Annotated in this window: 49 protein-coding genes, 1 tRNA gene, 2 pseudogenes and 1 riboswitch (1 of these 53 running past the window's edge); of the genes and pseudogenes, 13 read left to right on the forward strand and 39 right to left on the reverse strand. The window is 41.8% G+C overall.

Features of this window, described 5'->3' with window-relative positions; translation table 11 throughout:
* Positions 1-188: 188 nt before the first annotated feature.
* The 9 genes and pseudogenes from JIG41_RS15645 to JIG41_RS15685 form a co-directional block, all read right to left on the reverse strand.
* Positions 189-2978 carry a hypothetical protein gene (locus tag JIG41_RS15645; protein WP_199525062.1) on the reverse strand — a complete coding sequence of 930 codons (2790 nt, stop codon included), beginning with the start codon at positions 2976-2978 and terminating at the stop codon, positions 189-191.
* 101 nt (positions 2979-3079) lie between these two features.
* The gene (locus JIG41_RS15650; RefSeq protein ID WP_075594338.1) at positions 3080-3826 is read right to left on the reverse strand and encodes a HesA/MoeB/ThiF family protein; all 747 of its coding nucleotides are present in this window, start codon (positions 3824-3826) and stop codon (positions 3080-3082) included.
* Complete coding sequence (gene thiE / locus JIG41_RS15655) at positions 3823-5352, reverse strand: thiamine phosphate synthase (protein ID WP_075594337.1); 1530 nt, start codon at positions 5350-5352, stop codon at positions 3823-3825. The genes JIG41_RS15650 and thiE overlap by 4 nt, the downstream gene beginning before the upstream one ends.
* Positions 5353-5365: 13 nt before the next feature.
* Positions 5366-6148, reverse strand: a complete 783-nt coding sequence (locus JIG41_RS15660; RefSeq protein ID WP_075594336.1) for a thiazole synthase — start codon at positions 6146-6148, stop codon at positions 5366-5368.
* Between the two features lies 1 nt (position 6149).
* Positions 6150-6347, reverse strand: a complete 198-nt coding sequence (gene thiS, locus JIG41_RS15665; protein WP_036971421.1) for a sulfur carrier protein ThiS — start codon at positions 6345-6347, stop codon at positions 6150-6152.
* 9 nt (positions 6348-6356) lie between these two features.
* Positions 6357-7361: an FAD-dependent oxidoreductase gene (locus tag JIG41_RS15670; protein ID WP_199525063.1), complete on the reverse strand. Its 1005-nt coding sequence runs from the start codon at positions 7359-7361 to the stop codon at positions 6357-6359.
* 75 nt (positions 7362-7436) lie between these two features.
* Positions 7437-9389 (reverse strand): phosphomethylpyrimidine synthase ThiC, encoded by a 1953-nt coding sequence (thiC, locus tag JIG41_RS15675; protein WP_036971427.1) that lies wholly within the window; start codon positions 9387-9389, stop codon positions 7437-7439.
* 150 nt (positions 9390-9539) lie between these two features.
* Positions 9540-9641, reverse strand: a riboswitch (TPP riboswitch).
* 85 nt (positions 9642-9726) lie between these two features.
* Positions 9727-10131 carry an META domain-containing protein gene (locus tag JIG41_RS15680; RefSeq protein WP_075594334.1) on the reverse strand — a complete coding sequence of 135 codons (405 nt, stop codon included), beginning with the start codon at positions 10129-10131 and terminating at the stop codon, positions 9727-9729.
* A gap of 124 nt (positions 10132-10255) precedes the next feature.
* A pseudogene (locus tag JIG41_RS15685) lies at positions 10256-10645 on the reverse strand (acyl-CoA thioesterase).
* Positions 10646-10796: 151 nt separating this feature from the next.
* Between JIG41_RS15685 and JIG41_RS15690 the strand changes: the two are divergent.
* Positions 10797-12917: a TonB-dependent receptor gene (locus tag JIG41_RS15690; RefSeq protein ID WP_075594333.1), complete on the forward strand. Its 2121-nt coding sequence runs from the start codon at positions 10797-10799 to the stop codon at positions 12915-12917.
* Between the two features lie 146 nt (positions 12918-13063).
* Here the strand turns inward: JIG41_RS15690 and epmA are convergent, their stop codons facing one another.
* Positions 13064-14038: an elongation factor P--(R)-beta-lysine ligase gene (gene epmA, locus JIG41_RS15695; protein WP_036971439.1), complete on the reverse strand. Its 975-nt coding sequence runs from the start codon at positions 14036-14038 to the stop codon at positions 13064-13066.
* Between the two features lie 63 nt (positions 14039-14101).
* On the reverse strand, positions 14102-14668 hold the full coding sequence (efp, locus tag JIG41_RS15700; RefSeq protein ID WP_036971443.1) for an elongation factor P: 567 nt from the start codon (positions 14666-14668) through the stop codon (positions 14102-14104).
* Positions 14669-14709: 41 nt separating this feature from the next.
* On the opposite strand from efp, the gene epmB reads away from it, so the two are divergent.
* Positions 14710-15723, forward strand: a complete 1014-nt coding sequence (gene epmB, locus JIG41_RS15705) for an EF-P beta-lysylation protein EpmB (protein WP_036971447.1) — start codon at positions 14710-14712, stop codon at positions 15721-15723.
* 3 nt (positions 15724-15726) lie between these two features.
* On the opposite strand, the gene JIG41_RS15710 is transcribed toward epmB, so the two are convergent.
* Entirely contained in the window at positions 15727-15939 is a 213-nt protein-coding gene (locus tag JIG41_RS15710; protein WP_036971451.1) for a hypothetical protein, read from the reverse strand.
* Positions 15940-16011: 72 nt separating this feature from the next.
* Between JIG41_RS15710 and JIG41_RS15715 the strand changes: the two genes are divergently transcribed.
* Positions 16012-16302 (forward strand): prephenate dehydrogenase, encoded by a 291-nt coding sequence (locus tag JIG41_RS15715; RefSeq protein WP_065978238.1) that lies wholly within the window; start codon positions 16012-16014, stop codon positions 16300-16302.
* 143 nt (positions 16303-16445) lie between these two features.
* Here the strand turns inward: JIG41_RS15715 and JIG41_RS15720 are convergent, their stop codons facing one another.
* Entirely contained in the window at positions 16446-16952 is a 507-nt protein-coding gene (locus tag JIG41_RS15720) for a DUF3016 domain-containing protein (RefSeq protein WP_075594332.1), read from the reverse strand.
* Positions 16953-17182: 230 nt separating this feature from the next.
* Between JIG41_RS15720 and galE the strand changes: the two genes are divergently transcribed.
* A complete protein-coding gene (galE, locus tag JIG41_RS15725) occupies positions 17183-18196 on the forward strand; it encodes a UDP-glucose 4-epimerase GalE (protein WP_075594331.1) in 1014 nt (337 codons plus the stop codon).
* A 178-nt stretch (positions 18197-18374) separates the two neighbouring features.
* Here the strand turns inward: galE and JIG41_RS15730 are convergent, their stop codons facing one another.
* Positions 18375-18542 (reverse strand): hypothetical protein, encoded by a 168-nt coding sequence (locus tag JIG41_RS15730; RefSeq protein ID WP_199525064.1) that lies wholly within the window; start codon positions 18540-18542, stop codon positions 18375-18377.
* Positions 18543-18550: 8 nt separating this feature from the next.
* Positions 18551-19276 (reverse strand): zeta toxin family protein, encoded by a 726-nt coding sequence (locus JIG41_RS15735; RefSeq protein WP_075594330.1) that lies wholly within the window; start codon positions 19274-19276, stop codon positions 18551-18553.
* 79 nt (positions 19277-19355) lie between these two features.
* On the opposite strand from JIG41_RS15735, the pseudogene JIG41_RS22890 reads away from it, so the two are divergent.
* Positions 19356-19793: pseudogene (locus JIG41_RS22890) on the forward strand (site-specific integrase); the annotation flags it as partial.
* A gap of 127 nt (positions 19794-19920) precedes the next feature.
* Here JIG41_RS22890 and JIG41_RS15740 read toward each other — a convergent pair.
* The 3 genes from JIG41_RS15740 to JIG41_RS15750 form a co-directional block, all read right to left on the reverse strand.
* On the reverse strand, positions 19921-21036 hold the full coding sequence (locus JIG41_RS15740; protein WP_075594329.1) for a hypothetical protein: 1116 nt from the start codon (positions 21034-21036) through the stop codon (positions 19921-19923).
* 282 nt (positions 21037-21318) lie between these two features.
* On the reverse strand, positions 21319-22287 hold the full coding sequence (locus tag JIG41_RS15745) for a hypothetical protein (RefSeq protein ID WP_143474504.1): 969 nt from the start codon (positions 22285-22287) through the stop codon (positions 21319-21321).
* Between the two features lie 262 nt (positions 22288-22549).
* Positions 22550-22626, reverse strand: a tRNA-Ile gene (locus tag JIG41_RS15750).
* A 273-nt stretch (positions 22627-22899) separates the two neighbouring features.
* Between JIG41_RS15750 and hemN the strand changes: the two genes are divergently transcribed.
* Positions 22900-24273 carry an oxygen-independent coproporphyrinogen III oxidase gene (gene hemN / locus JIG41_RS15755; RefSeq protein WP_199525065.1) on the forward strand — a complete coding sequence of 458 codons (1374 nt, stop codon included), beginning with the start codon at positions 22900-22902 and terminating at the stop codon, positions 24271-24273.
* 63 nt (positions 24274-24336) lie between these two features.
* On the opposite strand, the gene JIG41_RS15760 is transcribed toward hemN, so the two are convergent.
* From JIG41_RS15760 to JIG41_RS15770, 3 genes are all read right to left on the reverse strand, one after another.
* Positions 24337-24852, reverse strand: coding sequence for a DUF2489 domain-containing protein (locus JIG41_RS15760; RefSeq protein WP_036971469.1), 516 nt, complete (start codon positions 24850-24852; stop codon positions 24337-24339).
* A complete protein-coding gene (yihI, locus tag JIG41_RS15765) occupies positions 24849-25451 on the reverse strand; it encodes a Der GTPase-activating protein YihI (protein WP_036971473.1) in 603 nt (200 codons plus the stop codon). The genes JIG41_RS15760 and yihI overlap by 4 nt, the downstream gene beginning before the upstream one ends.
* A 750-nt stretch (positions 25452-26201) precedes the next feature.
* Positions 26202-26834 (reverse strand): cytochrome c, encoded by a 633-nt coding sequence (locus JIG41_RS15770; protein WP_199525066.1) that lies wholly within the window; start codon positions 26832-26834, stop codon positions 26202-26204.
* 283 nt (positions 26835-27117) lie between these two features.
* On the opposite strand from JIG41_RS15770, the gene yihA reads away from it, so the two are divergent.
* Positions 27118-27777: a ribosome biogenesis GTP-binding protein YihA/YsxC gene (yihA, locus tag JIG41_RS15775; protein WP_065978240.1), complete on the forward strand. Its 660-nt coding sequence runs from the start codon at positions 27118-27120 to the stop codon at positions 27775-27777.
* Between the two features lie 4 nt (positions 27778-27781).
* Here the strand turns inward: yihA and JIG41_RS15780 are convergent, their stop codons facing one another.
* The 3 genes from JIG41_RS15780 to polA form a co-directional block, all read right to left on the reverse strand.
* Positions 27782-28300, reverse strand: a complete 519-nt coding sequence (locus tag JIG41_RS15780; protein WP_065978241.1) for a DUF1285 domain-containing protein — start codon at positions 28298-28300, stop codon at positions 27782-27784.
* Entirely contained in the window at positions 28300-28887 is a 588-nt protein-coding gene (locus JIG41_RS15785; protein ID WP_075594321.1) for a YceI family protein, read from the reverse strand. Before JIG41_RS15785 ends, JIG41_RS15780 begins: the two co-directional genes overlap by 1 nt.
* A gap of 527 nt (positions 28888-29414) precedes the next feature.
* A complete protein-coding gene (gene polA / locus JIG41_RS15790; protein WP_075594320.1) occupies positions 29415-32150 on the reverse strand; it encodes a DNA polymerase I in 2736 nt (911 codons plus the stop codon).
* 511 nt (positions 32151-32661) lie between these two features.
* Between polA and elbB the strand changes: the two genes are divergently transcribed.
* From elbB to JIG41_RS15805, 3 genes are all read left to right on the forward strand, one after another.
* A complete protein-coding gene (gene elbB / locus JIG41_RS15795) occupies positions 32662-33312 on the forward strand; it encodes an isoprenoid biosynthesis glyoxalase ElbB (RefSeq protein ID WP_199525067.1) in 651 nt (216 codons plus the stop codon).
* A 181-nt stretch (positions 33313-33493) separates the two neighbouring features.
* On the forward strand, positions 33494-33886 hold the full coding sequence (locus JIG41_RS15800; protein WP_065978244.1) for a cytochrome c5 family protein: 393 nt from the start codon (positions 33494-33496) through the stop codon (positions 33884-33886).
* A gap of 202 nt (positions 33887-34088) precedes the next feature.
* On the forward strand, positions 34089-36668 hold the full coding sequence (locus JIG41_RS15805) for a diguanylate cyclase domain-containing protein (RefSeq protein WP_036971496.1): 2580 nt from the start codon (positions 34089-34091) through the stop codon (positions 36666-36668).
* A gap of 24 nt (positions 36669-36692) precedes the next feature.
* Here the strand turns inward: JIG41_RS15805 and rep are convergent, their stop codons facing one another.
* Complete coding sequence (gene rep / locus JIG41_RS15810) at positions 36693-38705, reverse strand: DNA helicase Rep (RefSeq protein ID WP_065978246.1); 2013 nt, start codon at positions 38703-38705, stop codon at positions 36693-36695.
* Between the two features lie 110 nt (positions 38706-38815).
* On the opposite strand from rep, the gene ubiK reads away from it, so the two are divergent.
* A complete protein-coding gene (gene ubiK, locus JIG41_RS15815) occupies positions 38816-39079 on the forward strand; it encodes a ubiquinone biosynthesis accessory factor UbiK (protein ID WP_036971505.1) in 264 nt (87 codons plus the stop codon).
* A gap of 45 nt (positions 39080-39124) precedes the next feature.
* Here the strand turns inward: ubiK and can are convergent, their stop codons facing one another.
* From can to ilvG, 7 genes are all read right to left on the reverse strand, one after another.
* Complete coding sequence (gene can, locus JIG41_RS15820) at positions 39125-39787, reverse strand: carbonate dehydratase (RefSeq protein WP_036971509.1); 663 nt, start codon at positions 39785-39787, stop codon at positions 39125-39127.
* Between the two features lie 18 nt (positions 39788-39805).
* Positions 39806-40984: a methyltransferase gene (locus JIG41_RS15825; protein ID WP_036971512.1), complete on the reverse strand. Its 1179-nt coding sequence runs from the start codon at positions 40982-40984 to the stop codon at positions 39806-39808.
* Between the two features lie 51 nt (positions 40985-41035).
* Positions 41036-42070, reverse strand: coding sequence for an ABC transporter substrate-binding protein (locus tag JIG41_RS15830; protein WP_230236836.1), 1035 nt, complete (start codon positions 42068-42070; stop codon positions 41036-41038).
* Between the two features lie 88 nt (positions 42071-42158).
* On the reverse strand, positions 42159-43712 hold the full coding sequence (ilvA, locus tag JIG41_RS15835; RefSeq protein ID WP_065978247.1) for a threonine ammonia-lyase, biosynthetic: 1554 nt from the start codon (positions 43710-43712) through the stop codon (positions 42159-42161).
* A 2-nt stretch (positions 43713-43714) separates the two neighbouring features.
* Complete coding sequence (ilvD, locus tag JIG41_RS15840; RefSeq protein ID WP_075594318.1) at positions 43715-45571, reverse strand: dihydroxy-acid dehydratase; 1857 nt, start codon at positions 45569-45571, stop codon at positions 43715-43717.
* A 109-nt stretch (positions 45572-45680) separates the two neighbouring features.
* Positions 45681-45926, reverse strand: coding sequence for an acetolactate synthase 2 small subunit (ilvM, locus tag JIG41_RS15845; protein WP_036971521.1), 246 nt, complete (start codon positions 45924-45926; stop codon positions 45681-45683).
* Positions 45923-47572, reverse strand: a complete 1650-nt coding sequence (ilvG, locus tag JIG41_RS15850) for an acetolactate synthase 2 catalytic subunit (protein ID WP_036971524.1) — start codon at positions 47570-47572, stop codon at positions 45923-45925. Before ilvG ends, ilvM begins: the two co-directional genes overlap by 4 nt.
* Positions 47573-48098: 526 nt before the next feature.
* Here ilvG and JIG41_RS15855 point away from each other — a divergent pair.
* Positions 48099-48977 carry a TraB/GumN family protein gene (locus tag JIG41_RS15855; RefSeq protein WP_036971526.1) on the forward strand — a complete coding sequence of 293 codons (879 nt, stop codon included), beginning with the start codon at positions 48099-48101 and terminating at the stop codon, positions 48975-48977.
* 24 nt (positions 48978-49001) lie between these two features.
* Here JIG41_RS15855 and modF read toward each other — a convergent pair whose 3' ends face one another.
* Complete coding sequence (gene modF / locus JIG41_RS15860; RefSeq protein ID WP_312000535.1) at positions 49002-50459, reverse strand: molybdate ABC transporter ATP-binding protein ModF; 1458 nt, start codon at positions 50457-50459, stop codon at positions 49002-49004.
* 128 nt (positions 50460-50587) lie between these two features.
* Here modF and JIG41_RS15865 point away from each other — a divergent pair, with 128 nt between their 5' ends.
* Positions 50588-51211: a DUF4097 family beta strand repeat-containing protein gene (locus tag JIG41_RS15865; protein ID WP_065978250.1), complete on the forward strand. Its 624-nt coding sequence runs from the start codon at positions 50588-50590 to the stop codon at positions 51209-51211.
* An 18-nt stretch (positions 51212-51229) separates the two neighbouring features.
* On the opposite strand, the gene JIG41_RS15870 is transcribed toward JIG41_RS15865, so the two are convergent.
* From JIG41_RS15870 to JIG41_RS15895, 6 genes are all read right to left on the reverse strand, one after another.
* On the reverse strand, positions 51230-52978 hold the full coding sequence (locus JIG41_RS15870; RefSeq protein WP_118843946.1) for a response regulator: 1749 nt from the start codon (positions 52976-52978) through the stop codon (positions 51230-51232).
* 99 nt (positions 52979-53077) lie between these two features.
* Positions 53078-55414: a fatty acid cis/trans isomerase gene (locus tag JIG41_RS15875; RefSeq protein WP_036971537.1), complete on the reverse strand. Its 2337-nt coding sequence runs from the start codon at positions 55412-55414 to the stop codon at positions 53078-53080.
* Positions 55411-55791, reverse strand: coding sequence for a hypothetical protein (locus JIG41_RS15880; RefSeq protein ID WP_036971539.1), 381 nt, complete (start codon positions 55789-55791; stop codon positions 55411-55413). Before JIG41_RS15880 ends, JIG41_RS15875 begins: the two co-directional genes overlap by 4 nt.
* 139 nt (positions 55792-55930) lie before the next feature.
* Entirely contained in the window at positions 55931-56596 is a 666-nt protein-coding gene (locus tag JIG41_RS15885; protein ID WP_036971542.1) for an SDR family oxidoreductase, read from the reverse strand.
* A gap of 169 nt (positions 56597-56765) precedes the next feature.
* Positions 56766-57482 carry a hypothetical protein gene (locus tag JIG41_RS15890; RefSeq protein ID WP_199525068.1) on the reverse strand — a complete coding sequence of 239 codons (717 nt, stop codon included), beginning with the start codon at positions 57480-57482 and terminating at the stop codon, positions 56766-56768.
* Between the two features lie 70 nt (positions 57483-57552).
* A protein-coding gene (locus JIG41_RS15895) for an alkaline phosphatase (RefSeq protein ID WP_199525069.1) crosses the window boundary here: on the reverse strand, positions 57553-57671 show its end. It continues 1681 nt past the right edge of the window; only the last 119 of its 1800 coding nucleotides appear in the window; its start codon lies off the right edge, out of view — the gene reads right to left on this strand; it ends in the stop codon at positions 57553-57555.

The raw sequence follows: 57671 nt of genomic DNA on the forward strand, positions 1-57671 counted from the left end.
GGCACTAAAAAAGTAATGCGCGGCGGAAGGTTTTTAGAATCTCCCCGAGGTAGTAACGTGTATACACGCCAAGAATCTGATGAACTGGGCGAGGCCTACCGTGCCATAGGCTTTCGCTGCGTGCTTAACCAAGCGACGCCATTAGCACAGCAACCAGAGTAAGGTTTACTCTGGTTGCACATTACCAATTAAGCCAATGCCATAAATGGCTCTGCATCTATCATTGCCATAGCGACAGATCCAGAACGTGCACGGCTTGGTAATTTACGTTGCCATGCATCAAATTCACGTTGCTGTGACCCTTCTAAAATACGGTTAAGTTGAGAAAGGCCATTTTCGCGGGAGCATTTAGCACCGCCCTCACCCATGTGTTGTAATACCTCATCTAATTCTTCTGTGCAGAGAATATGTTTAAGTATGGTGATTATGGCACTCTCGCGTTGCTCATTTAATCCTGACCATGTGTACGTGTCAAAATCAATTAAACTTGCTAAATTCGGGTTGGCAAGCAAATGTAAAAACGCGCCTTTTGCTTCAGGCACTGTAAACTTTAATATTTCGGGCTGATGCTGAATTCGGCTAATAATGCGCTTAGCTTGTTGATGAGCAAGCACCTCAGCTCGCCACAACATGTCAACTTGACGCACACTTTTTCCAACAAACTCTACAATTTCTTGCCCTGTTGCAATATGCATTGCCACCGCTTTATATAGCACTTTAAATGCATCTTCTTGTATAAACTCTAAATAATCATAATCATTATTTTTAAGCTGGTGATACACAAATTGCGCCAATGTGACAATTTCGTCAACACCCACTTCACAAACTAACTCTCCCCCAACGCCAACTCCCCATACCAGCCCTGCTTTTGCACGAAGCACAAATTTCCCCGTATCGTAACCGAGATAAAAGCCAGCTTGAGCCCCAGCTCCTATACTGCCTGATAACTTTGAGCCTAGTTTGGCCAAGTCACAAAATGACGTGTTTCCGACTTTTTCTGGGTTGTCCCATTGAATTGCACCTGTTGCCTCACAGCCTGCAGACACACCTACAAACGCATTCACTTCTGCTTTTACTGGCTGAAAACGTTTATCTTTTTGCTGCATAGTTTGTTGTTCGGCTTCATTGAGGCCATCAAGCATTAACTGACCTTGCTTTACTGTACACCCCATATTTGCCGAGCCTTGTAACTTAGCCCCTGCATAGCCAAATGCACTCACTGTTGCAGCAAGGCGTATTGCGCCAAGGTTAAAGGTTTTTTCTTGTGTGCTATTTTTAAGGGGCATGGAGAATATTAATTCGTACCCTACTTTATTAGGGAAGTAGCCACTCATAACGGCTTTTGCTTCAGCAACAGCAAAGTCAATTTTAAAATCACCTTGCAATGCAAAAACTCCATCTTTTGGGCTAAATGTAGCAGCGAGACTAGCTCCGTGAGTGTAACGCATTAGCTGAGCCTCAGCACTTGCATCAAAGTAATCGCTTTTTTCAAAACCTTTAATATTAAGATCTTTATTAAACTCTTTAGCCCACTCTCCCCAAACCGTTGTATAAGTATCTATGATCTTTTCGTCGAACTTAAAGCTTGTTTTTAATTTGCTAAGATCATTTTTAAGGGCTTGTTTTAGTTTACTATTATTTAAACGGCCATTGTTGTCACTAAAACGTCTGCCATCACGAATATCCGTATCTAAGCGGTAACTTCGACGGTGATCTGCTATTTTATCGCTGCGTACATAAGTGTACTTTCGTCCTTTATAACCAATAACTTCGGTGATGTTATTTGCACTAGGGCCTTTTACTAAAGGTTTTAGTGTTTTATTTAGTGCCTGTTTGGCTTCGGTGATCTGCTTACTTTCTTCGGGATTATTTTTCCCTCGAGTTAAGCTTTGTTTCAGTTGTTCTATTGGTGAGTTAAGGGCTGCCATTTCACTATCGAGTATGTCTGCTAGTGACTGAGTTACAGCAATAAAGCAATGCTCTTCTGGAAGATATACAAAATCGATAATTTGCTGTTGAGTGTCAGACTCACTAACAGAAAAATTAACCATATGACGTGCACCTTCAGATTCAGCGGTTAATCTATAATCACCTGCAACTAAAGGTAAAATAAGCTCCCAGTCATAACCTTTATCAGCTTTATAATCGCCCGCAACTGATTCTAAAGTAGCTTGTTGCGAACCAGAAACTGGCCCATACCAAGTTATGAGTACACTGCGGCTATTATAAAATTGCCCTTTTAGAAATACATCAAAGCCGGTACAAACTTTTACATTATCACCAACTTGTGGAGGTTTTTTCGGTGTGAATGTTGGATAATTAAAGTCATAAAGTAAGCTTAAGTCTTGAGTACCAGTGTAGAAAAGGACAATACTATCAAGCGTTTCTCCCGGACCTAATGTATGAGTTGCAAAACGCCTTTTAGTTAACCCCCCTTGTTCTAATGTAATAACACTACTATCAGTAGGTTGACCAATAATAACAGCAGGTGAGATCGTATTAGAAATTTGTTCTTTTAGTGTGGAATGCGTCGTTCTGTTTTTAACAGTTTTATTTTGATTATCTTCTAATGATGAAGATGAACCTATATTAGAGGCACTACAGCCAGGGCTTATTTCTTGACCCTGAATTTGCGTTAAGAATACTGACTTTTTAACAAACGCATAAATCTGCTTCGTATCATTTTGTGATAATTTACTAATGCGTTCAACTTGATTATTGGCATAGGAAAATAATTGCTGATTCTCATATTGGCTTTTCCCAACATGCCAGTAGCGGGCATCATCCAAGTTAACTCTTACATAATCAGACCGATGAGGTTTAAGCTGAGTTAAAATTTTGTTTGGCACTTTACTCATAGGTAAAGTAACTTGAGAAATTCGGCTTTCATCAGGTTCGCACAGGTTTGATAGTTCTTCATCCTGCTGGAAATTAATTGAGTTTTGCCTAAATCGATTCCACTGTATTAAAGATCCCACTTTTACGCTTCCTTGCTGCTGAGATGATTCACTTCGATTTTAATACGGAACCTGATTAAATAATACACTCTATGCTCTTTTTCACTATATTTACGTATAAATTATCCACATTCTAAACAAAACGTATCTTTTTTTACCGTGAATTTTTGCTGATTAAGTGTCAGCCCATCAAATTGAATAAACTCGCTGCCCGTTTTATGGCCTAACAGTATATTAACCGCCAGTAAGCTTTGCATACTGCCCATAACTCCCAGTAATGGGCTTATTACACCCGCGTTATCACAATTTAATACTGGTTGATCATCAGTTTGCGGGAATACGCAGCCATAACAGGGGCTGTCGGAATTGCGAAAGTCAAAGCACATTAGTTGCCCTTGTGTGGCAATCGCAGCAGCTGAAATGAGCGGGATTGTGTGCGCTAAACAATAGCGATTAATTAAGTAACGAGTGGCAAAGTTATCACTGCAATCGAGTACGATGTCGGCCCCTTGTAAAACGTCTGCAAGGTTTTTTTCATCAAGTCTTTGGCAAATGGGCTCAATACTAATTTGGTTATTTAAGCTTGCTAACACTTTCGAGGCTGCCTGTGTTTTTGCTTGCCCTAAGTGATTAACTTTATACAAAATTTGTCGCTGTAAATTTGAAAGCTCGACATTGTCGTTATCAACCAACGTGAGCTTACCCACCCCAGCCGCAGCTAAATAAAGTAGCGCAGGTGAGCCAAGCCCACCAGCACCTACTACCGCAATATGTGCGGCCTTTAATATTTGCTGCCCCTCCAATCCCACTTCTTTAAGCATTAAGTGGCGGCTGTAACGTATGCGCTCTTTATCGCTTAACGCACTCATGCTTCTGAGTCGCCTTCAACACATTGCTTGAGTTTAGCAATCGCTGCGGGGTAATCTTCAGCTTCGGTAATTGCTCGCACCACAGCCACACTGCCTACCCCGGTATTTGCCACTTGCTCTGCACGTGACACATCAATGCCACCAATCGCAACTGTTGGGTAGTCGGCCATTAATGGGACAAATTTTTCAAGCTTTTCTAGGCCTTGAATTTGCCCTGTCATGTCTTTTGTGGTGGTTGGGTAAATTGCACCAAATGCCATGTAGCTCGGGCGATAATTATGGGCGCGCAGCATTTCATAAAAACCATGGGTCGAGACGCCTAAACGCAAGCCAGCCTCTTTTATAGCAATTAAATTAGCCGTTTGTAGGTCTTCTTGGCCTAAATGAACTCCATAAGCACCGTGCTTAATCGCCAGTTGCCAATAGTCATTAATATACACCTGCGCATCGTATTTTTGACCAAGCATAACAGCACTGGCAATGGCCTCATCTAGCGTTGCATCATCTGTATTTTTGATTCGTAGCTGTACGGTTTTAACGCCTTCAGCTAAACACTTTTCTAACCAATCAACACTGTCGACCACTGCATATAAGCCGAGCTTTTTAGACTGACACTCAGCAAAACCAGCCGCCATAGTAAAATTGCTAGGGTGATCAAAGTCGAGTTCATCACCAAGCCAACTCCCCGCTTCAATCACTTGTGGGTAATCTGCTAAATTAACCGGAAAATGAGTGTGTGCAACAGGGCCAATTCCTTCACCGTAACGCACTGCCGCTTTTAAACCTTGGTTTATATACGCTTTTGCGAGAATAAATGCGTCTTTCAGTGGATAACGCTTTGCTAGGCAAGCAGCAATCACTGAGGCCATACTACACCCGGTGCCATGGCTATGCGGTGTTTGAATTTTTTCATTTCCAAGCCAGTATTCGTGTGTATCTTGCAGGCAGTAATCGATGCAATAACCACTTGGGTAGTCCCAATGACCACCTTTGATGATGACCGATTTTGCGCCATAACTTTGCAGCTTTTGCGCAGCTTCTTTTACTGCACTTGGGCCAATTAAATACACTCCGGTCAGTAACTGCGTTTCGTGAGTATTGGGTGTAACAACATCTACCCACGGTAATAAACACTCTTTAATTGCACTCACGGTATCTTCTTCTGTGAGTAAATCGCCACTGGAAGCTATCGCCACAGGGTCATAGACAACCAAAGGCGGCACTTCCCAGGTGTTTTTATAATGTTTTAAATGTTCACTTATTAACTGAATTTGCTGCACATTCGCCAACATGCCGATTTTTATCACCGTGGCGGGCATATCGGTTACTAAAGCTTGTAATTGAGATTCAATCACCTCCGTTGAAATGGGATTTAAGGCCTCAACACCTAAACTATTTTGTGCTGTTAAAGCTGTGATCACGGTGCAGCAATGCACTGAAAAGCTTTGCATCGCTTTAATATCAGCTTGAATTCCAGCCCCGCCGCCGGAATCAGATCCCGCTATGCTCCATACAACCTGATTCATGTTTTCCTCTTCTTTAATTTTGATGCCAAAATGGCATGCCCATAGTAGGTGTTGATGGGCTGGCTACGTCTTTTTCGGGCATCGCTTTGGCTAAATAGCTGTATCTGCCTGCCTCAACGGCACTGCGAAATGCATGGCTCATTGTAACTGGGCACCCAGCTCCAGCGATTGCCGAATTTAATAATACCGCATCATACCCTAATTCAAGGGCTTGGCAGGCATGCGAAGGTAACCCTAATCCAGCATCAACGATTAAGGTATGACTAGGTAAACGCTCTCGGATCATTCTTAGGTTATAGGGGTTCAGTAACCCTTTACCTGTTCCAATAGGCGCACCCCAAGGCATCAGCACTTCACAGCCTAAATCAGCAAGACGCTGGCATAACACTAAGTCATCGGTGCAGTAAGGCAGTACTTTAAAGCCCTCATCTAATAGTATTTTTGTTGCTTCGAGTAACGCAAAAGGATCGGGCTGCAAATTATATTCATCACCAATCAGCTCAAGCTTGATCCAATCAGTGGCAAAAACCTCACGGCACATTTGAGCCAGAGTAACTGCCTCTTTCACACTGTGACACCCTGCTGTATTTGGGAGCACTTTAAGCCCGGTGTTTTTTATTAACTGCCAAAAATCATCGCCGGCTTGCGCACTTTGTTGACGCCTTAATGACACGGTAACAATGTCAGCCCCAGAGGCCACAATTGATTCTGTCATTATACTGGGCGAAGGATACAATGCAGAACCAATGAGTAAGCGGCTGCGTATTTGTTCACCATAAATAGTAAAACTATCCATGCTAACCTCCTTGAATGGGTGACAAAAGCTCAATGCTGTCACCCTCGTTAAGAGTTTTTATTTCGCATTGGCTGCGTGGTACAAAGTCGCCGTTTACAGCCACAGCAAATGGCGGCCTAGCCCCATAGTTTGCCAACGCCTCGCTAAGCGATATTTGCTCAGCCACAACAGCTGATTGGCCATTTATTACTATTTTCATTATGACCCCCTAAGTCATTAAGCTAATTGCTTCATCGACAACATAAGGCGCTAACAAATAACCATGACGATACAAGCCATTAAGGCTTATAACTCTCCCTTCTCGGGTCACCTGTGGACGGTTATCTGCAAATGCAGGACGAAGCCCTGATTGCAAACTTTCAATACGCGCTTCAGCAAAACCACTGTGAACCGTATAAGCCGCCGACAATAACTCAAGTGCTGAGCGCACGGTGACTTTACCTGTGTCGTGCGATTCAATTTCAGTCGCGCCAATCACAAACTGATGATTCAGTTTAGGTGCAATATAAATGGGGTAGCGCGGATGCATAAGGCGTACTGGCCGAGACAGGTTTACTTCTGGTGCATATAAGCGTGCCACTTCCCCCCTCACACCACGAAGGCTAGGTAAAGCTATTTTTGCCCCTAATCCCCGACAATCAAAAACAAAGTCATAACTTTGTCCATTCACCTTATGACCTGTTAAAGTAATGTGTGAGTGCCAATTAAAGCTGACTTGACGAGCAACTAATTGGTTATAGCTCGCAGCATAGAAGGCCTGGTTATCGAGCTGGCCTTCGCAAGGTAAATACACCCCTTGGTGAAAGCGTCCAGCAAGCTCAGGCTCAAGATCTGCTATTTGCGCGCTGCTCACTGTGTCAGCCGTATGCTCGGCTAATGGTTTTAAGCGGCTAATAAAACTGTGTAAATCGCCTTTATCTTGCTGATGAGCAACCACCAAACTGCCCGCTTGCTGAAAATACACAGGCTCATCCAGTTCACTAATAATCTGCTGCCAGCGTTGAATGCTCGCCAGCCCCTGCAGCGCTATATCTTGCTCACATAATACCGACTCAGCCAGCGGTGCGAGCATAGCCGCCGCAACATTTCCGGCACTGTTTGCTGCGTGTTGATCATCTTGCTCATACACGCTGACTTGATGCACTTTAGAGAGTGCTAAAGCAGTAAGTCGTCCTGTTAAACCAAATCCCAAAATTGCTATTTTTAAAGACATAAACGTTCTAGGTGCTAGATAATTCGCGCGAGATAATCATTCTAGCGCCTCGTTTTCTAGCACCTAGCTCCTTGGTTAAATTGCTTTATGATAGATTTCAGAACCCGTTTTTTTGAACTCGTCGGATTTCGCTTTCATCTCTGCTTCAACATCGACCATCTTAATTTCGATAGCATCGCCTACATTGTTAGGGTCGATACCTCGCGCTTCTAGATCTTTCGCGTAATCACGTACTTCTTGGGTTATTTTCATCGAGCAGAATTTAGGACCGCACATAGAGCAAAAATGGGCTATTTTGCCAGACTCTTGTGGCAGAGTTTCATCATGATACTCACGGGCACGTTCAGGGTCTAAACCTAGGTTAAATTGGTCGTGCCAACGGAACTCGAAGCGCGCCTTCGATAACGCGTTATCACGCTCTTGTGCCCCTGGATGACCTTTGGCTAAATCGGCTGCGTGTGCGGCAATTTTGTAGGTGATAAGACCTTCTTTTACATCTTCTTTATTTGGTAAGCCTAAGTGCTCTTTAGGGGTGACATAACACAACATGGCACAGCCATACCACGCAATTTGTGCAGCCCCAATACCCGAGGTGAAATGGTCGTAACCCGGTGCAATATCAGTCGTTAATGGGCCAAGCGTATAAAAAGGTGCTTCTTCACAATGCTTTAGTTGCTCTTCCATGTTTTCTTTAATCATATGCATTGGCACATGACCTGGGCCTTCAATAAACACTTGTACATCATGCTTCCATGCAAGCTTAGTCAGCTCACCTAGTGTACGTAATTCGCTAAACTGTGCTTCGTCGTTGGCATCGGCAATTGAACCTGGACGCAAACCATCGCCCAATGAAAAACACACATCATATTGTTTTAAAATTTCACAAATTTCTTCAAAGTGCGTGTATAAGAAGTTTTCTTTGTGATGTGCTAAACACCACTTTGCCATGATTGAGCCGCCGCGCGATACAATACCCGTGACACGCTTTGCAGTCATTGGCACATAACGAAGTAACACACCAGCATGGATAGTAAAATAGTCGACACCTTGCTCCGCTTGTTCAATCAAAGTATCGCGGAAAATCTCCCAAGTGAGGTCTTCGGCAACCCCATTTACTTTTTCAAGTGCTTGATAGATTGGTACGGTACCAATTGGCACGGGTGAATTACGTACGACCCATTCACGGGTTTCATGAATATAACGACCCGTTGATAAGTCCATCACCGTATCTGCGCCCCAACGAGTCGACCAAACCATTTTTTCGACCTCTTCTTCAATAGACGAAGTGACCGATGAATTACCAATATTCGCGTTCACTTTTACAAGGAAATTACGGCCAATGATCATTGGTTCGGTTTCAGGGTGGTTTATATTGTTAGGTAACACGGCTCTGCCACGGGCAATTTCATCGCGCACAAATTCAGGGGTTATAAAATCGGGGATACTGGCTCCGAATGACTCTCCCTTATGCTGTGCAGCAAGGAGCTCTTCACGAATTTTTGCACGGCCCATATTTTCACGAATAGCCACGTATTCCATTTCAGGCGTTACAATGCCTTGGCGTGCATAATGCATTTGCGTCACATTTTTACCTGCTTTCGCACGGCGTATTTTTGGGAGGTGCTCAAAGCGAATATGGTCTAAACCTTCGTCAGCCATTCGTTGCTGCGAAAACTGCGAGGTAACTGAATCAAGAATTTCCGTATCACCACGTTTTTCTATCCACTGTTCGCGGTACTTTTCTAGCCCTTTGCGCACGTCGAGTTTAAAATCAGGATCGGTATATGGACCCGATGTATCATACACACGAATTGGCGCATTCGGCTCGAACACGGGGTTTTCTTCGGTTCCACCTATGAAAGTATCACTGAGGGTTATTTCGCGCATTCCGACACGCACGTTTTCTTGCGTGCCTTCAACATATACTTTGTGCGAATTAGGGAAAGGTTGCCCTGTTAAGTTATAAATATAATCAGATGCAGCCGCACGAATTTCGCGGCGAGACGGTTTAGTTGTAGTGTTTGACATGACTTACCTCATTGCTTTAAGGATTGTCTTGTCAGATATTGCAGGTGCAATAGAGAGTGGCAAACGCCATTGGATCGTTAGTAAGTTATTTCACTTACAATTGCAGCCTAAGCTTAGCAACTTATGCCCCATTTTTTGGCGCACAAGCGCCCTATGAGGCAGCTTGTTCCCTACGCAGGTGTTAGCCTGATCAGGTTCACGGATCCCGCTTTCGCGATCTCAGCCTTATTAAAGGCACTCCGACAAGTATAAATTCGTTGTTTTATAAAAACGTAATCAGTGTACGTTAGTTAAAAATTCGCTGCAAGCGCTTTAGTTTTAATACTAATTCGCCTTATTAGGGAGCCGTATTAATGAAAGTAAAATGGTGCGCCCCTTGCAAAGTAAGCTGCTCGCCATTTAGCGAAATGACCGCGCCTTGTTTTAGCGTCGACAGCAGTTTCTTTTCAAGTTCATCAAGTTGATCACCGCACGATTTACGTGTCATACCTAGCTTTTTCACTGTTAAGGTATCTTCAACAAGCTGACCTTCACCAAAAAACTTGTTACAACCAGCAAACCCATTAACTTGCATCGCTTCAATAAAACGCATTGACGCTTTTTGCGATACGCTAATGGCTAACCCGTTAACTTTTGATAATTGCCACTGTGTATATTTTAATTGCTCACTGGTGACCTTCCCTGTCGATGAGCAGCCCATGCAAAATAGTACAAAAAGAATAGGCAAGGCTACTAACTTCATATTTTTTTACGACCAAAATTTCAATGCGATAATAATAACAACATTTAACGACTTTGATCGTTAAAAAAACATGTTTTATCTGTAAAAAAATGTTCTAAGCTAGCTCTTAATAGAACAACGGGCGTTATTTAAATAAGTTATCGACTTCTTCTGGTAAAAAAGGACGCCCTTTTTCATTAACAGAGGTGCCGATTACTTAGGCGCTTAGCATCACTTTATCATCATGTTTACGGTAAACGGTCTGCTTAAAAGCAAACTTTAAACGACTCACTCTCTGCGGCTCAACGGCCACATAAAATTCATCGCCCGGCACTAAAGATGCTTTGTAATCCATTTCACTGCGAAGCACCACTAGGTTAATTTTTTCTCGCGCAAGCTTTGCAAAGTCGACCCCTTTAGCATGTAGGAACTCATGGCGGGCATGCTCTAAGTAATTAAAGTAAACACTGTTATTAACAATTCCTTGCAGATCGCATTCATAGTCTCGCACTTTAAAGTCAACTTTAAAGGTCATAGTCGTATTCCTAATCAATTTACGTATAATTGCCTGCGTTTATATCATAAATACCTAAACAAGCTAAAGATTCACTTTTTTTAGGTATAAATACTCATTTGGCCAGTAGGCTTGCTAGAATAGCAGTCCCTAAAATGGAGTTAAGAACCGCATGAAACGACGTTTATCATTATTATCAGCAGCTATTTTGCCATTATTTGCAGCTTCATCGATTGCTTACGCTGAAGACACAGAGCTTGAAACTATTTTAGTTACGGGCGATTTCAAAAAAGAAAGTATTCAAACGTTAAGTGCCAGCGCAAGCCTTTTTTCAGACCATGAAATTAATCAGCGTGGAGCGAAATTTTTAGATGAAATGCTAGCCAGTGCAGCCAATGTAAACTTTACTTCGGGTGCATCACGCGGTCGTTTTGTGCAAATTCGTGGTGTGGGTTTACGCTCACAATTTGTTGATCCCATTAATCCATCTGTTGGCTTAGTGATTGACGGCATAAACTACTCTGGCCTAGGGGGTAGCTCACTGTTATTTGATATAGACCAAGTCGAAATATACCGTGGCCCACAGGGGACACGTTTTGGTGCAGATGCTTTAGCAGGCATGATTCAAATGGAATCAGCTGCGCCAACGCTCAATCCGAGTGTAAAAGTGCAACTCGGTGCAGGTAATTATAATAGCTACGAAGCAGGCATTGCAGCAGGTACAGGTATTACTGACGATACAAGCGTACGCGCAAGTCTTTATCAACGCGAGTCTGATGGCTATGTTGAAAATATATATTTAAATAAAGATACGCAACAGCAAGATGAACTTGTTTCTCGCTTTAAACTGCACAGCCAACTTACAAATAACTTACGCACAGAGCTAAGTGTGCATTATATCGATATTAATAATGGCTATGATGCTTTCACCCTTGATAACAGCCGCTACAGTGTAGCCGATGAGCCTGGTGAAGATAATCAAGAAAGCATTGCGGTGGGTCTTGCAAATATTTATACCGGTTTTGATTGGTTTGATGTCAGTCTGAACGTATCTGGCATCGACAGCGAACTGTTATACAGCTATGACGAAGACTGGGTTTGTAACGATGAAACACAGCCACAATTGTGTGCAGCTGGGTTACACCCTGATGGATATAGCTATTTTGATGCCTACTATCGTGATCGAAAAGATAAATCTGGAGAGCTACAGTTTAATGGTAAAGCAGGAGATTGGGTCGCTGGAATTTATTATCAAGACCGCAACGTAGAGCTAAACAGACACCGAAGAAAGTTTTCTGAATACGAACTATTTAACTCAACTTATGATGTAAACAATATTGCTGCATATGGGCAATTATCTACTCCTATAAATAATAAAACGACGTTAGTTACAGGCTTACGTATTGAACAATATCAAGGAGATTACACCGATAGTAATGGTTTCATAGAAAGCACCGACGATGTAATGATCGGTGGTAAGCTTGCTCTTGAATATCAAGTCATTGACCGCACCATGATTTACACCAGTATTACTCGTGGCTACAAAGCTGGCGGCATTAACTCTGAGGCGTTAGCAAAAGCGAAAGATGAAGGCTTAAATCTTGACGCTGACTTTTTTGCTAACCACACCTCATTCGCCCCTGAATACCTTTGGAGTGGTGAGTTTGGTGTAAAAGGCAGCTCACTTGACGATAAATTCGTCCTGCGCTTGGCAGCATTTTACATGTACCGTGAAGATATGCAGTTGAAATCATGGCAAGTCGAGGGGCAAAACTTTACAGGTTTCTTTGATAATGCAGGCTCAGGTGAAAACTATGGTCTGGAAATTGAAGGTAGTTATCAGCTAACAGATAATTTATTTATCTCTGGTAGCGCCGGTTACCTGCACTCTGAAATAAATGATTACGTTGCTCGTCCGAGTTTATGGCAAGAGCCAATTGATCAAGATGGCCGCGACCAAGCACAAGCACCGAAGTATCAATATGCATTTACGGCACGCTATAACTTTACCCCTGCACTTTATGCATCGATTGGTGTTGAAGGCAAAGATGATTATTACTTCTCAGATAGCCATAACTCAAAAGCACCGAGCTCTAACTTAGTGAACGCATCGTTAGGTTATGAAAGTGAAAACTGGAGCATCAATGCCTGGGCACGAAACTTATTTGATGAAGATGTACCAACCCGTGGTTTTGAGTTTGGTAACGACCCACTGGATGGTTACACCACTCACACATACACACAATTGGGTGAACCGATGGTGGCCGGTGTGACATTTATTTACGAACTGTAAGTCGTGAAGGCGCTGGTTTTAACCAGCGCTTATTATCACCTGATTTTCGCGGATGAATCTGCTTCTACATAATCATGTAACAAGGGGTTCAACCGCGAATATCACGACTCAATGAATTATTCGGTGTGAGTTAAAGGTTCCTGCATTTAAGCTCGTTCCACATCAAAGGTGATCACGTCTTTAATCTTTTGCTTGTTCGTTGCAAGCATAATTAAACGGTCAACCCCCAGCGCCACACCTGCACATTGTGGTAAGCCATGCTCAAGCGCTGCAATCAAGCGCGTATCCATCGGTACCTGTTTTAAACCATTTGCTTGGCGATATTGATTATCTTCATTAAAACGCGCGGCTTGCTCTTTTCCATCGGTAAGTTCATTGAAACCGTTAGCCAACTCCATATTTTTGAAATACAGCTCAAAACGCCCAGCAACGCGATTGTCATGCTGACAAATTTGCGCAAGTGCCGCTTGCGAAGCTGGAAAATGGTAAACAAAACATGGCTTTTCTTGGCCGATAGTTGGCTCAACCTTCATGCAAAATAACAGCTGCAACAACGTATCGCGATGCGTTTCATGCGCGGCAATATCAGCAAACCCTTGTTCGCTTGCTACGTGCTGTAACGTACTCATGTCAGCAGTTAATGGATCTATACCTAATGCATTTATAAACGCATGTTGGTAAGTTAAACGCTCAGCCGCGTCAACACCCAGTACAAGCTGCATAAGCTCGTCCATTTCATCCATAAGCGCAAATTCGTCGAAACCTGGGCGATACCATTCAAGCATGGTAAATTCAGGGTTATGATGACTACCCGCTTCTTCGTTGCGATACGCTTTACACAATTGAAAGATAGCACCCGATCCTGCCGCCAATAATCGTTTCATCGCAAACTCAGGCGAGGTTTGTAAATATAACGGCAAACCACCTGCATGACCTGGGCCCACAAACTCGGTACTAAAACTGGCTAGGTGTACATCGGTAACACTGGCCGCACTAAGAGTCGGTGTTTCAACTTCCATCACCTCACGCTCATAGAAAAATTCGCGAATACGGCGAATGATCGCAGCTCGCTCGCGTAAAGTAGCAATATCAGCGCTTGGTTGCCAAACAGCAGTGGACATACAGTCTCCAAAAAAAATCCCAGCAGAAGCTGGGATTTTATCAATTAAACTTTTTAAAGCCTATTACTTAACGCGGCTTACGTACTCACCGCTGCGAGTATCAACTTTGATCACTTCGCCAATTTGTACAAATAGAGGAACGCGTACAACCGCACCCGTGCTTAATGTTGCTGGTTTACCGCCCGTACCGGCTGTGTCACCTTTAAGACCTGGATCCGTTTCTGTGATTTCTAGTTCAACAAAGTTCGGTGGAGTAACAGCAATTGGGTTACCGTTCCAAAGCGTGATAGTACATACATCGTTTTCAACTAACCATTTAGCATTGTCGCCTAGTGCTTTTTCGTCAGCAGCGATTTGCTCAAATGTTTCGTTGTTCATGAAATGCCAGAATTCACCGTCAGTGTATAGATACGCTAGATCGGTATCCATTACGTCAGCACCTTCTACCGTTTCACCCGACTTAAATGTTTTTTCTAGTACTTTACCTGTGATAAGTTTACGAATACGAACACGGTTAAACGCCTGACCTTTACCTGGCTTTACCATTTCATTTTCTAGGATGCTACAAGGCTCGCCGTCTAACATAATTTTTAGGCCGCCCTTGAACTCATTGGTGCTATAATTCGCCATCGTTTCCTCTGTCTAAATAATTTCGAGTAATCTACGTGTCAATGATACAAAGAAATGAAGTAAATTTGCATAAAAACTGGCAAAAAGAATTAGCAAATGTTGTCACCTGCCCTGAACGTTTGCTAGAAATGCTAGGTTTATCAAGTGTAGTAGACGAAAAAGACCTCCAAGCTCGTAGTCTTTTTCCTGTACGTGTGCCTCTGCCTTTTATCAAAAAAATGCGTTTTGGTGATATAAACGATCCACTTTTGCTACAAGTGATGCCACGTCACCAAGAATTTTTAGCGCAAACAGGCTACGATAAAGACCCGTTAAAAGAGCAAGATAATAACCAACCGGGGTTATTACATAAGTACCGCTCTCGTGTTTTGGTCATGTTTAAAACCGGCTGTGCCGTGAATTGCCGCTATTGTTTTAGACGCCATTTTCCGTATCAAGAAAACCAATTAAATAAACGCAGCTTAATTGACGCTTTAGCCTACATAAAAGCCGATAAAAATATCAATGAGGTCATTTTAAGTGGTGGCGACCCATTAATGGCCAAAGATGATGCTGTTAACTGGTTTATGGATGAACTTGAACAATTACCACAAATAAAACGTTTGCGTATTCATAGTCGTTTGCCAGTGGTGATCCCAGCAAGAATTACCGATGAGCTGTGCGCACGATTTGCAAGTTCGCCTTTAAAAGTGGTGTTAGTGAATCACATTAATCACGCGAACGAAATTGATGCTGACTTTAAAGCTGCGATGCAAAAATTAAAAGCCGCTAACGTCACGTTATTAAACCAAGCTGTATTATTAAAGGATGTTAACGACTCGAGCCATGCTCAAATAGCCTTGAGTGAAGCATTGTTCGAGGCTGATATCTTACCCTACTACCTACATTTACTTGATAAAGTAGAAGGTGCGAGCCATTTTGATATTACTGAGCAGCGCGCACGCGAAATAGTGGCACACATGCTCGAAGCATTGCCAGGGTTTTTAGTACCCAAACTAGTTCGTGAGATCGGCGGCGAGAAAAGTAAAACGCCTATCGATCTCAACCTAGTTTAACGCTTAAACGTAAACGTTTACGTTATTACCGAGTGTCGCAGTCACCGATTTAGCGGGTGTCTGTGCAGCGCTTGTATTCATCGCTGCGCCTTCGATAAGTGCAAGTGCCGCAGCACCATCAGCTTTTTGCTGTTTTTTAGCAAGTGATGCGCTGTAAACTTCAGCGCCTTCGCCGCCGCCACTCATCGCCGGTAAACTTGATCCTGATATATTCATAGTTCACTACCTGACTTTTTATTACAATCCACGTACTATATCGGCATTGCAGTCTAAAGCTTTAGGAAAAAAATGGATTCAATCATTGAACAGCTCAATGCTAACTTAAAAATCGTTTACCGTCAGGCACTTGATGCTGATAAAAAATTAGATGACTTACAGCAGCAAGGGCATGGCAAGTTCAAAGCCTTATTTGCAAAAGATGCCGGCTTTGATTTTGAAGCAAAACGCTTTAAGCCATATGTACTCGACGTTGCAGCCGATGTTGAGAGCCTAAGTAATGATGGCTTAGATGAAGAAAAGCTGAAAAAAACCGTAATTAAACTTCAACAGTTATTACAGCTGTTAGCGACGTTTAAGTAGATTAACACGCGTTATAAATACATACTTGAACCACCGAGGACACCAAGTCACTTCACGTGACAAAACAGATTACACTATTTCTCTGTGCCTCAGTGGTTCAAAAAAGCGTACAACGTGCTAACCAAGTTCCACAACTACAAACATCACGACTGTGCACTATTTAATGAAGGTAATAATTCATCTTCAAACCAATCAGTAATTAAACGTTTATCGTAATAATACGCTTCGTCACGGCCCATTTTAATGCGATCCATAAAGCCCATATCTTTGAGTTTTACATCACTCGCTTCGCTAACCACCTTGCCGTCTTTATCTGTAACTGAGTAATTAAAATCAATACGCGGAAAATAAATAGGTTTAATGATTCGAAGTTCATTCATACCACCAAACTGGACATCTCCCGCTAAATCAAGGTCAGTTACCTCAACATTAAAAGTGTATCCTTCAGGAAGCTGCTCAGCTAATTTTTTAAAATGTTTCTCAAAGTTTTTCGCTACATTTTTATGAAACGCCCCTTTCGGTGAGTTATTTCCTGGGCGCACATCTCTGTAGTCATTAAAATCATGCCACTTTACTTTTGCTTCACCTGCGTGAGCAAAAGCAGGTAGAACAACAACCATAGCCAAGGCAATTTTTTTTACTGTATTCATCTTTCTCTCCACGTTACAGGTTGAGCCAATAGTTAAAAACTAGCAGTTGAGGATTAACTATAGCTTAATACTCCCTCACTTTCGTGTTACCAATATGGTGCAAAATGTAACCAAAAACAAGCTACCCCGCTTTTGCTTAATTTTCAAAAATAACAATTTATTTATGAAATTTTGCACGGAATATGATGAAATAAGACTAATTCAAACAGGTATTAGTTCATGGAAATTTTATGACCATTTTAGTCACCGGCGGAGCCGGATACATCGGTTCTCACACCGTTTTAGAGTTATTAAAGCAAGGCACAGAGGTTGTTGTGCTTGATAACTTAAGCAATTCATCAAATGAGTCGTTGACTCGCGTTAAGCAAATCACAGGTAAAGACGTTACTTTTTATGAAGGCGATATTCTTGATAGAGACTGCCTAGATAACATTTTCCGTGAACATACGATCGATAGCGTCATTCACTTTGCAGGCTTAAAAGCGGTTGGTGAATCGGTTATTAAACCTATTGAGTACTACCAAAACAACGTACAAGGCACGTTAACACTCGTTGATGCAATGCGCGATGCAGGTGTTTTCAAGTTAGTATTTAGCTCCTCTGCTACAGTGTATGGTGACCCAGCAAGCTTGCCTATTCGCGAAGACTTCCCCGTTGGTGGCACAACGAATCCTTATGGCACCTCTAAATTAATGGTAGAGATGATGCTGCAAGATATCGCCAAATCAGACGAGCGCTTTGCATTTGTTATTTTACGTTACTTTAACCCTGTAGGGGCTCACGAATCAGGCTTAATTGGCGAAGACCCGAATGGTATTCCAAATAACTTACTGCCTTATATTTCACAAGTAGCCGTTGGTAAGTTAGAAAAGCTGGGGGTTTTTGGTGATGACTACGACACTGTTGATGGCACAGGTGTGCGCGATTACATCCACGTTGTCGATTTAGCACTTGGCCATTTAAAAGCACTCAACCGCATTAAAAACGATACTGGTGCTCATGTATTTAACCTTGGCACAGGGAATGGTTATTCAGTGCTGCAAATGGTCACAGCCTTTGAAAAAGCCAGTGGTCAGGCTGTGCCCTATCAAATCTCACCTCGTCGAGCAGGTGACATTGCAGCGTGTTACGCAGCGCCAGAGAAAGCGCTTAACGAATTAGGTTGGCGAGCCGAACGTGGCATTGATGAAATGATGCAAGATACGTGGCGCTGGCAAAGCAACAACCCTAATGGTTATAAATAAGCAAAGTAACTTAATTATACATGTTCAAAAAGCCTGACGATAAAATGAGTGAAATTAAACGTTTGTTAGCAAGTTAAGCTAAAGAATAGAAAGTTGAGTTGAAGATTACTTTGTTAAGTCGATATTTATAAAATATTTTTCTAAATCAAAAAAGTCCCTATGCGGGACTTTTTATTAATTACCTTTGGCCTACAGTTGCTTTGTTTACTACCTGTACTTGAGAGGAAATTGCTCGCTCAATAACTTGGTTATAAACTCGCTTTTTCTCACTAGAGCTAGAATTTAGCACAAAGTCTGAAAGTTTCGAGTTTTGAGCTTGCTTTGGCTTTATTAAATTTGAAAACATAGGCACTCCTAAAGCTCGTTTTTTGAGCTGGACGATGATTCTATCAGGCTCGCTAGATCTTCTCTAGTGAATATTTCATCTAAATGATGCTCAATTGCCTGAACGTTATCATGATAAAAACGTGTTCGACCCTTATTATTCTTAACTAATAAATCTACTTTAATCTGACTTCCAAACTTTAATTTAAGTTCCTTTATAACATTTTGTGATGCAAAAAATTGATCTATAAAAGTATTTGGCAAAATTCTACGCCCTTCTAACTTCTCTCTGGCTTCAACAAATTCCCATGCATATTCTGGTTTTTGGTATACAAACAAAATAAGCACTTTTCGGCCTTTACGAATAGAACGCTCAATATTTTTTTCAGCAACATCATAACTTGCCAAGGTACCATCTAACAAAAATGACTGTTTGTTTTTAAAAGCATGATCAAGTGTTCTCTCAACAATAAGAGATACAGCACGATGAAATAAATAAGAGTTATCACCTGTGTAAGCAGGTATTAGTTCTCTAAACTCATCTGGATCAAGTCTGAGTACATTATCAGCACCAATTTCTTCTAGAAAAGCTTTTGAAGTTTCAGTTTTTCCAGCACCAGGCGAACCTGCCATAAAAACAGAAACTGGTCTTGTATCGGGAGGAAACTGACTTTTGTCTGTTAACTCGCGAGCTATACGAGTCCTATTACTTTTAGCGTAGGTAATTGCCTGCCGCTCTAGTTCTTCTGGTGTCATATAAAGCCTTATGATTCTCTTTTCATTATGTCACTTAAGTGCCTATTAGCAAGTGATTAAGGCTGAGATCCCATAAGCTTTAACGATTGCCAGAGTATCAGAGCGTAAAGCTGATAGCCGCCCAGCGCTAGACAGTAAATGGCTTGGTCGAGAAGGTCGTATTTACACAGTGAAAGGCAAAGGTGCCTTAATCCGTAATGTACTAATACCTAACGCACTGGCTACACAGCTAGAACAAAGGCGCTTAGCGCAGCCTATAACGGTTCGTGATAGGGAAATTAACTATTTACAACGTTATGATATTGGTGGTGGTCATAAATGGTCATGCTCATTCTCAAAAGCATCTAGCCGCACACTCTTCTTTTCAAATGGCGGTCATGGCCTCAGGCATAGCTACGCACAAGAGAGAATGGCTGAGCTAAGGAGTTTCGGTTTAAGTAGGGCTATAGCTCTCGAAACTGTATCACAAGAGCTAGGGCACTTCAGGGCTCAAATTACTGAGGTTTATTTAAGGTAAACCATATTTACGTTGCTGCAAATTAGAGTTAATAGCTATTATGTGCCAGCGGTCGGCAGTTTCATGCACTATACACATTTCAAAACCTGATCCTTACTAAATGATTAGTCTACTCTTGGCATATAAACTACCTATTTACTATTTTTATCTTACCAACAATCTCATCATCTGTAATTGTATGCTTTATACCTTTATATGGACTTTCTTCCGCCAGTTCCCAAATGAAACTTGAAAAATTACCCATAACAGCTTTTGAGTAAGTTAAAATATCAACTGACTGTTTTTCATCGTTTGATTTACCAAAAAACTCCTTTAATTTTTGATCAAATCGCTCAAATGATTCTAGTGTATTTCTTTCCAGCTTTATTTCTTCAGGGTTTAATGGAATCGGCGCAACAATTTTAGGTAGTAATTTGCCATCATTCAGTTCTAAACTTTCAACACGAATCCAAAAGTAACCACCAGCCATAGACATTGGGCATGCATGTGTAACCAGATCTCTATACGATCCTAATATATTTAGCCATCCGTTTTTGCCACAAGCACTTTTAAAGTTTTTTCTGAATGCAGTAGGCTGACTTTTATCTTTGAAATATTTTTTGAAAATACGTGATGTCATGTTCATATGTTTTACTCCCGACTTTTCTTCATCAGATAGTATGAAGTGAAAAATAAACTCGGATAAATAATCTCTCAAAGTGCATGCATCAAATAAAAAGTGTTGAAAGGAGTTATAAATATCTTTTGAAAACCTATCTTCAAACTTACTCCCAATTTCAATTTTTTCTTGTATACATCGTCCCATTAGCTGATCTCTATACCTGCGAGACAAAACTTTAAAAGACTCATTTAATGTACTGATTTGGTGCGATATTCGTTTAGCTATATCCCACAAGAACGCATTTTTTAATTTATATCCTTGATTTGATATATGTGACCAATGCCAAATAGCTTCGATATGTGACCATGACTTAGATTTGTAAGCTGTATGAACTCTCCACTCAGATGGAGCACTGCCATCAATTTGAGATATATCAGTATAAAACTCTGTACCAACTAGCTCATTTAACCCTAATTGATCTAAGCCTACGTATAATTGCTGATATGTTGGAATCGTTATTATTGCAGTCTTGTCATCTGTAGTGCTTGGGTAAATTTTAACTTTATTAGATGATGGCAAGTTAATTGCGTGAATACCACCTAAGAAATGTACATCCCTCCATGCTATAGGCCAATAACTCAATTTTTTCTCCTTCTTTTTATACTAATTTATAGTAGTGCCCGAATTAGATCTTATACGGCTTTAACATACTGTTTAGATAAAGTTTTGTCTCTATTAATTAGGAAAAGTAGGAGATATCTTCTTTCCCTAATTACGTACATAAATGAATCTGACTGACATTTTGCATATTAATAAAGTCTATATCTCGCTCAAAGCAATCTGCTTTGATACAGGAGAAACCTGTCAACTAGCACTGTCGGATTAAATATGAGCTACTACACATTAACTCATCTTCGAGGTCTTTCACATTGTAGTGATTTTGTTTATATCAAGAGCCTCAGATAGTGATATGGTACAACCACCTTTACACCGACAGTCAGCTAACGGAATTTCCGGAACTTCGCTTAGACTATAATTCCCAACTCTATGCTTTTCACATGCAGAGCAAAAATCCCCTTCGAACCGCATAGTTTTCATGATATACGGCATACCAAGTTCTTGAGACTTTAATTTAGCATCAAATATACGAAACTTGTTTTGTGCAAAGAATAACATCATGCGACATACGCCATCAGGGTCCAAGTGAGTTCCATTGCTAGCTAATTTCTTTCTTAATTCATTATCCAACTTTAACCCCCAAAGAAACATACTAATTGCTCCTTGACGCACTAGAGGCTTTAAATCAGGCTGTATCTCAGAAAGAATGAGTGGCCAATCATCAAGAATATTATTAATTATAAAAACCTCTCTTGAACCACCAAAATTAGACCAGTCAACTCCTAAGCCTGATGGAAATGGTAAACTCAGTTGATGTTTCCTAACTGGCTCAAAAGCATCTTCAAAGTTTCTATTTAGAGCTGCATTTACTGATACCTCAATTGCAGCAAACATTTCATTTTTGATGATTTTTTCTTTAGCTTCAATTTGTTTCGCTCCCTCACAGGAACAAACCAAAAAATCATGTTCTAATGAATTACCATTAAAATAATTTGGTGCTGCTTCCAAAATCCTACGAACTAAAACAGGTTTTGTACCAGAAGTTGGCAGGTTAAGGTTTTGAGAAATACTTTTTAACTTTGGAGCAGAATAAGTCGCTGTGACAACTTCCTGAGTATTAGCTGACTGTAAAACCCCCTCTTTTTCAAATTTATTTAAAGCGAGCTCTGCATCACATCCTAAGTAACTAGTCCAATCTCTCATTCTCAACACTTTCGATAAGCTTTTAGGTTTTAAAAAGCTCTTTAGAAAGTAGTATTCGTTAGTATCCATCATTCGCTTCCTATTGCTTAGAACGATGAATATTATAGCATTTACTTGATGGAAAAATGATTTACCTGAATGTTGACCACTATCAAGCAAAACAATGTCCAATCATATAGCAACAAGCTTTCCCGCTTAGAAGTGAAGCTCAGTAAAAGGTAAGGGATTAATCATATCAAGCATATAGAGATGTTTTCCGCTATACTAAAAGTAGCACAGAGGTAGCACAGGGTAATTTCTGTTAGTAGGTGTTTACTTGGGAAGCTTGTAAAAATGGTGGCCCCTCCCAGACTTGAACTGGGGACCTAACGATTATGAGTCGTGTGCTCTAACCAACTGAGCTAAGGGGCCATTGTATTAGCCGAAGCTAATTTTTTGTGATGCGTTTAGGATGTTAAGTCTCTAAAGCGGGTTGCAGTATAAAAACTTTTTTTAACCTTGTCACTAGCAAAACTCTTTATTTTAACAATCAGTAAACTAACTGCTCAAATAGTAAACTTTTCGGTTTTTCAGTTACCTTAAAGCATGCTACTTAGTTTGTAGCCTCCGACATTGTTCTAGATCAAATAGCAAAATGCCTAAACTCGCTAAAATGGCCTCTTAATCAATTGCGGAGTGCTGACTGTGATAAATTTACCTAGCTGGGATCAATCTCTGATCAACAAGTACAATATTTCTGGACCACGATATACCTCTTACCCGACGGCATTGTCTCTTGTTGATGGTTACAACCAACAAAGTATGATTGACGCGATTACGGCATCTAAAAGCCGCTCTTTGTCGCTGTATATCCATATCCCTTTTTGCAGCCAGCTTTGTTATTACTGTGGCTGTAATAAGGTTATTACACGTCACCAATCAAAAGCGGATATCTATTTAGATAACTTGGCAATTGAAATTGCTGAACAAGCCACCTTATTTGCTGATTACCATGTTGAACAACTTCATTTAGGCGGCGGAACCCCTACCTTTTTATCTGCGCAGCAAATGAGCCGTTTAATGGCTTTAGTTGAACACCATTTTAATTTTGCCGATGACGCTGAGCGCGGTATCGAAATTGATCCACGTTCGCTGGCGGATGGCATGCTTCCGCACTTGCGCCAACTTGGTTTTAATCGCGTATCGTTTGGTATCCAAGATTTTAACGACGAAGTGCAGCTTGCGGTTAATCGCCCGCAGAGTGTGGACTCTGTAAAAGGTTTAATTAGTGAAGCGCGTGAGCTTGGCTTTAAATCAATAAACGCCGACATGATTTATGGCTTACCGCTACAAACGCCTGAGAGCTTTAAAGAAACGATTGATCAACTTATAGCATTGAATCCTGACCGCGTATCGGTATTTAATTACGCACACTTACCAGAACGATTTGCGGCTCAGCGGAAAATTAAGGATGCGGATTTACCTTCTGCGGGCGATAAGCTCACGATGTTTAAAAATACGCTAGAACAAATGTTAGCGGCTGGCTATCAATTTATTGGTATGGACCACTTTGCTCGTAAAGATAATGAACTCGCTATTGCGCAAAATGAGGGCAAATTACATCGCAATTTTCAAGGCTATACCACGCATGGTCAATGTGATTTACTTGGTTTAGGCGTGTCGTCTATTTCGCAGATTGGTAATGCTATTTTACAGAATGAAAAAGAACTGAAGCATTATTACAAAGCAGTTCAAGAAAACGCTGGTAGTGCGTTGTGTAAAGGCATTATGCTCACCGATGATGACATTTTACGTGCCGCGGTTATTAAGCAGTTAATTTGTCAGTTTGAACTTGATATGCCGACTGTTGAACAGCAATTTAATATCGACTTTAACGAGTATTTTAGTGATGCATTACGTGCACTTGCCCCCCTACTTGCTGATGGCTTAATAAAAGTAAGCGACAATAAAATTACGGTTACAGCGAGAGGCAATTTGTTTATTCGTATTATTTGTATGTGCTTTGATGCGCACTTACAACAACAAATCAAACAAACACGTTTTTCGCGGGTTATTTGATATATCAATCATGCTCATACAAAAAAGCAGAGCTTTGAAGGCTCTGCTTTTTTATGTTGAAAGCTAGTTAAATACGACGTTTTCACTGCCTGGCGCGGCTTTAAACTCGTCTATTAACTTAACACAGTCCGCTTTAATTTCATCGCTGTGTTGCTCTTCAGCACGCCAACGCGTGGAATCCATCTTGAAGACCTCTTTTTTTGAGTACTTCTTACGTGCATCATGCGTTGGCATGTCTTTTACGACATTGTACATTTTATAAATGCCAGGGTAGCGTTCGCGTAAATCAAACTCTTCTGCGAAGCTGTATTGAGAAATAAGAACCCAAATACGTAAGCAACCTTCTGAAAATTCACACTGCTCTTCATTCATTGCACGCGCAATTAAATGAATGCTGTCCGCTAACTTAGCATTTCGAGTCGCTTTTGACGCGGCAAGCTTTTGCTCATGCTCAGCTTGTTTTTTTGCGATAAGCTTATTTTGAGCATTTACCTTGTATAGTAATTGCCCTGCATAAAAAGCCAGTCCTGCGATAATTGCCGCCCCAATAACAATGGCAATAATCAAGGTTGTGCTCATCTATCATCCTCATCTTCGTCATCGTACCATTCATTTGCTAAGTCATCAGATAGGTACTTATCGAAATCAGAGCCGCCTTCAACATCAAAGTCATCTTCAAAGTCGTCTTCGTAGTCATCATCTTCGTCTTCGATTCCTAGCAGCTCACACAATGCTTGGTGACGAGCGATACGGCTATTGAAGTACTTCGCATCTTTGCCAGTCAATAACTCGCCACGCTCATGGCGTTCAACCAACTTTAATAAACGCTCATCATTTTCTAACGCTTCAAGCTCTTGCTCTGGTGTTAGCTCTGGCTCTGACACTTTTTTCAATTCAACCATTGGTTGTAAATTACGTTTCATTTCGACTTTAGGATCAGCCTTGACCGCCACTAATGAAACCGGTTTTTTACTACCAACACGCTTATCTTGCGATTGATTGTTTGTAGCAGCTTTATCACCCTTTTGAGCATCTGGCGCATTACGTGAACCAGGCTTAGCCCCTTTGGTTTTCTTAACTCGCTGCTCTTTTAGTGCGCGCATCTCTCTAAGCTTTTCCTTACTTAGACGTACTGGACCATTTGATGGAATTTTACGCGACTTTTTCTTTCTACTCATATATTGATCATCTCACTTAAGAGGTTGTGCACAACACCTTAATGGCATTGTAATGCTGGCATAACCAGAAGAATTCGGTGTGCGGATGAGGTTGGTCAACTTGACGAACTGCGCACTTTTCATACTTATAGTACAAACGGTGGCTATTGTAACAGGACAAATAAAAAGGCGGTAGAGAAAACATCTCTACCGCCTACTAATCTGAGCGCCAATTAACTGGACACTTCTCCCTTCGACTTTTTAGTCTTTATTATTTTTATTATTATTGTTTTTCCATTTTGTTGTTATTTTTACCTTCCATGTAGCATTCCATTTTGTTTTTATTATTAAACTTCCATGAGCTTTTATTATTCTCGGTCAATCCTGACACTTTTTTGTTATTTCCTTTAGGACACTAATCAGTGTCTTCCCCTAAAGATTTGCCGCAGTCACTTTCCTTATTACATTGTCCATGTTGTTTTGCTGTCTCAGCGACAGTGGTTAATTTACCCATTAATAATTTTGTTACAACTAATTTATATAATTTTTCTTACAACGAAGAGTTTGTAACAATACCATCTTAAATAATAACAAAGACTTACACAAAATTAAGAAATAAAAATAAGACTTAGCTTACAGTTGGATATGGTCAATGTCTCACAAGAAAGTAGGAAATTACGGCATGCTGCAAATGTAAAAAAAGCAGCTTGCGCTGCTTTTTTGTAAACTGTCTAAATTATAATGCTAGTAATTTAAGCTAGCAATCAGACTTTAGTGTAAGCCACCTAAGTATTTTGAAAGTACTTCGATGTCTTTGTCTGTTAGCTTTTTAGCAATGTCTTGCATCATGCCATTTAAGTCGTTATTGCGCGTACCATCACGGAACTTTTCAAGTTGCGACTTAATGTATTCAGGATGCTGAAACGAAACTTTAGGGAATTTAGCAAGCGATGTGCCGTTACCACGCGGACCGTGACACGCTGCACAAGCTGGGATTCCACGCTCTGCATTACCGGCTTTATAAAGCTGTTGACCAACTTCAACAACATCTTTAGGTGTTACACCCTCAGACATGTTTAATGAAGAGAAGTAAGCTGCTAGGTCTTTCATATCTTGATCGCTAAGCGGCATAGCCATACCACTCATTACAGGGTCCATACGGCCCTCTTTGCCACCCGATGTCATACCTAGTTTAAACTCTTGTAGTTGTTTATAGATATAATCTGCGTGTTGACCTGCAATCTTAGGGTAGATATTAACCGGCGCATTACCGTCTGGGCCGTGACAGGCCGCACACGTTGCCGATTTTTCTTTACCTGCGTTTACATCGCCATCAAATGCTGTTGCGTTGCTTGCTGACAACGCACCAAGCAATATAGTTAAAGATAGTGCTATTTTTTTCATGGTGAATTCTCTGTTTCCGACCCTGTATCATCTACAATATGGATGTTGTGATTTCTATATTCTACACGATAATAAATTCTCTGGCACGTTTTCTGCCCACATTAAGCTTATAATTTATAGGGATTTGACTTAGATTAAGTTTCTACCTAGCAATTTTCCTTGTTCAAAGCCAAGTTAGCACGCTTAAATACGCTTTTGAATGCTGCTTTAATAGTATAAAATACGTGCCTTGAGTGGTTTTCGACCACTGACTGTTATTATTTATAAAAGATTAGGAGAGCCTGTGCTCAAATCTCGTATCAAATACAATACTGCGTCCTTTGTTACCAGCGCACCTGATATCTCTCGTTTACCTGCTGATACGGGGATTGAAGTCGCGTTCGCCGGTCGTTCAAACGCCGGTAAATCAAGTGCTCTTAACACCTTAACAGACCAAAAGTTAGCACGTACCTCAAAAACACCTGGTCGTACGCAACTTATAAACACCTTTGAGCTCGATGCCGACAAGCGCCTAATCGATTTACCGGGATACGGTTTTGCGAAAGTCCCCATTGAAATGAAAAAGAAATGGCAAAAATCATTAGGTGAATATTTACAAAAACGCCAAAGCCTTAAAGGCATTGTTGTGTTAATGGATATTCGTCACCCACTTAAAGATTTAGACCGCGACTTAATCGACTGGGCGGTCGGGAGTGAAATTCCGGTTCTTGCGTTACTCACTAAAGCCGACAAACTAAAGCAAGGTGCACGCAAAGCGCAAGTTTTACAAGTTCGTCGTGAACTAAGCAGCTTAGAGGGCGATATTACAGTTCATGCCTTTTCATCATTGAAAGGGACAGGCTTACCTGAAGTTGCTAAAAAGCTAGACGAATGGTTCTTAGGGCCTATTGAAATGCAAGAAGCAGAGTCTGAATCAGAATCGGATCAACAACCAGACGCTTAAGTTATTAAGCCAAGTAGTAGTGCTTGGACAATGACTCAATGAAATAGCCATCCTCATCAGAGCTGGCTATTTCAGCCCACTGATAATACACATTCCTCGATACTCTGGCAGCCAGTCCATGCGGCAATTTAAGGTATGGTACCGTCACGTTTTCAAATTCACGCAGTTGCAGTGGCTGACACGCAGTGACTAACCAAGTGCGCTGTAAATTATCAATACAACACAACGCGTTTCCTTGCTCTGTTTCTTCAAAGCGCCAATCTACGATAATAAAAGGCACATCGGCCACGGTGATAGCCATTTTCTCGACAGGCGTTTTTAGATAATAGCTGTCTGCTTCTTTGCAAAGAACAGAGGCAAACAGCTTAACCATCGCTTCTCGTTTTATTTCACTGCCCGCGAAGAACCACACGCCATGCACATCAATGCTAATTGGCAACTGACCACAATGGGTTGGTTGCCACTTATCAAATGGTTTGTCTGGCTGTGCAAGTGCGGTTTCTAGCTCAGCAAGTGACTGCATTACTTTTCTTTATCAAGAGTCAGTGAAAATGTAACCGGAACGGCAGTAGCAATTGACGGTAAACCAGCCAGTTTTTGTAATTCAGCAATACCTTCAGTCACTTTAAAATCAGCAGCATTAATAATCACGGGCGTAAACGATGACACAGTTACATCACCCGTTGGCGACATATTAGCAAGTACATCAAGTGTTAGTTCTTTCTTATTACCATGAAAATCTAGTTCAGCTTTAAGACCTTTTAATACATGCTGCCCAGGCACGAGCTTTGATAAAGCTTGGCTTAAATCAGCTGTTAATACGGCATTAGGAAACTGGGCTGTTTCAAACAGGAGCTTAGTCATGCGCTCGTTACGGATGGGGATCAGCGTTTCAACAGACGTCAGGTCGATCATTAACTTAAATTGACCTTGCTCGTTTAAGGTTCCTGATACGTTTTTAAAATGATGAGCTTCAGCGATTGCGTTTTTCTTTATTGAAACAAAGCTTACATTGCTTTGTTCATTATTAACTTGCCAATTAGCACTCGCCAATGGGGCAACAAATAAACTTGATAATGATAAGGCTGTAATAGCCAAAGATTTAAACATAACGCATTCCTTCGAAAGTAATTAAGAATCACTTTGATGGTATCACCTGCGCTAATTTGTGCAATGAATTGTATGATAAGAACAAGAAAAAACGGCTCACTCAATAAAGAGTGAGCCGGTATAGCAAACTGGGGAGAAGCTATCAATACGTTGCATCTTTTCAGATGCATCATCAACAGGATGTCCTACAGGATGAGGACGGCGCGGACTTTAGCAAATACCCACCTAAAAATAAATTAAATATGCAGCAAAAGACCATTAATTGATAAACATATAACGAAACTCTAAAACTGTCTTTTCTTGTTAACCTTAAGTTTACAAAAAAAGTGATCGTTCAACTGGCATAAGAGGTCATTTTTAATGGATCACACGCTCACTTTGTATGATCAAAATAACTGTGTGGTGAAGATTCAAAGTGCTCGTTTTACGTTTTGGCGGGTTAAAACATGGGCAGTATTAATGTGCAGGTTATCCTCATTGCCGAATACCCAGCATTAAGCAAGATATTCGGCATAAAATCAGCAAAACTAGTGAGCTTGCTGCCAGTTATCCCCACTGTCTGCTTCAACAATAAGGGGGACATCAAGGGTCGCAGCTTCTGACATCAGCTTACAGATTTCAGCTTTGAACTCATCAACACACTCTTCTTTAATTTCAAACACTAATTCATCGTGTACTTGCATAAGTAGCTTCACTGCGCCTTCGGCTTGGGCATTTACCCACTGATGCACTTTAAGCATTGCTTTTTTAATAATATCGGCGGCAGTACCTTGCATTGGCGCGTTAATAGCAGCACGTTCTGCCGCTTTACGTCGTGCGCCATTACGCGCATTGATCTCTGGTAAATGTAAGCGTCGACCAAAAATGGTTTCTACATACCCTTTATCCGCCGCTTTTTGACGCGTCGTTTCCATGTATTCAAGTACACCTGGGAAACGCTCAAAGTACTTATCAATATAGTGCTGTGCTTCGTGGCGAGGCACATCTAATTGACGAGATAAACCAAATGCCGACATACCGTAAATTAAACCAAAATTGACAGCTTTCGCTTTACGACGCATATCGCTGGTGACGTCCTCAAGACTAACACCAAAGACCTCTGCCGCTGTTGCACTGTGTACGTCTAAGCCATTGGCAAAGGCGGTCAGTAAGCCTTTATCTTGCGATAAATGCGCCATAATACGTAATTCAATTTGGCTGTAATCGGCAGCCACAATTTTATGGCCCGCAGCCGCAATAAATGCTTCACGGATACGACGCCCTTCTTCCGAGCGGATCGGAATATTTTGTAAATTAGGATCTGTTGAACTTAAACGCCCTGTTGCCGTTACCGCTTGATGATACGAGGTATGTACGCGTTTGGTACGCTCATTCACCATTAATGGCAGCTTATCTGTGTAAGTTGATTTCAACTTTGATAAACCACGATGCTCAATGATTACTTTAGGTAAAGGATAATCATGCGCCAGCTCTTGCAATACTTCTTCTGCTGTAGATGGCGCCCCTTTTGGCGTTTTTTTAATTACTGGCAGTTCAAGCTTCTCAAATAAAATTGCTTGTAGTTGTTTAGGTGAGCCTAAGTTAAACTTTTCACCCGCCATGTCATATGCTTCTTGTTCAAGCTCGAGTAAACGTTCACCCAATCGCTGGCTATGGGCAGCTAACATGGTACTGTCAATCGCGACACCAGTACGCTCAATATCTGAAAGTACAGAGACAAGCGGTAACTCAATCTCTTCAAATACTGATTTAAGTTGGCTATCAGCTTCAATCTTCGGCCACAACACCTCGTGTAAGCGTAATGTAATATCAGCGTCTTCAGCAGCATATGGCGCTGCTTTTTCAAGTTCAATTTGATTAAAAGTCAGCTGCTTTTTGCCTTTTCCAGCAATCTCTTCAAAACTGATATTTTTATGCCCTAGGTATTTAAGTGCTAACGAGTCCATATCATGACGACTGCCCACACTATTAAATACATACGACTCCAACATCGTGTCGTATTTTATACCGTTTAATTCAAACCCAGCATTAGCCAGTACACTTTTATCGTATTTTAGGTTTTGCCCCACTTTCGCTTTGCGCTCGTCGGCTAAAATTGGGCCAATTTTTGCCATTACCGTGTCGAGTGTTAATTGTTCTGGCGCATCGGGATAATCGTGAGCAACCGGAATATACGCCGCTTCGCCGGCCTTAACCGCAAAGCTCATACCAACTAATTGTGCCTGCATGTAATCAAGGCTGGTTGTTTCGGTATCAAAGGCAAATAACTCAGCCTCATTTAACTGCTTAACTAGCGTATCAAGTTGTTGCTCAGTAAGAATGGTTTCGTAATGAGCATCACTCACTTGTGGCAATTCATTTTCTTCGGTTGGTACATCTAAATGTGTATCTGCGTCTTTCGGGTTATCGAGTAATTCAGCTAACCAGCGACGGAACTCGCACTCACCGTATAAAGCAATTAACTCATCTCGATTAGGCTCTTGTAACTTGAAGCTTTCTAGGTCAGATTCAACCTCTACATCACATTTTATCGTTGCCAGTTCGTAACTCAGTGGTAAATGATCAAGCGCAGCTGCCAGCTTTTCGCCTATTTTGCCTTTGATCTCACCGGCATGATCGATTACGCCTTGTAACGAGCCATACTTTTGTAACCATTTCACCGCAGTTTTAGGGCCGCAACCATCAACGCCAGGAATGTTATCAACCTTGTCGCCCATCAGCGCTAAGTAGTCGATGATCAATTCAGGGCCTACACCAAACTTTTCAACCACCGTGTCAGGGTCTGAAATACTATCGGTCATGGTGTTAATAAGTGTGACGTGCTCATTCACAAGCTGCGCCATATCTTTATCACCTGTAGAGATCAACACATGGCGTTGTTGCTCAGAAGCAATGCGTGCAAATGTACCAATAACATCGTCAGCCTCGACCCCTTCAATACTAATAAGCGGAAAACCCATCGCCTTAATAATATTATGAAGTGGTGCTATTTGTGTGCGTAAGTCATCCGGCATAGGTGGACGATTCGCTTTATATTCACTGTACATATCATTTCTAAAGGTTTTACCTTTGGCATCAAACACCACCACCATATGCGACGGATCATATTGTCTGATTAGACTCTTAAGCATATTAACGACGCCATAAATAGCCCCTGTAGCCTCTCCTTTCGAGTTTGTTAGGTGAGGAGGTGAATGATATGCGCGGAATAAATAGGAAGAACCATCAACAAGAATAAGTGGATTTTCAGGGATCTGAGCCATGGTGAAATTGGATCCTAAATGAATAACAATAAATTGATTGTAAGCATGCCATAAGGCTATGAAGAAAACGACTGTGAATTATTGAGCAGTAACACATTCATAAATAGCAAGCTGTGGATAACTTTGTAGATAAAACCCACGAGCAATTCTCCCAAAATGTAAAAACATTTAGGAATTTTCTGTAAGCACATGTTTTGATTTAAAAAAGATAATACGAGGTTCTTTTTTTATTATTTTTATCCGATGTGGAAAACGGTTTTAGCTACTCATGTCCATTGCTTGCTTAACGATGAATAAATATCCCTTTTCATAACCGGAGGAGTATTCTAGCACAATGGATCAAAGATCATAGCGATCCTTTATACTTTTTTGTACGTTTGTATTTTATAAAAAGGCATAAACAGCAATTTACCAAGCGTCTCGAGCAGTCGACCCAGAAAACTTTTTTATTTTGTCGACTGACACGCATAATTGATACACTAACCAAAGTTGCATTAAGGAGGAATATCTAATGAAAAAAGTGGCTGTAATTTTAGCGGGTTGCGGTGTTTACGATGGCGCAGAAATCAATGAAGCAGTATTAACTTTGCTACACATAGCCAAAGCAGGTGCACGCTATCAATGTTTTGCTCCTGACATTGAGCAACTGCATACCATTAACCACTTAACCGGTGAAGAGATGACGCCAAATCGTAATGTTTTAGTGGAAGCAGCACGTATTGCGCGTGGCGAAATAAAAGCTATCACAGAACTAAACGTGAATGAATTTGACGCACTCATCATACCCGGCGGCTTTGGTGCGGCAAAAAACTTATCTGACTTTGCTGTAAAAGGCGCAGATGCTCAAGTACAAGATGATGTACTCCATGCGTGTACTGCGTTTGTTAAAGCAAATAAAGCAGCGGGATATATGTGTATTGCACCTGCCATGCTGCCACTTATTTATGGCCAAGGCGTAAAAACAACCATTGGTAACGACCAAGATACCGCAGCGGCTATTCAACAACTAGGCGGCGCTCACCAGTGCTGTGCCGTTGACGACATTGTTGTAGATGAACAACATAAAGTGGTTACAACCCCTGCATATATGCTTGCGCAAAGCATTTTAGAGGCTGATGCTGGGATTGAAAAATTAGTCAGTAAAGTATTAGAACTGGCATAATAACACTGTAGCGATTCAGCACATAAAGCTGATTTTTATTGCGCTGGAGCAAAAAATGGCTTTTTTTATCAAGAAAAAGCCTTTCAGATCATTTTATAAATTGTGGCTTAGCGTTATAATCGTTCTAATTTCCGTCAGATATCGTGATTGATCACGTTCAAATCGAAGTGAGCAAGGCAAAATGAAAAAACTATCAGCTGCATTATTACTGCTAGCAACAACGGCATACGCACAAGCGTATGACAACTCTTTGACTGAAGACGCAATTAAGAAGCGTCTAGCGCCAATTGGTTCTGTATATCTAGAAGGTGATAAAGCTGCTGCGGCTGCTGAACCTACTGGTCCTCGTTCTGGCGAGCAGGTGTATCAAGCATCATGTTTCGCTTGTCACGGTACTGGCGCATTAGGCGCACCTAAATCAGCTGATGATTGGGCTCCTCGTATCGCTAAAGGCAAAGACACTTTACTTAATCACGCCTTAAATGGTTTCAATGCAATGCCTCCTAAAGGTACGTGTATGGACTGTTCTGATGAAGAAATCAGTGCTGCTATCGACTTTATGACAAGCAAATAACAGTTATAAACACATAATACGAAGGGCTTAATTTATTAGGCCCTTTTTTTATGCCTGAAACACACACGAAAATAATAATTTAGTACTAGTAACATTGTCTATATAACCCCTTAATTAGCCTATCTGCTACTTGACGATCTACGAAAAAAGTGGAACTATAAAGAACAATATTTAAACAATAATAAAAACTGGTTCTAAATCATTGGAAGATTCAGCAACACACATTGATAAGCTAGTCCGTAGAAATGCTCGCTTAAAATCGCTTATACAAAAATATAAGCAATCTCATCACTTGCAACATGCTCTATTACAGTTATCAGAGCAAGCAAGCACTGTTGCCGAATTAACCCTTCTTTACCCCGCTATTCACGATATATTGCAAAGCTTTATCCCAAGTAAAAGCTTTTACGTTGTGCTGCACAACCCTGTGAACGATCTTTTAGAACTGTCGTATTTTGCAGACGAAAAAGATGGGCTTTCTGTTCCCTTAAAATACGATCAACACTTCAAAGAGGGGTTAACTGGTCATGTATTCAAACATGGTAAAACCAGCTACTTTACTAAAGAACAAACCCAACAAGCTGTTGAAAAGGGTCAATTTAAAGCTTTAGGGACCCCCGCAGAGCACTGGGTTGGCGTACCGGTCTATCGTGATAAAACCATCATTGGCGTGATGGTGGCGCAGAGCTACGATAAAGCGCAAAGCTATTCTGAGCAGCAAATTGAACTGTTAGAAGTGATGTCACTTTACCTTGCAACTGCTATAGAACGCGTTAAAAAGCGCGAACTTCTTGAGTCCGAAGTCAAAATTCGCACCCGCGCACTGACGCAAAGTAACCAGGCACTCAATGAAGAAATATTACACCGAAAAAAAGCATTAGAACGACAGCAAATACTGTTTAAGATCTCTGAGCTTGCAACACTGAGTGAAAATCTAGAAGACGTATATCAGCATGTACACAAAATAATAAAAACCATTACGTACGCAGATAACTTATATATTGCGCTGTATGACCAACAATCTCACTGGCTAAGCTTTCCTTACTGCGTTGATGAATACAGCGATAATGCCGAACCTCGGCCATTTGCTAAAGGCTACAGTGAGTTGGTACTGAGTACCGAAAAATGCCAAGTGATTGATGCAAAGCGCGCGAAAAGCCTCATAAAACTGGGTGTCATAGAAAGGCCTAGAGATATTCCGCCCGAAGAATCTGCCACCAGCTGGTTAGGAGCGCCACTAAAGACATCACAAGGGGTAATTGGCTTAATTGTTTGCCAAGCATATAACAATAAACATGAATTTAGCCAAGATGATTGTGAACTCATCACCTTCGTTTCACACCAAATCGCCAATGTAATCCAAGCCCATTTAGCTAACCAAGAACTTAAGCAAAGCCACCAAAAGCTTGAACATCGCGTTGCTGAAAAGACCAAAGAATTGCGCCAAGCCAATATGCACTTACAAATGCAAATGGAAGAGCGTAAAAAAATTGAACAACAGTTATATCACGATGCACATCATGACTCGCTCACCAGCTTACCGAATCGAAGCTTGTTCTTAACACAGCTTGAAAAAACGCTGCAGCATTATCAACGCTATCCAGAGCAACAATTTGCAGTGCTGTTTATCGACTTAGATAAATTTAAAGATATTAACGATCAATTAGGTCACCAAGCTGGGGATCAGTTTTTAATTAGTGTCGCAGAATCATTTTCTCACTGTATTCGAGAACATGATTTACTTGCACGATTAGGCGGCGATGAGTTTGTTGTTTTGCTCACGCATTTAACAGAGCCGCAGCAAGCAGAAGATGTTGCAAAACGCATTATTGAAATCATGAAGAAACCTTTCTGCATGAAAGGTCAATGTATTCAAAGCGGTGCAAGTATAGGGATTACCTACTCAAAAACGAGTTACAAGCACACCGATGAGATTATTCGTGATGCTGATGCGGCCATGTATTATGCTAAAAACGCAGGGCGCAACCGCTTTGAGTGTTTTCATCCTTTACTCAATGCGACGACCTCACAGCATGAAGCTGAAAATATGCATCACCTTGATGATTTACCAATGCATTTTAGAAGCTCAGAAATCATTACGCTTGACGAGTCAGCACATGCTGAGTCGCTATTAGAGGCGTTTGGAGAACACCCTGTACTTGGCAGTACCAGCTTTGAAGTACTCAAGAAGTTTGCCACTGATCGTATTCAGCATTTCGAAGTTGAGCTGAGTTTACTCAAACAAGCTTTTTCATTAGCCGCCCAAACAAAGTTACAAAAGGTGTTATTTCCATGCTCAGGATTAGTGCTTGAACGCATCAACTTTAAAGCGCTATGTCACCTTCTCAAAGCGCATGATGCTAAAAAGATATGTTTATTATTTAATGAACAAGAAATTCGTTATGCATCGGCTGTACAAATAGAAAACCTAAAAAGTCTTGTGGCACAAGGATTCTCGATAGGTTTGAATGAGTTTGCAAAAGATCGCTGTGAATTGAACTTACTGACCGAATTTAAGTTCGATTACTTATTATTAAGCTCAACTTTCAGTAAGCGTGTGCTACAACAAGAAAACTATCATTTACAGCTTCAAGGTGTACTGGCTATTACCCATATTCAAAACATTCAAGTCATAGCCAAAGGCCCATCGATTTTTAATTACCGTACCCTGTTAGATAAACACGGCTTATCGCTGTTTATTGGCAAACAGCATGCACTTGCGCCCTTCAATAAAGAGACGACAAGCACACACTCGACAATACCGCTTGATTTAAATATTTAAACATGTGCATTGAGCATAACGGCGTTACTTTTTAAGCATGGCACGCAAGTTAGCAACACGTGCTTGACCTTTTTCCATTCGCTCTGCTTGAGAAGAAGGCGGTTTCTTTGCTTCAAAGGCCAAATCATCCTGTGGTAACTCCTGCACAAAACGACTCAGCTCTGTATCCGATGTTTCACCAAACTGACGGCGCAGCTTAGCGTATGTCATAACCAACTCTTGCTGGGCTCGTGTGATACCTACGTAAGCAAGACGACGTTCTTCTTCAACGTTATCTTCGTCGATGCTCACTTGATGAGGTAATAACCCTTCTTCCATTCCCACCATAAATACATACGGGTATTCCAAGCCTTTTGAAGCATGCAAAGTCAGGAGCTGTACCGCATCAGATTCATCTTCTTCTTCATTGCGCTCAAGCATATCGCGCAGCGTTAACTTGCTCACCACTTCTGCTAAATTCAACGGGGGGTTATCGGCATCACCGGTCAGCATATCGGTGATCCAACGATATAACTCCGACACATTCTTCATACGCATTTCTGCGGCTTTTGCGCTAGGCGATGACTCGTAAAGATACGCTTCGTAATTAATTTGCCTGACCAGTTCTTTTACCGCTTCGAGCGTGTCACCCCGCACTGCATTATCAGACAGTTCAACCACCCAACGAGCAAACCCTGCTAACGCATTAAAGCCCCGCCCTTTTAAACGATGTGCAAGTTCAGGCTCAAAGCAGGCAGCAAATAAACTAATGTGCTTTTCGTTGGCAAGTGTGCCTAATTTTTCGAGAGTGACGGTACCTATTTCTCGTCGTGGGGTATTCACGATACGTAAAAATGCATTGTCGTCGTCTTGATTAACCAACAAGCGTAAATACGCCATGATATCTTTAATTTCTGAACGTGAGAAAAACGACATTCCGCCACTAATTTTATATGGGATACGGTTACTCATCAGCGCTTTTTCGAATACGCGCGCTTGGTGATTCCCCCGATATAAAATGGCGTAATCTTTATAGCTGGTCCGCTTCATGAACTTATGCGAAATGATCTCTGCAACAACGCGTTCAGATTCATGCTCTTCGTCACGACAGCCAATGACTTTAATCGGTTCACCATAACCTAGTTCACTGAACAGTTTTTTATCAAACTCATGCGGATTATTAGCAATAAGAATATTGGCTGCTTTAAGAATACGCCCTGCACTTCGGTAGTTTTGTTCAAGTTTAATTAAACGCAAACCCGGAAAGTCTTTACTCAATAACACCAGATTTTGTGGTTTAGCACCACGCCACGAATAAATTGATTGGTCATCATCTCCCACCACCGTAAAGCGAGCACGTTCACCCACTAATAACTTAACCAATTGATACTGGCTCGTATTCGTATCTTGATACTCATCCACCAGCAAATAACGAAAACGCTGTTGCCAACGCTCACGTGCTGTCGCATTTTGTCCCAGTAGCAAGGTGGGGATCATGATCAGATCATCAAAATCGAGGGCATTATAAGCTCGTAGTTGATTTTGATAGCGGGCATACAACTGGGCAAACAGTGCTTTTTGTGGCTCACGCGCTTCACGAATCGCCCGTTCGGGTAAAATAAGCTCGTTCTTCCAACTGCCTATCTGCATTTTTAACAGGTTTAATAAGTCTTTGTCTTTTTTTAGTTCGTCTTCTGTAAGCTCGATTAATAATTGATTAGTATCTTGATCATCAAACAATGAGAATCCTGGCTTAAAGCCTAATGTGGTTAATTCTTTTTTGATGATCTCAAGACCTAAGGTATGAAATGTCGAAACCCATAACCCTTTAGACTCTTGCTTACCAAGCGTTTGTGCAACACGCTCGCGCATCTCTTTTGCCGCTTTATTAGTAAAGGTAACGGCTGCTATGTTACGTGCTTGATACTCACACTTTTGCACCAAGTAAGCGATTTTGTTGGTAATTACACGCGTTTTACCTGAGCCTGCGCCAGCTAATACCAAACACGGTCCACTGATATACTTTACCGCTTCATCTTGTTTTGGGTTGAGTTTCATAAGCCCCTAAGAAATTATCCAAAGACAGAACCGGCAATTTTACCGTAATCACTACACTACGCCTAGCCAATAAGGTAAGATTGTTTTTTTACGTGACTCAAGGGACGAAGATGATCAACCCAGCAAAACTTGAAGAAATCGCAAAGCAAATCACTGATAACATGCCACAAGGCGTGAAAAACCTTGCCGACACCATTGAAGGTAAAACGAAGCAAGCTATCCAAAACAAACTTGCTGAGATGGACTTTGTAAGCCGTGATGAGTTTGATATTCAAAGCCAAGTACTTATTCGAACTCGTGAAAAACTCACGGAGCTAGAAGAAAAGGTTGCCTTACTTGAACAGCAACTTGCTAGCAAACAAGACGAACAATAAAAAAGGTGAGCTACTTAGCTCACCTTTTTTCTATCCATTTAAGTCTTAACTTTTCTCTGCAATACGTTCGAAAACACGTTTTACCGCAGTACCGTATGTCTCTGTGGCTTCTTCTGCACAGGTCACCACGGATTCAAGGTCATTTAAATGACCATTTGCTAAACCATACACCCAACCATGAATCGTAAGTTCTTGGCCTTTCGCCCACGCATCTTGCACGATATTCGTACGGCACACGTTACGTACTTGCTCAATTACATTGAGTTCAATCAGGCTGTTTAAACGTTCTTTTTCTGGTAATGCGTTTAACTGTTCGATGTGTTTTTCTTTTACATCACCAACATGACGTAGCCAGTTATCAATTAAGCCAAAGCGTGCTTCATTTAAAACCGCTTGAACACCCCCACAGCCATAGTGTCCAACGACCATAATGTGCTTAACTTTAAGTACTTCAACCGCGTACTGCATGACTGATAAACAGTTATGGTCAGTATGCACAACCACATTTGCAACGTTACGGTGTACAAATAACTCACCCGGTAATAAATCAACTATCTCATTAGCGGGTACACGTGAGTCCGAACAGCCAATCCACAAGTACTCGGGATTTTGTTGCATTGATAGAATTTTAAAAAACTCAGGATCACTTTCACTCGTACGCGCAGCCCAACGTCTATTATTTTCGAATAAATTTTTTAACTTTCTCATTGCGCCTCTTTACGATTTTTAATAATTAGCTTGGATCAAGATATTCCTTGGTGTGAGCTGTTTTTCACAAAACGTACTTACTGATACCTGATAGCCTTGTTGTTGCAAATATAAAGCACGATCGAGCACGAGCCAAACTTCAATTGCTCTTCTGAACACATGTCGGATGAGTTCAATGCGTTCTGTGACCCTTTTACGCTGCTTACCTATCTCTAAAAATGCATTGTAATCAATATCATCTGGTATATGTAGTGACTTTTTATCAGCTGCCCACAAACAAAATGACCTAAATGAATCAGAAAATACCGCTTTATTCACGGAAGGCACACTCACATAGTGCTGAACACCGGTAATTGATTTACGTAATGCATCAAAACCAAGTCGCCACTCGACTTCTGTTTTTCTCACTTTATCAACCCGACTTGGTGCGGTCACGGTTTCTTGCAAGGCCAGCTTTAAATCGCGATGGGTTAGCGTCAATTGACTATGCTGTGCATGCTCACTCATTGCTTGGTAGGCATCGTCGGTAAATAAGTGATAACAACAGGGTGAAAAGCTTATCTGCTGGGTTTTGGCCCGACTTGCCTGCTGCATAAATGTTTGGTGTAAACGACCACATGCATGTAAAGCGACGGCATGTTGCTCTGTTTTAAAAAATGCATCGGTGTTATCCGTTAATACATTCGCTTGTGAAAACTGCATGGCTAATTGTTGCTGCTTAGCACTATGAGCTCCCTGCTCACACAGGTGCTCTTGTAGTTCAATACTGTGTACCGAGGGTGCGCCACTAAATGCCAGCATCCGCCCTAAGTGTCCTTTGCCTGCACACCACTCTAAAACAGGGTGTTGCTGTGAATTTTGGCTGATCGCTGCAACAAAATCTTGTAACTGCTCAAACTTGCGTCCTTTGATGCCATTACTGATCCAAAATGGAAACTCATTCCTTGGCAACTTTGTTGTGGGCAGTTCGCATAAGGCATTAAGTTCATCAACACCGTCTATAGCATCGCAAAAGTATTGATATAAAGCATGCTGGTCGGCATCAAGTTCACTCACTTGGCTGTCATCAATCGCCCATAATAAAGACGTTAATTCAGGCCATGGAATATCATCAAAGTCAAATGCCGTGCATTGCCAGTATTGGCGAGTTGAATAAAGCAGTGTATCTAAAGCAGCAAAGTGCTGGGCAAGTGTCATAACTACAAAAACGACAAAAAATAAAAGTGAGTATAACAGTTTTTAAGAGGTTTAACGCCTTCCATTGCTTATTAGACCAATGTACAAAGGAACACATGCAATGCTCAATATTATCGCTAAAATAAGCATCCAAGATAACTCTATGCCCTCGCTTTGCTGTTGATCATACATAAACCCTGAAAATGCATGATCAAATTCGTCTTGATCGATGTTGTAAAGGTCAGCGATAAGTCGCCATTTAGCCATCGACATGCCCCCCAACTTGCTGCCCGGTGGCTGAATATAGTTAGCGAGTACATCGGCTTCATAAGCAAGTTCCTGCATACTTTTGTGCGGGGCATAATCACGCTGAGTGACATTAATACTCTCATTCATATTATGCAGTGCATAACGCCATCCCTTTAAACTTGCTTGATAAAAACGCTCAACTATATCCGGTTTATTTTTAAGCATAGCCTGCGAGGTATATAAAATATCGCCATACACATTCAGGCCAAATTTTTGTGGACAAATTAATCGGTGCCCAACACCACGCAGTGTTAAAGTATACGGCTCATTAGTTACATACACTTGCACGGCATCAAGTTCGCCAGCTAACCACTGCTCTATTCCGCCTTTTTGGCTTGCAGCCATTAAACTTTGATAATCAAGCCCCGCCCTTTGCAGCATGACTAACAACTCTGCGTTTTCAAGTGAGCTAATTTTACTGAGTTTTTTACCCGCAAAATCACGCGGCTGGAAAATATCAGAGTTATTTTTAACCATCCAACAATAGGGGGAGAACTGCAGCATAGCCGCTAAGGCAACCACGGGGGCACCTTGCACACGTTGTTGCAAAATACCAGAATGCGTAATAGCAAAGTCGGCTTGACCATTTAACACCTGATCAAACGTGTTAGGGTTGTTAGGATCTGCGGGTAAAATAGTGACATCAAGTCCAGCGTCTTTATAAAAGCCTTTTTTTGCTGCCATGTAATAGCCAGCGAACTGGAATTGATGAGTCCATTTTAGTTGCAAGGTCACCTTGTCAGAGCCATTGGCACTTATGCTTAGCATTAAACAAAGTAACCCTAAGTAATAACGCATTCCTCGCACGCATCATCCTTGCTTTACAATCGTGCAATAACTATAGGAAAAATATGCAAAAAATCAAGGCTCCTCGATGGAGCCCAGTTTATTGATTGGCAGCTTTAGCTTCACTCAACTTTTGACCTTGAGTCGTTAAAAATTGCGTGAAACATGGATTATTGGTTTCATCCTGAACATTATAACCAAGACGATTTAAATGCTCGTTAAATACGTCGTAATCACTCGGTTCGATGGCAAATGCAGCAAGTACATTACCTACAGAGCCACCATGATTGCGATAATGGAATAACGTAATATTCCAGTTACTGCCTAACGTATCTAAAAATCGCGCTAATGCACCTGGGTATTCAGGAAATTCAAAACGTAATAATCGCTCATGTAATTGCGCTGGGGCTTTTCCACCCACCATATAACGAATGTGTAATTTAGCCAATTCGTTATCTGACAGGTCACAAAATGTATAGCCATTTTCAGTGAGTACTGCTTTTAACTCATCTAGCTCTTGCTGACCTTGGCGAAGTGCAATACCCACAAATATTTGTGCTTCACCCGGTCCTGCATAACGGTAATTAAACTCTGTAATAGCTCGGCCACCTAACGAAGCACAAAATTGCTTAAAGCTGCCTTTTTCTTCTTTGATGGTGACGGCGAGTAATGCTTCGTTCTTTTCACCCAACGCAGTGCGCTCAGCAACGTAGCGTAAACGATCAAAATTTAAATTCGCGCCCGATAAAATAGCAGCAACATTTAAGCCTTTTACACCGCTTTGCTGACACCATTTTTTCAAACCCGCTGTCGATAAGGCCCCTGAAGGCTCAGCAATTGCACGAGTAGAAACAAAGATATCCTGCATAGCAGCACAAATCTCATCGCCACTCACGGTCACAACTTCATCACAAAACTTTTGTGCTAAGCGGAACGTTTCGGTGCCGATTATTTTTACCGCTACGCCATCAGCAAAACTACCAACGCGGTCAAGCTCCACAGGTTTCCCCGCCTCTAATGCTGCTTTTAAACACGCACTTTCATCCGCTTCAACACCAATTACTTTGATATCAGGTCGCAATGATTTTATGTACACAGCCATTCCCGCCAACAAGCCACCACCGCCAACAGGAATAAAAACGGCATCAAGGTCGTTTAGCTGCTGCATCAGTTCTCGCGCAACTGTGCCTTGACCAATAATGACATCGGGGTCATCAAAAGGAGGCACAAATACGCCATTGCGCTGCTCTGTTAGCGCTAACGCGTGGGCTTTTGCTGCATCAAAGTGATGACCATGTAATACAACCTCACCACCTAGCGCGCGCACTGCACTCACTTTAATTTCGGGTGTGGTTACCGGCATAACAATTGTCGCTTTGTGCCCTAAAAACGATGCACTTAACGCGACGCCTTGAGCATGGTTGCCAGCCGATGCAGTGACCACATCAGAGCCCTTTGGCAACTTACTCAACTTATGGAATGCACCGCGCAATTTAAACGAATAAACCGGTTGTTGGTCTTCACGCTTCAACCACACATGATTACCGAGCCTTGCGCTAAGTTCGGCCATTTCACTGACCTCAGTAACCTTTGCAAGCGGCTCCATATTTGCTTGGATGATAGCGCGAAAATAATCGAGCTCCTGTGAAACCATGATTAACTTAACTCCTCAAGCTTAGCTAAATCACGGACCGCCCCTTTGTCTGCACTGGTTGCCAATAATGCATACGCTTTTAGTGCCGATGATACATAACGCTCACGATCGCGTGGTTTAAAGGCCTCTTTACCACGTGCTAATTGCTTTTGCTTACGTGCTTCAAGCTCTTCATCGCTCAGGGCTAAGGTGATTTCGCGGGTGGCGATATCAATAATAATTTTATCGCCGTTCTCTACATACGCAATTGCTCCCCCGCTGGCAGCCTCAGGCGAGACATGACCAATCGATAAACCAGAGGTACCACCCGAAAAACGGCCATCAGTGATCAATGCACATTTTTCACCTAAACCTACCGATTTTAAGTAGCTGGTCGGGTACAACATCTCTTGCATACCTGGGCCCCCTTTTGGCCCTTCATAGCGGATCACCACAACATCACCCGCTTTTACTTCACCATTTAATATACCTTCAACTGAATCATCCTGTGATTCGTAAACCACTGCTGGGCCTTCAAAATGCAGCATTTCTTCAACAACACCGGCACTTTTAACAATACAACCATCCAGCGCTAAATTTCCCGACAGCACCGCTAAGCCACCATCTTGACGAAACGCATTTTCAACACTGCGAATACAGCCATTTTCACGATCGTTATCCAGTTCAGGCCAACGACATTCTTGGCTCATCGCCTTTGTAGTGCGGATACCCGCTGGGCCTGCTTTATAGAACTTTTGTGCAACAGCATTGTTTGGATCTGTGGCATTCCACTTCTCAACTAACTCCGCCATCTTCATCCCTGCAACGTGATCCACAGACAAATCAACTAATCCCGCTTTACCTAGCTCACGGATAATTGCCATCATGCCACCAGCGCGGTGCACGTCTTCAATGTGATATTTGCTTGTGGCAGGTGCAACTTTACATAAAAAAGGCGTTTTGCGTGAAAGCTCATCAATATGCGACATATCAAAATCGACACCCGCTTCTTGGGCTGCGGCTAATAAATGTAACACCGTGTTTGATGAGCCACCCATTGCAATATCCACCACCATTGCATTCATAAAAGCGGTGCGATTGGCGATGGCACGCGGCAATACGTCGGCATTATCTTTTTGATAATACTCACGGCATAAATCAACGATGCGTGCGCCTGCTTCAACATATAACTGTTTACGGTCTTTATGAGTGGCAAGTGTTGTGCCGTTACCAGGCAATGCCAAACCAATTGCTTCTAATAAGCAGTTCATTGAGTTAGCCGTAAACATCCCCGAACATGAACCACACGTTGGGCACGCTGAGCGCTCTACTTTGTCTGAGTCTTCGTCGCTGACTGAGCTATCGGCACCTTTCACCATGGCATCAACTAAGTCGAGTTTAATGTCGATATCAGCAAGGCGGGTTTTACCTGCTTCCATCGGTCCACCTGACACAAAGATAACCGGAATATTTAAGCGTAATGCAGCCAGCATCATACCTGGGGTGATTTTGTCGCAGTTAGAAATACAGATCATCGCATCGGCACAATGCGCGTTAACCATGTACTCTACTGAGTCAGCAATCAGATCGCGAGAAGGTAGCGAATACAGCATACCGCCGTGGCCCATCGCAATCCCATCATCAATCGCAATGGTATTAAATTCTTTTGGCACACCACCCGCTTCAGTAATCGTTTCGGCCATTAGCTCACTGAGTTGGTTTAAATGAACATGCCCTGGAACAAACTGCGTGTATGAATTCACAACAGCGATAATTGGCTTACCGAAGTCCTTATCTGTCATTCCTGTTGCACGCCACAATGCACGTGCGCCTGCGCGTTTACGACCTTCTGTTGTTGTTGCACTTCGTAATTTAGCCATAGTTACCTCTGTTGTTGCAGTGGCGTGCCACTGACTTCCTCATTCCTAATTTATTTCTTACTAAAGCATAGTCTGTGCTGCTCTAGTTACCTGTTGAATTTGTCTGTGATTAAATTGCTTGCTGTTGCAGCTGACTCTCAAGCGTCACATGCTTTACATCGACCAATTTATTTAACTGCGACGTTAATAAATGAATAGGTTTATCGCTAACCACTGTCATAGTCACTCTGAATGCATCTTCTGCCATTTCTAAGTTCATTTTTGTTAGGTCAAAACCGCGATGACGGGCAACGCGTAAAAAGCGCTCAACAGCGACACTTTGATTTTTGAGTGCAATCGTTAGGGTGTGTTTCATTTTACTGTCTCCGTCATCATCTCATCATTGGCTGCACCGGGTGGTACAAGCGGCCATACATTTTCTTTGTCATCGATACAGACATGTAAAATGTAAGGACCTTGACTATTCACAAGTGCATCAATCGCCGTGTCAACTTCATCCGCTCTTGTCACAGTTTGACCTGGGATACCAAACACTGCAGCGAGTTGAACAAAATCAGGGTTATCTGAAAGATTGGTCTCAGAATAACGCCCCTCGAAAAATAACTGCTGCCATTGACGTACCATGCCTAAACGCTGGTTATCTAAGATAAGTATTTTTACTGGTAAATTATTACGGCGAATTGTCGCCAGCTCTTGAATGTTCATCATGATTGAGCCATCACCCGAGACCGTAATAACAAAATCGTCTGGGCGTGCCACTTGTGCACCTATTGCCGCAGGCAAACCAAAGCCCATCGTACCCGCCCCGCCACTGCTTAAATGATTGCTGGGGTGCGAAAACTTCATATGCTGTGCAACCCACATTTGATGCTGGCCCACATCACAACACACCACACCGGTCTTCGGCATTTTTTGGCTCAGTTGATTTAGCAGGTAAGGCGCAAATACTTTTTCACCCGGATAGTCATAACGCCACGCATGCTCTTTCATCATACTTTCAATATGCAAAAGCCACTCATCTGGGGTTACAAAGCAATCGAGTTGCGGTAGAGACGTTTTTAAGTCAGCGACGAGAGACGCTTTTACAGGCTTTCGTTTGCCGATTTCTGCTGCATCGATATCCAAATGAATAACTTTAGCTTTGGCGGCAAACTTACTTAGGTTGCCCGTAACTCGGTCATCAAAGCGCGCACCAATACACACTAAAACATCGCATTCTTGTACTGCTAAATTAGCCGCTTTGCCACCGTGCATACCTAGCATGCCAAGGTCGTACTCGTAATCAGGTAACACACTCCCCAACGCTTTTAACGTTGTTACCGCTGGCATGTGGGTTTTTTCTAAAAACTGCATAAGCTCGTTTTGTGCATCTGCGGCTTGTACACCGCCCCCCACATAGGCAACGGGTCGTTGTGCTTCACTTAATATTTGATTCGCAATGGCAACTTGGTTGGGGTCAAGTTTTGGCAACGTATCTTCTGCCGCTAACCAAGGATGGAATGGCACCTGTGCCATTTGAATGTCTTTAGGAATATCGACTAACACAGGACCCGGACGCCCTGTTTGCGCTAGGTGGATGGCTTCTTGCAGTATTTCAGCTAAATCTTCAGGGCGTTCAACCATGTAGCTGTGCTTTGTACAAGACAACGACATACCGAGTACATCAATCTCTTGGAATGCATCTGAGCCAATCGCTGCGGTAGGCACTTGCCCCGTTATCGCCAATAATGGCACCGAATCCATCATCGCATCAGCCAATGCCGTGATAAGGTTAGTCGCACCCGGGCCTGACGTTGCAAAACACACTCCCAACTTACCCGTACTACGTGCAAAACCTACAGCGGCAAAGCCAGCGCCTTGTTCATGACGGGTCAAATAATGTTTGACGGGCGCGCCATACAAAGCGTCGTAAATAGGCATGATGGCACCACCCGGGTAACCAAAGACATCCTTTACGCCATGTTTGGCTAATAAATCGATTGTTAACTCTGCGCCTGTCATCTTAAATCCTCATTCCTCAGTGACATTGTGTATTTTTTGCGGTTAAAACAAAAAGCCCCCCGGACTGTTAAGTGCGGGGGGCTTTTTTAATGCTTCACTTTTCTCTAAGCACTAAGTAGCCCCCGCGGTAATAATAATCACCACGACGTTAATTAGGATTAGAGATAGTTTATTTGTAAGCATTTACTGATACCAAATTCGTGTCATTTGTTGCGGAAATCTAGCCATCCCGCTGCCTTTTTCTATTAGTACCGCGCCCAGCCCTTCAAGTCAACATAAAAATCAATTCAAAAAACATCACAAAAAACGAAATTAAAGAAATAAATATCTAAAATTAACTATATTTAAGATTAAAAATTCACATATAGCTAGCTATTGAAATTTCATACCTCGTTATAACCAATTAAATGATTGATTAATTTTTAGCTTTCATAGGTGATTTTTTTCGGGTTGTTCTCATTTTATTAAACCTCTCTGTGAAAATTAGTTTAGTATTGAAAACAACAACAGCATGAAAAGGAAAGTTATGAAATTCATACAGCGTATTAATGCCCTGTTTTTTGTTCTACTACTACTGGGCTTTAGCCAGCAAGTATTTGCTGAACCAGGACTTTGGAAAGTAGAGAAAAACGGCATTGCCTCATATTTATTCGGCACGGTGCATGTCGGTGATAAAAGTATGCAAGGACTGCCAAGCAAAGTAACCAATGCACTTGATAAGACCGATAAAGTCATCGTTGAAGTCGATATCAGTGCGATATCTCCTGTCGATATGCAACGTCGCTCATTGCCTTTTATGATGCTAAAAGACGGCAAAACATTACAGTCAGAACTCTCTGAAGCTAACTATGCCAAACTGCAAAAATACTTTGCAGATAAGTCCATAGATATTGCTATGTTTAAAAACTTAGCACCGTGGGCCGTCATGATAACCATGATGCAAATGGAGTTTCAAAAAGTGGGGTTTTCTGACCAATACGGAATTGACAAGCAAGTCCTTGCTTACGCTAAAGACCATAAAATTTCAGTGGGTGAGCTTGAAACGCTAGAACGACAAATGGAAATGTTTGAACACTTAGCAATCATGAATGATAAAATGATTGAAGAAACTTTCGCGCAACTCGCCGATGCCGACACCTATTTCTTTGGTTTAATAAACGCGTGGAAGTCGGGTGATATGGAAACACTCACTCAGTTTTATAACGAAAGTTTTGATGACTCACAGTATGGTGAACTCAGTGAACAAGTGATGCTAATTGATCGCAACAACAACTGGGTTGAGCAATTATCTAAGCGTATCGGTAAAGAAAAGCTATTTATAGCAGTCGGGGCACTGCATTTGCCTGAGCAGCACGGTTTACTTAAACAGCTAGCCGATAAAGGCTTTACGGTGACACGCATTTAAATCAATTGCATGTCCAAAAAGCGCCTAAGGCGCTTTTTTTATGTCATTTTCCATCTCTAAATAATGCGCTATTCCAGCAATGTGATCGCTTGCATGGTGATTAACATAAATCACGGTACTGGTTTTTGCGCTGCAAATTTTTTCGATTAATAATAAAACCCGCTGTCTGTTTGCCTCATCAAGCCCTAAACATGGCTCATCGAGAATGAGTAAGTTAGGATGCTTAACCATCGCGCGGGCAATCAACAACAAGCGTTGATCACCAAATGACAACTGAGTAAATGAACTGTTTTGTTTATCACTTAAGCCAAGTAGTGCTAGCCAATTTTTAGCTATAGCCAGCTGTTTATCACTCGCTTTTTGATAAAGGCCAATACTGTCATAAAAACCAGAAATAATCGTATTCAACGCCGAAGTACCCACACGGTAGTCCATGTGTAACGCATTAGAAATATAACCAATATGCTGCTTTATTTGCCAAATACTTTCGCCACTCCCCCGCTGATAACCAAATACCTTGATGTCGTTGTTATAACACTGTGGGTTATCGCCAGTAATGAGGTTTAATAGGCAGGTTTTACCAGAACCGTTTTTGCCGGTTAATTGCCAATGCTCGCCTTGATTAATTTGCCAATTAAGCTTTTCAAAAATAGCTTTTCCGCCAAAGCTGACCGACACATTCGTGAGTTTAACCAGGATAGGGTCAATGAGCGGTGGCGCTTGATGGTCACTATCAGCCTCTGGTATCTCTAAATCGGTGTGTGTTAGATGCAATAGTTTAAGTAAATCATCTCGCTGTTCAGCACTTGGCTGCGCTAATTGATGAGTAACTTTACCGTCTTTTATAAACGCATAATGATCAACACAGTCTGGAATCTCAGATAAGCGATTAAGCACAAAAACCATCGTTGTTGTTTCACTTAACTTTGCTAACTGATGGTTCAATTCAGTCATCGCTGCTACATCTAAGCCATCAAAGGGCTCATCAAGTACCAATAGCTCAGGCTGACCTATTAACGCTTGGATCAGCATTAATTTACGTGTTTCACCGGTCGATAAATCACGAAACGCTTTATGTAGTTTACTTTCAAAATCAAAGGTCTCTAATAGCTGATTGAGCAGCTGATTATCGATTTGTTGAGGGCTTCGACCTGCTAAAATGAGGTCGCTGACACGACTGAATGAAGACACCCCTTCAATAATATCGTCCTGATCTTTGTTTAACTCTTCTGCAAGTAATTGCTTTTGTCTATCTGGCGATACCAGCGCGACGCGCTCAAAACTATTTGTGTACTGGCCTTGTTCGATAGTAGCAAACCCAGCGATAACAGCCGCTATTGCCGACTTTCCGGCACCATTTGCACCTAGTAACACCCAGTGCTGCGATGCTGATACTGTCATGCTTAAATTGTCTACACAATATACATCATTGCCCTGCCCTTTTAGGCTGGCTTTAACATTAACCAACTGCGTTTGTTGCACTTTGAACCCTCATTCCACGTTATGTTTAGTTCGACGTTACCGCATTCAATAAAAAATTAAAAACCGTTTAAACCTTTTTTAATCACCGCTGCGACTAAGGTATAAAAGGTCATTAACAGGAACATACAATGAAAAAATTACTGGGTGTAGCAGCAGTGGGCTTAATACTGACAACCTCACAAGCAATGGCAAAAGATTCACGTGAACTCAATCACACGTTTGCGATTAATAATGCCAGTCAGCTTGATATCGACTTTCCGGTGGGCAGCTTAGAAGTACAAAGCTATGACGGCAGCGAAGTACACGTCACCATTCGTATTGAGCCAAAAAATGACAAAGGCTGGTTTGGCTCAGAGATTGACTTGTCAGACATCGAACTGAACCACTCTCAACGCGCTAATCTATTAAGTTTGAAATTAGATAACGATGACATTCAACAAAATTGGTTAGTTAAAATGCCAAAATCAATGGCGATTGATGTTGAATTAGGTGTGGGTGACATTGAGATTAATGAACTGAGCAATTCGGTTGAGATTGAACTGGGTGTCGGTGCAGTGCGGATCGATAGTGCACTTGATGACTACAAACGCATTGAATTAGAGTCAGGTGTTGGTGATACCAAAATTCGTGGCTTAAAAAATGAGGCTAACACGCACCGTAAAGTGGTGAGCTCACAGTCAAGTTACCAAGGCAACGGTCAGTACAACATTGACGTAGAAGTCGGCGTTGGTGACATAAAAGTTAGACACTAACTCTTCATTTTAAACAACTTATCCCTGTTTGCCCTCTGTGAATAATGCGCCGAGGGCTTTTTGCACTGACTCGACTGAAATCGGCTTATACACATGCATATCGGCGCCTAAGTCATAAATTCGTTGCAAGTCCTCATTCGAGGTGTTGGCTGTTACGGCAAGTATCGGCGTTAATAGCGATTGTTCATTGCGGATAATATCTGTTGCCTTAAAACCATCCATAACTGGCATGTTTAAATCCATAAATATCACATCGTATTTTTTTTCAGCTGTCATACTTGTCGCAATTAAGCCATTACTCGCAATGTCATAACTAAAGTCAAACTGACTAATAATACGCCCTAAAATTGTGGCATTGAGAGGATTATCTTCAACTATTAAGCAATGCAGGTTTGTTGGTAACTGCATTGGCATTTCAGATTTGGGGGCATTTTCGAGATCCAAATGAATAACGACTTTAACCCCATGAGGCTGAACGTTTTGAAACTCAATCTTGCCATTCAGTGCTTTTACAATATGCATAACCCGTAAAAGGCCTGTTTTTAAGCCCTGAAAATGCTGTTCGCTATCATGCTCAAAGTCAAGTAGCTCAGCAGGAGGATGCTCAAAACCGGTGCCATTATCTTGCACTTCCAGAATAACCTGTTTGTGACCTTTGCAAATCGCATTCACGGCAATTCGACCTTGTTTAGGGGTGAACTTAACCGCATTATTGATAAGCTCAGAAAGCACTTGTTGTAGCCTTGCGTGATCGGTCACCACGTCTTTGTCTAATGCCTCAGACATATTCACACTGAGCGTAATATTTTTATCGTTACACGCGTACTTATAAGGCGCAATAGCTTGATTCAAGGTGGTTAATAAGTTGCTTGAATGTGGCTTTAGCTGCCAGTCGCCTGATGATAGCTGTTGTAAATCGAGTAGCTCATCGAGCATAGCGACCAAACGGTTAACGCAGTATATGGCTTGTTGCTTCGTCAGTTGTTGATTATCGCTAATATCAAGCGCTTCTATCGACGAGGTAAGACCTTGCAAGGGGGTTCTGAACTCATGACTTGTTCGCGCAATAAACCGCTCTTTATTTTTATTAACCCGCTCTGCATACTCTTTTTGTTGTTGGTATTTCTGAATGGTATTTGCAATCAGCTTTTCCATTGGTTTAAAAATAAAAATAAGCTCTATGATTAACAACACAATAGCAGCAAGCCAAAACACCACCTCAAGTACCGAGATAATCGTGACTTTATACACCGATTCTTGCTCGAGTAATTTTACCGCTTGATCTAACTTAGTTAGCAGCGCCTCTAATTGTTCGCTCACAAAAATAGAACTGTCTATATTGCTGGAGTTAGTGCGACTATTTAATAACTGCTGAGCCTGACTTATGTAGCGCTTAACATGCGCATCAAGTTGGTTTGGAGGAGAAAAGTAATGCGCTTCGAGTGCAGAGTTTAAATGAATAAATTCGCCATTTTCTTGTTCAAGTAAAAACTGATGTCCTGACACAAATTGTTCTACAGCCTGCTGTAACAACCTACGATGTTGCTCTTTTAGACGCTCTGAATCCTGATAGATCAAGGCATTTCCATGCAGCGCTATTTTTTGTGAAAGCATCCGCTGCTTACCGGCAATGTTGATCACCTTCGCATCCCCTTTTTGCACATAAAAAAGAGTCTGCATTAGGGCAGCAGAGATGGTTATCAAAATAGCAATGGCTGATAACCCCCACCGATATCGTTGTCGGATATCCTTAACTAGCTTCAACATGTATTACTCATTTATTTTTAAGCATAATTGTAGTTCACATTTCACAATAAAGCCCACTCTAGGTGGGCTTTAAACTATCGGTTAACACTATCAATTACTTTATCTATTTTCGAGCCGATTATAATCAAATAGCCCAAACTCAACACCGCGATATTGCTTGGCAACGTGGTGCAAAATATCACTGTATTGCCAAAACTGTGGGTGCGTTCGACGAATGGAAAACTCACTTTTCAAATCTCTGTACGCTGCTTCATCAGTGACTTTAGCAAGGCCTGATGCGAACGCATTAACTTGCTCAGTATTGTGTAAGTACCAAATCGCTTCGGGGTAGTCACCAATAAAACCAGGCACAATCGTCACGGTATCTTCATCATAGGCACGCTGACCTTCTTCGTTCAATAAGCTCGAAATATTATAATGAGCATTATGGTGAATAATGGTGTATGCCTTATGCGCATCCGCCCCCTCTTTCACTAACACAAATGAAATTTGTGGCAATAAGTTAATCGCTTTTACCGGTAACTCATTAATCTGCGAGAGAGGCTCTGGCACTTGCGTGTAATCATAACGCGTACTCAATATAGGCTTTAACTTTGCTTTAAGGATGTTGAATAACTCTGCCTGTGGGTCTGTGGTTTTATATTCAATGCCCGATGGCTGACTAAAGGACAGTTCATCTTCAAAAAAGCTCGTGAGACTTGGCGGTGATTTACGATACCATTGGGCTTTGATTTCTTCTCGTTTGTTCTCTGGCAGTAACGCTAAGTAATTGCCCTCACCCTCTAAGCGTAAAAAGTCCATGTATAAACGCGTTAATAATTGATGGCCTATATTGCCATACACATCAAAGCCAGCCACCAGCAAGTAGTGAATGCGCTCAAACAAAGCATAATCAAGCACCCATGCTGTTTTAGGCTGTTGGCCTATCCAGCCTTTAACCACGGTTGCACTATCAAAATGACGAAAAACGGTGAGTGCCGCATTTTGATTATGACCATCGCCACGCCACAGTAAATCGGTGGTTAAGTGCTGGCCATTGGCGAACATTTTGTTGGCCAAAGCCACTTTAGCAGAGAGATACTTATTTTGACTCTTTGAGTATTTCACCCAGCTTGAAATAGGCAGTGCGTTACTTTCTTCTTCAGCGGGCAATGCCAGTGCATCTTCATGCTGTAATAACAGCTCACCCACCTTAGGGGTTGCTGCCATTTCAGGTTTTGCAAAGGCAACCCAAAATTGATCGTTAATAACATTAAGGGCTATTTGACCACGACATACAGGGCCTTTAATAAACCCCATAATGATCAGTTCAGCTTCATCAAGCATAAACTGATAACGAGAATTTACCGGGATGGCCGCAAATGCTTTAAATGGATTTGAAGCAACATCCGGTTTATAGCTTGGCAGCTTATCAACCTGATACTCTGTTTCGATAAATTGAGCGTGCAAACGCGCAAGTTTTTCATCATTAAGAGCAAGCGGCAGGTGTGTTTTTGCCAAAATAGTTGAACGGTCATGCATCAAACGATAATAAACTCGAGATACCTTGGGATCTTCGTAAGGACGACGCGTACTAATCACTTTAACGTCTTGGCCCGGTGGGGTTGATGAGCGAACGAGTTTAAAGTAGCTGTGTTTATCTCCCTGTTCGGGGAAATAAATATGGGCTAAATACCAGTGCTCATAAATATACCGAGCTGCAAGTTGATGCTTTAAACCCTCTTGGTTTAAAAACGCTTCCCAGCGCTCAACTTGTTTAAGTACGTTTTTTTCTGGCGGCTCAATATGTGCCAGATAGCCCCCTTGCTTTAACCATTTTGCTAAACGCTGAAATTCTTCACTTGAAATACCCGGCAAACCATATGGCATCCCACTGTGCGGGTTGTCCTTTGCAAACGCATCGAACTCATTCATGGTTGTACATGTTTGCTCACGATCGAGACTAAAATCAAACTCATCACCTAAGATTGCTTGTGTCGGAAGCGGGCTACTTTGTTTAAGCACTAACGCATTGTAAAGGACACTGGCAGCCAAATTCGCCTCTTCAGTTTGCACACGCTCATTAAGCACCGGTGTAAAACCTTTTTCTCGCCACTCAGTGGTATCGAGTGCGTCAAACAGCAATCGGCTAGGCTCTTGGGCCAGTAAGCGCGTTCCATCGTAAACACGTTCTTTACTGAGGCCTCTGTCGATGCCCTCAACCGAGGATAACTTCAATTGGCACGGCGCATCATAACAGCCATGACACACCACACAGCGACTATCAAGCACTGGCTTTACATCTGCCAAAAACTCAGCACCTTGTGGGGTTGATGCTGCAACAACACGCTGTTGAGGCTGCTCTTTACCAAATAGCTCATCATAGTGCGCTGCCCCTAAATAAGCGCAACCACTTAATAAGATTAAGCCAAATAGTGTCGTGAAGGTTTTTTTCATCCTTCTTCCTCGCTATCCTCTAGGTCATCACCTAAGTCAAAGGTTGGCATCATATCGACTTGAGGCGATACAAAACTGCTGTCGCCCTCAGCGCTGAGCATTGCACTTAATAGTGGCCCACGAACAAGGGTTAGCTGAGCATGGTGCTCACCCTTTATCAGTGACTGATATTGTTCAGCCAATGCTTCGAGTCGATAATCAGTTAAGGCAATAGCCACACTACTATCAACAGCAGGATTCTGGCAAAGCTGGGTAAGTAGATTTTCATCTAACGTGACGTGTAAAAGTAAATCAGGCGACTCAATGTCACGACTATTGAGATGCTCATCGAAATAAAAAAGGGGAAGGGTTAAATCGCTATTTTGCTCTAGTTCCATGTGCTGTTCTCTACATCAATATGGCTGTCATTGTAGAAGTATAGCAAACAAAAAGAGCAAAAATTAGCGAAAGTTATCAGCAGTTAACCGCTTTTTTATTGCTAACTGCTTTACTGTTAATGACTTATTTTCTCACTCTTTACCAAGGTAAAGTTTCACCATTTGAGTGCCAAAAACCACCACTATTATCAAGGTTTAGCTCATCGATGCGCTTTATTAAACGTTCAGCGGCTGTCTCTGGGCTGATATCACCTGCAAAATTTACCATCTCTGTTTGTACAAACCCGGGATGAAATAGCCCAACGGCTATCTGCTTATCTTTAAGCTCATGAGCCAAACTCACTCCCGCAGCATTGAGTGCGGCTTTTGACATACGATAGCCTATATAACCTCCCGAGCCGTTATCAGCGATTGAGCCCATTCGTGATGTAATCATCGCTACTTTGGCATCAATCCCTAAGTTTTGTAATAACGCGTGAGTAATACGAACAGGCGCAATGGCATTCACACTTATTTGCTTTTCAATTGCAGCAAAATCCATCTCATCGAGGGTTTCGTTATGAAAAATACCCGCGTTGTTGATCAAAATATCTATTTTGTCGCCATGAAGATGATTGGCAAGTGTTGTTACATCGTCTGGATTAGCGACATCAATATCACTGATTATTTTCACATCGAGCGCTTTTAGCTCTTCACTTGGCGTGCGAACAACCGCCGTAACACGGTTTCCTAGCGTTAAATAGTGCTTACAGAAATTAAGACCAATACCTTTATTGGCACCCGTTACAACCACATGTTTTGTCATTCGTCTGCTCCTTCGTTAGCGTATACCCTATACCTTGGGACTGATAACAAAAAACCAAGGGCTGGTGCTTATTGAACTGTGTACTTTAAATGATAAATCGTACAGCCAAAGACGTGCTGTAAGGGTGTGCCGCTTTAATACATTCAGCGGCAACGTTTAGCAAGGCATGTTAATGATGGTGCTGATGCTCACTTTGCAATTGATTACCTTGCGCATCATAAAAACCAGTCGCGCCATGCTCTACAAACCCTAAATTAATCATCTTGGCTAAAAAGGGGTCGCTTTCATTATCACCAATGTCGGCATAATCTGTCGTTTGAAAGTTATCCCACTTGGCAAATTGTGCTGTTACCGCGTCTTTATTGTGCTCAACCGTGGTTAAAGCAACTGTGCGACTATAAGAAGGCGATGAAATACGCATTTCTTTAACCAGCTGCTGATTAGCAAGCCACGTTAACTCTATTTTTGTCTCTGCTTGCTGGTATTGATAATGTTCAGTCAGCTCACAACCTTCGCCTGCACTGTTTTTTAAAGTCATTTTTTCGAGCAGTGCATTACTTACCAACTGATATTTGGCACTCCAATCCTGTTCGCCCTGAACCTCAGAAGGCTGATATTCAATACCACGCTGTGCGTGTTGAAAGTAACGGATTGGTCGCATTTGCTGATTACGTAACTGTTGCCACAACTCGATAAATTGTGGGTTTTGCTTAGCCACTTGATGAGGCGTACGCCAAAGCGTAAAGGCGTTTTCTGTGTGCTGTTTGTTAGCAACAGTATCGGTTGTGACAGTATAGTTTGCTTTCGCATAACCGGTGTTTGTATCGCACTGACCTGCAACAGCAAGTGGGCTAAGTAATGAAGCAATTAATATCGCAGCTTTCACGGGAGTCTCTTTTCTTTTAAAGGTGTTGTATTCGATGTAAGGAGAGCCCCTAAGGGCTCTCTGCTAACATTTATTGGGCTAATTTAGCATCAGCTTGTTTCACAAGGTCAGCGGCATAATCCATCACATGGAAAATAAGGCTTTGCTCATTCGTACCAGTAACTAAATGGGCTCCTGGGCCTACTGCAT

It is taken from the genome of Pseudoalteromonas sp. bablab_jr011 (assembly GCF_016464045.1).
Classification (GTDB): domain Bacteria; phylum Pseudomonadota; class Gammaproteobacteria; order Enterobacterales; family Alteromonadaceae; genus Pseudoalteromonas; species Pseudoalteromonas lipolytica.

Coding starts and splice junctions, on each gene's coding strand:
- JIG41_RS15650 (WP_075594338.1), bottom strand. CDS start 3,826: ATGAGTGCGTTAAGCGATAAAGAGCGCATACGTTACAGCCGCCACTTA.
- thiE (WP_075594337.1), bottom strand. CDS start 5,352: ATGAATCAGGTTGTATGGAGCATAGCGGGATCTGATTCCGGCGGCGGG.
- JIG41_RS15660 (WP_075594336.1), bottom strand. CDS start 6,148: ATGGATAGTTTTACTATTTATGGTGAACAAATACGCAGCCGCTTACTC.
- thiS (WP_036971421.1), bottom strand. CDS start 6,347: ATGAAAATAGTAATAAATGGCCAATCAGCTGTTGTGGCTGAGCAAATA.
- JIG41_RS15670 (WP_199525063.1), bottom strand. CDS start 7,361: ATGTCTTTAAAAATAGCAATTTTGGGATTTGGTTTAACAGGACGACTT.
- thiC (WP_036971427.1), bottom strand. CDS start 9,389: ATGTCAAACACTACAACTAAACCGTCTCGCCGCGAAATTCGTGCGGCT.
- JIG41_RS15680 (WP_075594334.1), bottom strand. CDS start 10,131: ATGAAGTTAGTAGCCTTGCCTATTCTTTTTGTACTATTTTGCATGGGC.
- JIG41_RS15690 (WP_075594333.1), top strand. CDS start 10,797: ATGAAACGACGTTTATCATTATTATCAGCAGCTATTTTGCCATTATTT.
- epmA (WP_036971439.1), bottom strand. CDS start 14,038: ATGTCCACTGCTGTTTGGCAACCAAGCGCTGATATTGCTACTTTACGC.
- efp (WP_036971443.1), bottom strand. CDS start 14,668: ATGGCGAATTATAGCACCAATGAGTTCAAGGGCGGCCTAAAAATTATG.
- epmB (WP_036971447.1), top strand. CDS start 14,710: ATGATACAAAGAAATGAAGTAAATTTGCATAAAAACTGGCAAAAAGAA.
- JIG41_RS15710 (WP_036971451.1), bottom strand. CDS start 15,939: ATGAATATATCAGGATCAAGTTTACCGGCGATGAGTGGCGGCGGCGAA.
- JIG41_RS15715 (WP_065978238.1), top strand. CDS start 16,012: ATGGATTCAATCATTGAACAGCTCAATGCTAACTTAAAAATCGTTTAC.
- JIG41_RS15720 (WP_075594332.1), bottom strand. CDS start 16,952: ATGAATACAGTAAAAAAAATTGCCTTGGCTATGGTTGTTGTTCTACCT.
- galE (WP_075594331.1), top strand. CDS start 17,183: ATGACCATTTTAGTCACCGGCGGAGCCGGATACATCGGTTCTCACACC.
- JIG41_RS15730 (WP_199525064.1), bottom strand. CDS start 18,542: ATGTTTTCAAATTTAATAAAGCCAAAGCAAGCTCAAAACTCGAAACTT.
- JIG41_RS15735 (WP_075594330.1), bottom strand. CDS start 19,276: ATGACACCAGAAGAACTAGAGCGGCAGGCAATTACCTACGCTAAAAGT.
- JIG41_RS15745 (WP_143474504.1), bottom strand. CDS start 22,287: ATGATGGATACTAACGAATACTACTTTCTAAAGAGCTTTTTAAAACCT.
- JIG41_RS15760 (WP_036971469.1), bottom strand. CDS start 24,852: ATGAGCACAACCTTGATTATTGCCATTGTTATTGGGGCGGCAATTATC.
- yihI (WP_036971473.1), bottom strand. CDS start 25,451: ATGAGTAGAAAGAAAAAGTCGCGTAAAATTCCATCAAATGGTCCAGTA.
- JIG41_RS15770 (WP_199525066.1), bottom strand. CDS start 26,834: ATGAAAAAAATAGCACTATCTTTAACTATATTGCTTGGTGCGTTGTCA.
- JIG41_RS15780 (WP_065978241.1), bottom strand. CDS start 28,300: ATGCAGTCACTTGCTGAGCTAGAAACCGCACTTGCACAGCCAGACAAA.
- JIG41_RS15785 (WP_075594321.1), bottom strand. CDS start 28,887: ATGTTTAAATCTTTGGCTATTACAGCCTTATCATTATCAAGTTTATTT.
- polA (WP_075594320.1), bottom strand. CDS start 32,150: ATGGCTCAGATCCCTGAAAATCCACTTATTCTTGTTGATGGTTCTTCC.
- elbB (WP_199525067.1), top strand. CDS start 32,662: ATGAAAAAAGTGGCTGTAATTTTAGCGGGTTGCGGTGTTTACGATGGC.
- JIG41_RS15800 (WP_065978244.1), top strand. CDS start 33,494: ATGAAAAAACTATCAGCTGCATTATTACTGCTAGCAACAACGGCATAC.
- rep (WP_065978246.1), bottom strand. CDS start 38,705: ATGAAACTCAACCCAAAACAAGATGAAGCGGTAAAGTATATCAGTGGA.
- ubiK (WP_036971505.1), top strand. CDS start 38,816: ATGATCAACCCAGCAAAACTTGAAGAAATCGCAAAGCAAATCACTGAT.
- can (WP_036971509.1), bottom strand. CDS start 39,787: ATGAGAAAGTTAAAAAATTTATTCGAAAATAATAGACGTTGGGCTGCG.
- JIG41_RS15825 (WP_036971512.1), bottom strand. CDS start 40,984: ATGACACTTGCCCAGCACTTTGCTGCTTTAGATACACTGCTTTATTCA.
- JIG41_RS15830 (WP_230236836.1), bottom strand. CDS start 42,070: ATGCGTTATTACTTAGGGTTACTTTGTTTAATGCTAAGCATAAGTGCC.
- ilvA (WP_065978247.1), bottom strand. CDS start 43,712: ATGGTTTCACAGGAGCTCGATTATTTTCGCGCTATCATCCAAGCAAAT.
- ilvD (WP_075594318.1), bottom strand. CDS start 45,571: ATGGCTAAATTACGAAGTGCAACAACAACAGAAGGTCGTAAACGCGCA.
- ilvM (WP_036971521.1), bottom strand. CDS start 45,926: ATGAAACACACCCTAACGATTGCACTCAAAAATCAAAGTGTCGCTGTT.
- ilvG (WP_036971524.1), bottom strand. CDS start 47,572: ATGACAGGCGCAGAGTTAACAATCGATTTATTAGCCAAACATGGCGTA.
- JIG41_RS15855 (WP_036971526.1), top strand. CDS start 48,099: ATGAAATTCATACAGCGTATTAATGCCCTGTTTTTTGTTCTACTACTA.
- JIG41_RS15865 (WP_065978250.1), top strand. CDS start 50,588: ATGAAAAAATTACTGGGTGTAGCAGCAGTGGGCTTAATACTGACAACC.
- JIG41_RS15870 (WP_118843946.1), bottom strand. CDS start 52,978: ATGTTGAAGCTAGTTAAGGATATCCGACAACGATATCGGTGGGGGTTA.
- JIG41_RS15875 (WP_036971537.1), bottom strand. CDS start 55,414: ATGAAAAAAACCTTCACGACACTATTTGGCTTAATCTTATTAAGTGGT.
- JIG41_RS15880 (WP_036971539.1), bottom strand. CDS start 55,791: ATGGAACTAGAGCAAAATAGCGATTTAACCCTTCCCCTTTTTTATTTC.
- JIG41_RS15885 (WP_036971542.1), bottom strand. CDS start 56,596: ATGACAAAACATGTGGTTGTAACGGGTGCCAATAAAGGTATTGGTCTT.